Origin of the sequence: Escherichia sp. TW14182 (assembly GCF_000208525.1) — a bacterium.
Lineage (GTDB): Bacteria > Pseudomonadota > Gammaproteobacteria > Enterobacterales > Enterobacteriaceae > Escherichia > Escherichia ruysiae.
Map to the genome: position 1 here is coordinate 1 of NZ_AEJZ01000037.1, position 42,439 is coordinate 42,439.

Here is a 42,439-nt window from a genome sequence, read left to right on the forward strand (position 1 = left end):
CGGATAAGGCGTTTACGCCGCATCCGGCATCAACAACGAGCACTTTGTCAACAATCTGAAGCGGCCAGAATAGCCGCTTCTTAATTTGCCGGATGTTCCGGCACACGAAGAATTACTTCTTCTTCGCTTTCGGGTTCGGCAGGTCAGTGATGCTACCTTCGAATATTTCTGCCGCCAGACCCACAGACTCATGCAGAGTCGGGTGCGCGTGGATGGTCAGCGCGATGTCTTCCGCGTCACAACCCATTTCGATTGCCAGACCGATTTCACCCAGCAGCTCACCGCCGTTAGTACCGACAATTGCACCACCGATCACACGGTGAGATTCTTTGTCGAAAATCAGTTTGGTCATACCGTCTGCGCAGTCGGAAGCGATAGCACGACCAGAAGCAGCCCACGGGAAGGTGGCGGTTTCGTAGCTGATGCCTTTCTCTTTCGCTTCTTTCTCAGTCAGACCTACCCATGCAACTTCTGGTTCGGTATAAGCGATGGACGGGATAACTTTCGGATCGAAGTAGTGTTTCTTACCTGCGATAACTTCAGCAGCAACGTGACCTTCGTGAACACCTTTGTGTGCCAGCATCGGCTGACCGACGATATCGCCGATAGCAAAGATGTGCGGTACGTTGGTACGCAGTTGTTTATCAACGCGGATGAAGCCACGGTCGTCCACTTCCACGCCTGCTTTACCTGCGTCGAGGTTTTTACCGTTCGGCACACGACCAATCGCTACCAGCACGGCATCGTAACGCTGCGGTTCAGCCGGTGCTTTTTTGCCTTCCATCGTCACATAAATACCGTCTTCTTTCGCTTCAACGGCAGTAACTTTGGTTTCCAGCATCAGGTTGAATTTCTTGCTGATACGCTTGGTGAAGACTTTAACGATGTCTTTGTCAGCCGCAGGGATAACCTGGTCGAACATTTCAACCACGTCAATCTGTGAACCCAGCGCGTGGTATACGGTTCCCATTTCCAGACCGATGATACCACCACCCATAACCAGCAGGCGTTCTGGTACTTCTTTCAGTTCCAGCGCGTCAGTGGAGTCCCAGATACGCGGATCTTCATGCGGAATAAACGGCAGTTGGATCGGGCGAGAACCCGCTGCGATGATCGCGTTGTCGAAGTTGATCACGGTTTTACCGTTCTCACCTTCAACTTCCAGGGTGTTCGCCCCGGTGAATTTACCCAGACCGTTGACCACTTTTACTTTGCGGCCTTTCGCCATACCAGCCAGACCACCGGTCAGCTGATTGATCACTTTCTCTTTCCAGGTACGAATCTTGTCGATATCGGTTTTCGGTTCACCGAAGACGATACCGTGTTCAGCCAGAGCTTTGGCTTCTTCGATAACTTTCGCTACGTGCAGCAGTGCTTTAGAAGGGATACAGCCGACGTTCAGGCAAACACCGCCGAGGGTGTTGTAGCGTTCTACGATTACGGTTTCCAGACCTAAATCAGCGCAACGGAAGGCAGCAGAATAACCTGCGGGGCCTGCCCCAAGTACCACGACCTGAGTTTTGATTTCAGTACTCATCATGACCTCTATTTATTTATCTCCGGCGGTCATACCCGTCGTCTTTCAGGCCGCAGCGGCGTTAGCTTCACGCCCTCACCCCAGTCACTTACTTATGTAAGCTCCAGGGGATTCTGGCGCTTGCTACCTTGCTGCACCCAGAAATCCATAGGGTATGTGAAGTAATACCCTAACCACCACCGGGTCGTTCTATCCGTCGGTATTTTACAAAATTGTTAACAATTTTTAAACAACAAACGGCAACCGATTTGTCTATTCGCTAATAATCTCAATACATTCATGAGATTACCAGAAAAAAGCCGGCCGATGGGCCGGCTCTTTTATTTACATCACCAGACGGCGAATGTCAGACAGCGTGTTGTTAATGATGGTAATGAAACGGGCACCATCAGCACCGTCGATCACGCGGTGGTCGAAGGAGAGAGAGATCGGCAGCATCAGACGCGGCACGAACTCTTTACCATTCCACACCGGCTCCATCGCGGACTTGGAAACGCCGAGGATAGCCACTTCCGGCGCGTTCACAATCGGCGCGAAGTGGGTAGTACCCAGGCCGCCGATGCTGGAGATGGTGAAGCAACCGCCCTGCATTTCGCCCGCAGTCAGCTTACCGTCACGCGCTTTCTTAGAAATAGTCATCAGCTCGCGAGACAGCTCGATGATGCCTTTCTTGTTGACGTCTTTGAATACCGGAACAACCAGACCGTTCGGGGTATCCACCGCCACACCGATGTTGATGTATTTCTTCAGGGTCAGACGCTGACCGTCCTCCGACAGCGAACTGTTGAAGCGAGGCATCTGCTCAAGTGCCGCAGCAACGGCTTTCATGATGAAGACAACTGGGGTTATCTTCACATCCAGCTTACGTTTCGCTGCTTCTTCGTTCTGCTGTTTACGGAACGCTTCCAGCTCGGTGATATCGGTTTTGTCGAAGTGAGTAACATGCGGGATCATCACCCAGTTACGGCTCAGGTTAGCACCAGAGATTTTCTGGATACGGCCCAGTTCCACTTCTTCGATTTCACCAAACTTGCTGAAGTCCACCTTCGGCCACGGCAACATGCCAGGGATACCGCCGCCAGTCGCTGCCGGAGCCGCTTCTGCACGTTTGATAGCTTCTTTCACGTAAGCCTGAACGTCTTCGCGCAGGATACGACCTTTACGGCCAGTGCCCTTCACTTTCGCCAGGTTAACGCCAAACTCGCGTGCCAGACGGCGGATCAGCGGAGTCGCGTGAACGTAAGCGTCGTTTTCAGCAAATTCAGATTTACCTTCCGCTTTCGCAGCCGGTGCTGCTGCCGGTGCTTCAGCTTTTGCTGCTGGAGCCGGCGCTGCCGCTTCCTGTTTCACCGGAGCTGCCGCAGGCGCTGCGCCTTCAACTTCGAAGATCATAATCAGCGAGCCAGTTTTCACTTTATCGCCAACGTTGACTTTCAGTTCCTTCACGACGCCCGCGAACGGAGCCGGAACTTCCATAGAGGCTTTGTCGCCTTCTACGGTGATCAGTGACTGTTCAGCGGCAACTTTGTCGCCCACTTTCACCATCACTTCGGTCACTTCAACTTCGTCACCGCCGATATCCGGAACGTTAACTTCTTTCACGCCAGCCGCTGGTGCAGGTGCTGCTGCCGGAGCCGCTTCCTGTTTAGCCGCCGGAGCCGGAGCTGCCGGAGCTGCCGCACCTGCTTCACCCGCAACTTCGAAGATCATAATCAGCGAGCCGGTAGACACTTTGTCGCCAACGTTCACTTTGATCTCTTTCACGGTGCCTGCAAACGGCGCCGGAACTTCCATAGAAGCCTTGTCGCCTTCAACGGTGATCAGCGACTGTTCAGCTTCAACTTTATCGCCCACTTTCACCAGGATTTCGGTCACTTCGACTTCGTCGCTGCCGATATCCGGAACGTTAACATCTTTTGCCGCCGCTGCCGCTGGTGCTGCTGCCGGAGCGGCTTCTTTCTTCTCTTCTGCCTGAGCAGGTGCAGCGTCAGCTGCACCGTCGGCGGAATCGAAAATCATAATCAGTGCGCCGGTCTGGGTTTTGTCGCCAACAGAGACTTTGATCTCTTTAACGATACCCGCCTGCGGAGACGGAACTTCCATAGAGGCTTTGTCGCCTTCTACGGTGATCAGCGACTGTTCGGCTTCAACTTTGTCGCCCACTTTGACCAGGATCTCGGTGATTTCAACTTCATCAGCCCCGATGTCCGGTACTTTGATTTCGATAGCCATTATTCTTTTACCTCTTACGCCAGACGCGGGTTAACTTTTTCTGCATCGATGTTGAATTTGGCGATTGCGTCAGCAACCACTTTCTTATCGATTTCGCCACGTTTAGCCAGTTCGCCCAGCGCCGCAACCACTACGTAGGAAGCATCAACTTCGAAGTGGTGACGCAGGTTCTCACGGCTGTCGGAACGACCGAAGCCATCAGTACCCAGGACGCGGTAGTCGTCAGCCGGTACGTAAGTACGGACCTGCTCAGCGAACAGTTTCATATAGTCGGTAGATGCCACTGCCGGAGCGTCATTCATCACCTGAGCAATGTACGGAACGCGCGGAGTTTCCAGCGGGTGCAGCATGTTCCAGCGTTCACAATCCTGACCATCACGCGCCAGTTCGGTGAAGGAGGTCACGCTATAAACGTCAGAACCTACGCCGTAATCTTTCGCCAGGATCTCTGCCGCTTCACGGACGTGACGCAGGATAGAACCGGAGCCCAGCAGCTGAACTTTACCTTTGCTACCTTCAATGGTTTCGAGTTTGTAGATACCTTTACGGATACCTTCCTCAGCACCTTCCGGCATTGCCGGCATGTGGTAGTTTTCGTTCAGCGTAGTGATGTAGTAGTAAACGTTCTCTTGTTTTTCACCGTACATACGCTCCAGACCGTCATGCATGATGACAGCAACTTCGTAAGCGTAAGCCGGGTCGTAAGAGATACAGTTCGGGATAGTCAGCGACTGAATATGGCTGTGACCATCTTCGTGCTGCAGACCTTCACCGTTCAGGGTGGTACGACCGGAAGTACCGCCGATCAGGAAGCCACGCGCTTGCTGGTCGCCAGCCGCCCAGCACAGATCGCCGATACGCTGGAAGCCAAACATCGAGTAATAGATGTAGAACGGAATCATCGGCAGGTTGTTGGTGCTGTAAGAAGTCGCCGCTGCCAGCCAGGAACAACCTGCGCCCAGCTCGTTGATCCCTTCCTGCAGAATCTGACCTTTCTCGTCTTCTTTATAGTAAGCAACCTGCTCGCGGTCCTGCGGGGTGTACTGCTGACCGTTCGGGCTGTAAATACCAATCTGACGGAACAGACCTTCCATACCGAAAGTACGCGCTTCGTCGGCGATGATCGGCACCAGACGATCTTTGATCGACTTGTTCTTCAGCATCACGTTCAGGGCACGAACGAAAGCGATAGTGGTAGAGATCTCTTTGCTCTGCTCTTCCAGCAGCGCGCCGAAGTCTTGCAGGCTCGGCAGCTCCAGCTTCTCGGTGAAGTTCGGCTGGCGGCTTGGCAGATAACCGTGCAGTTTCTGACGCTGAGCGTGCAGATAGGTATGCTCTTCAGAACCTTCCGGGAAGGTGATGTACGGCAGTTTTTCGATATCTGCATCAGACACCGGCACATTGAAACGGTCGCGGATGTGACGCACGCCGTCCATGTTCATTTTCTTAACCTGGTGCGCGATGTTTTTACCTTCAGCCGCGTCGCCCATGCCGTAACCTTTAATGGTATGAGCAAGGATTACTGTCGCTTTGCCTTTGGTTTCCTGCGCTTTCTTAAATGCAGCGTAGATTTTCTTCGGATCGTGACCACCACGGTTCAGTGCCCAGATCTGCTCGTCAGTCCAGTCTGCAACCAGTGCTGCGGTTTCCGGATATTTACCGAAGAAGTGTTCACGAACGTACGCACCATCTTTCGATTTGAAGGTCTGGTAGTCGCCGTCAACGGTTTCGTTCATCAGCTGGATCAGTTTACCGCTGGTATCTTTACGCAGCAGTTCATCCCAACGGCTACCCCACATCACTTTGATCACGTTCCAGCCAGCACCTTCGAAGATGCCTTCCAGTTCGTTGATGATCTTGCCGTTACCAGTTACCGGGCCGTCAAGACGCTGCAGGTTACAGTTGATAACGAAGACCAGGTTATCCAGTTTTTCACGGGTAGCGATGGTAATCGCACCTTTGGATTCCGGTTCGTCCATTTCACCGTCGCCGAGGAACGCGTAAACGGTCTGTTTAGAGGTATCTTTCAGGCCACGGTGTTCCAGATATTTCAGGAATTTAGCCTGGTAAATAGCACCAATCGGACCCAGCCCCATAGATACGGTCGGGAACTGCCAGAATTCCGGCATCAGTTTCGGGTGCGGATAGGAAGAGAGGCCATTGCCGTGAACTTCCTGACGGAAGTTATCGAGCTGCTCCTGAGTCAGACGACCTTCCAGGAAAGCACGAGCGTAAACGCCCGGGGAAATGTGGCCCTGGAAGTAAACCAGGTCGCCGCCATCCTGCTCGTTGCGTGCACGGAAGAAGTGGTTAAAGCACACATCATAAATGGTTGCGGAAGACTGGAAGGATGCCATGTGGCCGCCCAGTTCCAGATCTTTTTTGGATGCACGCAGAACCGTCATGATGGCGTTCCAGCGGATAGCTGAACGAATACGGCGTTCCAGTTCCAGATTACCCGGATACTCCGGTTGTTCTTCAACGGGGATGGTGTTGATGTAGTTGCTGACGCCGGTGCCTGCGGCTACGTTGACTCCGCCTTTGCGGGCTTCAGCAAGCAGTTGGTCGATCAGATACTGAGCACGCTCAACACCTTCTTCACGGATGACCGATTCGATCGCCTGGAGCCAGTCGCGAGTTTCGATCGGATCCACGTCATTTGGGAAACGTTCTGACATGGGTTATTCCTTATCTATCTAATAACGTTTAGTTTTCTGGAACCTGTCCCATTGAACTCTCACCGGAAAGCTCAATAAGACAGGTTCTACGTTTAGTTGCCGCGCTTTTATATGCGCTTGATTTACAACATCTTCTGGCTAATTTTCACCAGAAAAATCACTAATTCTTTCGTTGCTCCAGACGGCGCAGAGAACGCTCACGGCGACTCTCTTCACGGCTTCTGTCGAGCAAAATTTCTTCGATAAAGGCCAGATGGCGATGTGATGCTTCGCGCGCTTCTTCCGGCTTACCGGCCATAATCGCTTCGAATATGCGGGTGCGGTGACTACTCACCAGCGGCAGCATCTCGCGACGCGAATAGAGCAATTCGAAGTTCTGACGGACATTCTGAGCCAACATCGGCTCCATACACCTTAGCAGATGAAGCAAAACCACATTGTGGGCCGCTTCGGTGACGGCAATCTGATACTGGAGTACGGCGTTTGATTCCGCGTCCAGATCGCCAGACTGCTGCGCCAGCTCTATGGCGTGATGGAGTTCACGGATGCGTTCCTTGTCTTCATCGGTACTACGCAGCGCGGCGTAATAAGCGGCGATACCTTCCAGGGCGTGTCGTGTTTCGAGCAAGTCATACTGTGATTCAGGATGGTCGGAGAGCAGCTCCACCAGCGGATCGCTGAAACTTTGCCAGAGGCTGCTCTGGACAAAAGTGCCGCCACCCTGGCGACGAAGCAACAAGCCCTTCGCTTCGAGACGTTGAATCGCCTCACGCAAGGAGGGACGGGAGACGTCGAACTGTTTCGCCAGTTCGCGTTCCGGTGGGAGTTTTTCGCCCGGACGAAGTGTGCCTTCGAGGATCAAAAACTCCAGTTGCTGCTCAATCACATCGGAGAGTTTTGGTTGGCGGATTTTGCTGTAGGCCATGAGTTCCTGTCTTAAGCCACTTGCCGAAGTCAATTGGTCTTACCAATTTCATGTCTGTGACGCTAAAGTAACAAAGTATTCACCTCATGTCCATACAGGTTTTGATTGAAATCATGAAACTGTGCACATTTTAACAACTTGACACATATGACGTTTCAAAGTTGTAACTATGCACAAATGTAGACTTTACGTGAGTAATGGTTTTTTTAACGTTTATTAAACTATAAAAATCCGAATTGAACCGATTCACTTACCAATTTTTCGATTTTTAATGCCATTAAAATGAATTTATATTCATTTATTGCGGTGGGGTGTTTCGGGGCTTCCCTTTACAAACGATTTCTTTTTAGGCAACTCATCTTCAACCTGGCATAAAGCGAGTGCATTCGCTGCCGCATACCATTATTCTTGAACTGACGGAAGTCCCTTTGTAACAATTCAAACGCCTTTGATGTAAACAAATTAATACAACAAACGGAATTGCAAACTTACACACGCATTACTGCGTAGATCAAAAAAACAATCACCGCACGAGGTTTCATGATGGAAGGTCAACAGCACGGCGAGCAGCTAAAGCGCGGCCTTAAAAACCGCCATATCCAGCTTATCGCGCTGGGTGGCGCGATAGGAACCGGGCTATTCCTGGGAAGCGCCTCCGTAATACAGTCCGCAGGGCCAGGGATTATCCTGGGTTACGCTATTGCCGGTTTTATCGCCTTTCTGATCATGCGTCAGTTAGGTGAAATGGTGGTCGAAGAACCGGTAGCAGGCTCCTTCAGCCACTTTGCTTATAAATACTGGGGCAGCTTTGCTGGTTTCGCCTCTGGCTGGAACTACTGGGTACTGTACGTTTTAGTTGCCATGGCAGAGCTTACTGCCGTCGGCAAATACATTCAGTTCTGGTATCCGGAAATCCCCACCTGGGCTTCGGCCGCCGTATTCTTTGTGGTGATCAACGCCATCAACCTGACCAACGTTAAAGTGTTTGGCGAGATGGAGTTCTGGTTTGCCATTATCAAAGTTATCGCGGTGGTGGCGATGATCATCTTCGGTGGCTGGCTGCTGTTTAGCGGCAACGGCGGCCCGCAGGCGAGCGTTAGCAACCTGTGGGATCAAGGTGGCTTCCTGCCGCACGGCTTCACCGGGCTGGTGATGATGATGGCGATTATCATGTTCTCGTTCGGCGGTCTGGAACTGGTGGGCATCACCGCAGCAGAAGCAGATAACCCGGAGCAAAGTATTCCCAAAGCGACTAACCAGGTTATCTACCGCATCCTGATTTTCTACATTGGTTCCTTAGCCGTTCTGCTCTCGCTGATGCCGTGGACACGCGTTACCGCCGATACCAGTCCATTTGTGCTGATCTTCCACGAGTTGGGCGATACCTTTGTGGCTAACGCCCTGAATATCGTGGTATTGACGGCGGCGCTTTCGGTTTACAACAGTTGCGTCTACTGCAACAGCCGTATGCTTTTCGGTCTGGCACAACAAGGAAACGCACCGAAAATGCTCGCTTCCGTCGATAAACGCGGCGTACCGGTAAACACCATTCTGGTCTCTGCGTTGGTTACGGCATTGTGCGTACTGATTAACTACCTTGCCCCAGAGTCCGCATTCGGACTGTTAATGGCGCTGGTGGTTTCCGCTCTGGTAATCAACTGGGCGATGATTAGCCTGGCGCATATGAAATTCCGTCGCGCCAAACAAGCACAAGGCGTGGTAACTCGCTTCCCTGCCCTACTCTATCCACTTGGTAACTGGATCTGCCTGCTGTTTATGGCGGCGGTACTGGTAATTATGCTGATGACGCCGGGAATGGCGATTTCGGTTTACCTGATCCCGGTATGGCTGCTCGTGTTAGGCATCGGTTATCTGTTTAAAGAGAAAACCGCAAAAGCCATAAAAGCGCATTAATCTCTCTACGCCCTCACCCGCGCTGGGTGAGGGCTACAATCTTTACACCAACGCTCCGTAAATCGTCAGTAGCGCAATCACCACCACAACCACGAACGAAGTTTTCTTCGCCATTGAAACCGCTGCTTTCGGCGTCTCCACCTTATCAACATGCGGTTCACGCGCCAGAGAGAACTGCGCCAGACGCGTTAACACCTGATATTGCGAAGTATGGAAATCACCCAGCGAAGCAAACCAGGCAGGTAATGCTTTCTCACCGTGACCGATCAAGGCATATACCACACCCGCAAGACGAACCGGCACCCAATCCAGCACATGAAGCACGGCATCAATGCCGGACTGTAAACGATGATGCGGCGTCTGGTAACGCGCCAGCCAGTATTGCCATGCACGCAAAAACGCATACCCCATCAGCGTAACTGGCCCCCAGGTTCCCCCTACAATCAACCAGAACAGCGGCGCCAGGTAAAAACGGAAATTGATCCACAGCAGTGCATTTTGAAGCTCACGCAAGAACTCACGTTCATCACAACCTGCAGGAACACCGTGAATCATGGTTAATTCGCCAGCCATCGTGGAACGGGCATGGTTATCGTTACGTGAAGCGGCTGTCAGATATGCATGATAATGGAGACGCACTTTACCCGCGCCAATACACAGTAAACCAAGCAACAGCCATACCAGCAGCGTCGGGACGTTGAACAATAACCCATGCAACGCGCGCAACAGCAAAAAAGTCACCCCCATCGCAATAATGGTCATACCTAACGTGCGCCCCAGCGAAAAATGTTTCACCCCCCGAAAGAACGCTTCAAGACGGTGATCAAGCTGCCAGTGCTCGCCCAACTTAAACAGGCGCTCAAAAATTAGCACCAGTAAGGTTGTAAATAGCGTCATGTTGTCTCCTTGCTAACCAGCGCACGAAACCGTGCCCAATCAAATGCAGGACCGGGATCGGTTTTCCGCTCCGGCGCAATATCGCAATGCCCCGTCATGTTTTTAGCGATATCTGGATAGCGATCAATCAGCGCCCGCGTAACCGCCGCAAGCTGTTGATACTGCGCATCGGTGTACGCCAGCGTGTCAGTACCTTCCAGCTCAATCCCAATAGAAAAATCATTACAGCGTTCGCGACCTTGATACTGAGAGACTCCCGCGTGCCAGGCGCGTTTATCGAAAGGAACATACTGGACAATTTCACCATCACGGCGAATCAAACAATGAGCGGAAACGCGCAAATGGGCGATCTCAGCAAAGAAAGGATGTGCCTGCGGATCAATAGTTCCGGTGAATAATGCGTCGATCCACGGACCGCCAAACTCGCCTGGCGGCAGGCTAATATTGTGCACCACCAGCAGGGTGGGTGTTTCGTCATCCGGGCGACAATCGTAATGTGGTGAGGGAACGCGGCGCGCGCCGACCAGCCACCCCTGTTCTAACAACATGCAGGATCTCCTTATATGTGGTGCTAATACCCGGTTCAGAGTAGCATGTTTCTACCTTATGATTCGTTAGCTATCTGGAGTTTTAACATGCCGCCTCGCCGCTATAACCCTGACACCCGACGTGACGAGCTGCTGGAACGCATTAATCTCGATATCCCCGGCGCGGTGGCTCAGGCGCTGCGGGAAGATTTAGGCGGAACAGTCGATGCCAACAATGACATTACGGCAAAACTTTTACCGGAAAATTCTCGCTCTCATGCCACGGTGATCACCCGCGAGAATGGCGTATTTTGCGGCAAACGCTGGGTTGAAGAGGTGTTTATTCAGCTGGCAGGCGACGATGTCACCATCATCTGGCATGTCGATGACGGCGATGTCATCAACGCCAATCAACCCTTGTTCGAACTTGAAGGCCCATCCCGCGTGCTGTTAACGGGCGAACGCACTGCGCTCAATTTTGTGCAAACTCTTTCAGGGGTTGCCAGTAAGGTACGCCACTATGTCGAATTACTGGAAGGCACCAACACGCAGTTGTTGGATACGCGCAAAACCTTACCCGGCCTGCGTTCAGCTCTGAAATACGCGGTACTTTGCGGCGGCGGAGCGAATCACCGTCTGGGGCTTTCTGATGCCTTCCTTATCAAAGAAAACCATATTATTGCCTCCGGCTCAGTGCGTCAGGCGGTCGAAAAAGCGTCCTGGTTGCACCCGGATGCGCCAGTAGAAGTCGAAGTAGAAAATCTGGAAGAACTTGATGAAGCCCTGAAAGCAGGTGCCGATATCATCATGCTGGATAACTTCGAAACAGAACAGATGCGCGAAGCCGTCAATCGCACCAACGGCAAGGCGCTACTGGAAGTGTCTGGCAACGTCACCGACAAAACTCTGCGCGAATTTGCCGAAACGGGCGTGGACTTTATCTCCGTCGGTGCGCTAACTAAACACGTACAGGCACTCGACCTTTCAATGCGTTTTCGCTAATTGCTGACAGATTTATCCGCTCCGTAGCGGGCGGATAATCTTCCCTTCCCCCATCTTTCTTCGTAACGCCTCGCAAATTTCTTGTCTTTCACTGCAACGTAATAAAAAACCCCGGAAGCTGCTTTCCCGTTTTGTTTTTTGCCCCTCGCCTGTGCCGATGGCGTTTGCCAAAGTAGCGCCAACGAAATCAAGGAGCAAAACAGATGGACAAGCAACGCGGTTTTACACTTATCGAACTGATGGTGGTTATTGGCATCATTGCCATTTTAAGCGCCATCGGCATTCCCGCTTATCAAAACTACCTGCGCAAAGCCGCACTCACCGACATGCTACAAACCTTTGTGCCTTACCGTACCGCCGTAGAGTTGTGCGCGCTGGAACATGGTGGAATAGATACCTGCGACGGTGGCAGTAATGGCATTCCCTCGCCTACCACCACCCGCTATGTTTCAGCCATGAGTGTGGCAAAGGGCGTGGTGTCGCTGACCGGGCAAGAAAGTCTCAATGGGCTAAGCGTCGTCATGACACCGGGTTGGAATAACGCAAACGGCGTCACCGGCTGGACGCGCAACTGCAATATTCAAAGTGACAGCGCGTTGCAGCAAGCCTGCGAAGATGTCTTCCGCTTTGATGACGCTAACTAAGGAGCGGCCATGAATATTTCACAGCTCACCGCCCTGTGTCTGCGTTATCAGGGAGTCTTGCTGGATGCCAGCGAAGAGGTGGTTCATGTGGCGGTGGTCGATGCGCCTTCGCATGAATTCCTCGACGCCTTACATTTTGCCACCACTAAACGCATTGAGATCACCTGCTGGACGCGCCAGCAGATGGAAGGTCACGCCAGTCGCGTACAACAAACGTTGCCCTTAGCCGTTCAGGAGAAGCATCAGCCCAGAGCAGAGTTGCTGACCCAAACGTTACAATCTGCGCTGGAACAACGCGCGTCTGATATTCATATCGAACCAGCAGACAATGGATACCGTATCCGCCTGCGTATCGACGGTGTACTGCATCCTTTGCCGGACATTCCGCTGGATATCGGAGTGGCATTAACCGCCAGATTAAAAGTGCTGGGAAGCCTGGATATTGCGGAACATCGCCTGCCGCAGGACGGGCAATTCACTGTCGAACTGGCAGGGAACGCCGTCTCATTTCGTATTGCGACCTTGCCATGTCGGGGCGGTGAAAAGGTGGTATTACGGTTGTTACAGCAGGTGAACCAGGCGCTGGATGTCAACACGCTGGGAATGCAGCCGTTACAACTGGCGGACTTTGCTCATGCCCTACAGCAACCACAGGGACTGGTGCTGGTAACTGGCCCTACCGGAAGCGGCAAAACGGTCACGCTTTATAGTGCCCTGCAAACGCTGAATACCGCTGACATTAATATTTGTAGCGTCGAAGATCCGGTTGAGATCCCCATCGCCGGGCTAAACCAGACGCAAATACATCCGCGTGCCGGGCTCACCTTTCAGGGCGTTTTGCGTGCGTTATTGCGCCAGGATCCTGACGTCATCATGATCGGAGAGATCCGCGATGGCGAAACGGCAGAAATCGCCATTAAAGCCGCGCAAACGGGTCATCTGGTATTGTCTACGCTACACACTAATTCCACCTGCGAAACGCTGGTGCGTTTACAGCAAATGGGGGTCGCCCGCTGGATGCTCTCGTCGGCGCTCACGCTGGTAATAGCCCAGCGTCTGGTACGCAAACTTTGCCCACATTGTCGCCGGCAGCAAGGGGAGCCTATCCATATTCCCGACAATGTATGGCTATCGCCGCTGCCCCGCTGGCAAGCACCCGGTTGTGAACATTGCTACCTCGGTTTTTATGGTCGCACGGCCTTGTTTGAAGTTTTGCCCATAACACCGATTATACGTCAGCTTATTGCCGCTAATACCGACGTTGAATCGCTGGAAACGCACGCCCGACAGGCGGGAATGCGCACGCTTTTTGAAAACGGCTGCCTGGCCGTGGAGCAAGGCTTAACCACCTTTGAAGAGTTAATCCGCGTATTGGGGATGCCGCATGGCGAGTAAGCAACTCTGGCGCTGGCATGGCATAACCGGCGACGGCAATACGCAAGATGGGATGCTATGGGCAGAGAGCCGTGCTTTGCTGCTTATGGCACTACAGCAACAGATGGTTACCCCACTAAGCCTGAAGCGAATCGCCATCAATTCTGCGCAGTGGCGAGGAGATAAAAGCGCGGAAGTCATTCATCAACTGGCGACGCTACTCAAAGCCGGGTTGACGCTTTCTGAAGGGCTGGCACTGTTGGCGGAACAGCATCCCAGTAAGCAATGGCAAGTGTTGCTCCAATCACTGGCGCACGATCTCGAGCAGGGCGTTACCTTTTCCAATGCTTTATTACCCTGGTCAGAGGTATTTCCACCACTCTACCAGGCGATGATCCGCACGGGTGAACTGACCGGTAAGCTGGATGAATGCTGTTTTGAACTGGCTCGTCAGCAAAAAGCCCAGCGACAGCTGGCCGACAAAGTGAAATCAGCATTGCGCTATCCCATCATCATTTTAGCGATGGCAATCATGGTGGTTGTGGCAATGCTGCATTTTGTTCTGCCGGAGTTTGCCGCTATCTATAAGACCTTCAACACCCCACTACCGGCACTAACGCAGGGGATCATGACGCTGGCAGACTTTAGTGGCGAATGGGGCTGGCTGCTGGTGTTGTTCGGTTTTCTGCTGGCGATAGCCAATAAGTTGCTGATGCGCCGCCCGACCTGGCTTATCGTGCGACAGAAATTGCTGTTACGCATCCCGATTATGGGTTCCCTGATGCGGGGACAAAAACTCACGCAGATTTTTACGATTCTGGCGCTGACACAAAGTGCAGGGATTACTTTTTTACAAGGGATTGAGAGCGTCAGAGAAACAATGCGCTGCCCATACTGGGCGCAACTTCTGACACAAATCCAGCACGATATCAGTAACGGTCAGCCTATCTGGCTGGCGCTAAAAAATGCCGGTGAGTTTAGCCCACTCTGTTTGCAATTAGTGAGAACAGGAGAGGCATCCGGCTCGCTGGATCTCATGTTAGATAACCTCGCTCACCATCATCGGGATAACACGCTGGCGCTGGCAGATAATCTTGCAGCCTTACTGGAACCGGCGTTGCTGGTTATTACAGGAGGAATTATCGGTACACTGGTGGTGGCAATGTATCTGCCAATTTTCCATTTAGGCGATGCGATGAGTGGGATGGGATAACGCTGGCGTGGTGATCCACGCCAGCATTGGGAGATTACAGGTTATTGAAGATGCGGTTTTCTTGTTCCTGCACACGGATAAACGTGGTGCGCTTGGTCAGCTCTTTCAGGCGTGAAGCCCCAACGTATGTACAAGCTGAACGCAGACCACCTAAAATATCACGTGCGGTATTTTCAACCGGACCACGCAGCGGCAGCTTAACGGTTTTACCTTCTGCAGCGCGATATTCCGCAACGCCGCCAACGTGGCGTTTCATCGCAGACTCGGAGCTCATGCCGTAGAACAGCATAAATTTCTCGCCGTTCTCTTCAACAATGCGACCACCGCTCTCTTCGTGGCCTGCCAGCATACCACCGAGCATCACGAAATCAGCACCGCCGCCAAAGGCTTTCGCGACATCGCCCGGTGTGGTGCAGCCACCATCGCTGACGATCATCCCGCCCAGACCGTGCGCGGCATCGGCACATTCGATTACCGCAGAAAGTTGCGGATAACCGACGCCTGTTTTGACGCGAGTTGTACAGACAGAACCTGGGCCAATACCAACTTTAACGATATCAGCACCGGAGAGGATAAGCTCCTCACACATTTCACCAGTCACTACGTTGCCAGCACAAATGGTTTTGGTCGGCCACGCTTCACGCGCTTTCGCAACGAACTGCACGAAGTGTTCGGAATAACCATTCGCCACATCAATACAAACGAAGTTTAATGCCGGGTTCAGGTCGAGAATTTGTTTGGTTTTTTCGAAATCCGCATCAGACGTGCCGGTAGAAACCATCACATGTTTCAGCACATCAGCGGAAGAATTGTTGATAAACGCTTGCCACTCTTCGACAGAATAGTGTTTATGCACAGCAGTCAGAATATCAAAAGAAGCCAGCGCAGAGGCCATGGAAAAAGTGCCTACGGTGTCCATATTCGCGGCGATAATCGGCACGCCGGACCAGCTCTGACCTGAATGTTTGAAGGTGAATTGACGTTCCAGTTCAACATCGGAACGACTTTTAAGAGTAGAACGTTTAGGACGGATGAGGACGTCTTTAAAACCTAACTTCAGATCTTCTTCAATACGCATGTGCGGATTCCTGGGGTTAATGGCTATAAGGATAAGAGCGCAACTCCAGTGACGCTATCATACGCACTAATCGATGTGGCGCAAGACTGCGAAATTGTCTTTTTTTACGCTACAATCCCATAAATTTACCTGGTAAATAATGAGCGAATGTTCCATCAATTTCGCTTTTGTACGCTCATTTTTAACATTTTGATAATCATGATGAATTCCCGGGAATATAAATTATGAGGTATATAGTTGCCTTAACGGGAGGCATTGGCAGTGGCAAGAGTACCGTTGCAAATGCGTTTGCAGACCTCGGAATTAACGTCATTGATGCCGATATTATTGCGCGTCAGGTGGTTGAACCAGGTGCACCTGCGCTACGTGCCATTGCTGAACACTTTGGCGCTGACATGATTGCTGCTGATGGGTCATTGCAGCGCAGGGTCTTGCGCGAGCGGATCTTCGCTAACCCGGAAGAGAAAAACTGGCTTAACGCCCTGCTGCATCCGCTGATTCAGCAGGAGACGCAACGTCAGATCCAGCAGGCAACTTCTCCCTATATACTGTGGGTTGTGCCATTGCTGATAGAAAATTCACTGTATAAAAAAGCGAATCGTGTGCTGGTGGTGGATGTCAGCCCAGAAACGCAACTTAAGCGCACCATGCAGCGCGATGATGTTACTCGCGAGCATGTCGAACAAATTCTTGCTGCCCAGGCAACGCGCAAAGCCCGTCTTGCCGTGGCAGATGACGTCATTGATAATAACGGCGCACCGAATGCTATTGCATCGGATGTTGCCCGCCTGCACGCACACTATTTGCAGCTTGCGTCGCAGTTTGTCTCACAGGAAAAACCGTAATGCAGACCCAGGTCCTTTTTGAACATCCACTAAATGAAAAAATGCGTACATGGCTGCGCATTGAGTTTTTAATTCAACAACTCACCGTAAATTTACCCATCGTTGACTACGCTGGCGCCCTGCATTTCTTCCGTAATGTCAGCGAATTGCTGGATGTTTTCGAGCGCGGAGAAGTGCGCACTGAGCTGTTGAAAGAGCTTGACCGCCAGCAACGTAAACTCCAGACCTGGATTGGCGTGCCAGGCGTTGATCAGAGCCGTATTGAAGCATTAATTCAGCAGTTAAAAACAGCGGGTAGCGTGTTGATTTCCGCGCCGCGTATCGGGCAATTTCTACGTGAAGACAGGCTGATTGCCTTAGTGCGTCAGCGTCTGAGCATCCCTGGCGGCTGTTGTAGCTTTGATTTGCCCACTTTGCATATCTGGCTGCATTTACCCCAGTCACAACGCGACAGCCAGGTAGAAACCTGGATTGCCAGCCTGAACCCGCTCACCCAGGCACTTACCATGGTGCTTGATTTAATTCGCCAGTCTGCCCCCTTCCGCAAACAAACCAGCCTGAATGGTTTTTATCAGGATAATGGTGACGATGCCGATTTGCTGCGCCTGAATCTGGCGCTCGATTCACAGCTTTATCCGCAAATTTCCGGTCATAAAAGCCGTTTTGCGATTCGTTTTATGCCGCTGGACAGTGAAAATGGACAAGTACCGGAACGTCTGGATTTCGAACTGGCCTGTTGCTAAGGAGTAAAAATGTCAGAAACTATTACGGTGAATTGCCCTACCTGCGGGAAAACGGTGGTTTGGGGTGAAGTCAGCCCGTTTCGGCCATTTTGTTGCAAACGTTGTCAACTGATCGACCTCGGAGAATGGGCTGCTGAAGAAAAACGAATCCCCAGCAGCGGTGATCTTTCTGAGAGTGATGACTGGAGCGAAGAGCCAAAGCAGTGACATTTTGTCTGATGCCGCACGTAGGCCTGATTAGACGCGGTCAGCGTCGCATCAGGCATCTTGCGCAAATGTCGGATGCGGCGTAAACGCCTTGTCCGACCTACAGACGCTTAAGCTTCGCAATTACCGGTTCATTGGCTGGCGGAAAATCATCGGCATTCAGACCGACCAGCGACATCCACTTACCGGGTTGCCCTTCTTTACCCCACGGCTCCCCTTCCCAGCTTTCGACCAGCCAGAACCACAGAGTTATATGCCTGTCCGGGAATTCATATTCCAGCTTTTCAAATAGATAAAAATGTTGCGGGGTAATCCCGACTTCTTCCTGAAGTTCACGCACCACCGCTCGTTCCGGTGTTTCGCCCATTTCAATTTTACCGCCTGGAAACTCCAGTTTATTCGCCATGTGCGCATCTGCGGCACGACGAGTAATAAAAATTTCATTGTTCTCGTTGCGAATAATACCCACCGCAATTTGCAGTTTTTTCATTGTCTTAAACCTATAAAAAAGGCGCAGAATCCTGCGCCTTTTATTTCAACAGTTAGCTTTTATTGCAGGCGACCATGGCACTGCTTGTATTTTTTACCAGAACCGCACGGGCAAGGATCGTTACGTCCTACTTTGCGCTCACCGGTTTGCGCCGCCAGTGCCGCTGCGGCTGCAGAGTCGTCATCCTGATGGCTAAGCTGCTGCATTTGCGCTAAACGCTCGGCTTCCATACGACGCTGTTGTTCCAGCTCCTCAACCTCTTCAGGCATACGTACCTGGACTTTGCTCAGCGTGCTGATAACTTCATATTTCAACGACTCCAGCATCGCTGCAAACATGGAGAACGATTCACGTTTGTATTCCTGCTTCGGATCTTTCTGTGCATAGCCACGCAGGTGGATACCCTGACGCAGATAGTCCATCGCTGCTAGGTGCTCTTTCCACAGGGAGTCAAGCGTTTGCAGCATGACGCCTTTCTCGAAGTGACGCATCATCTCAGCACCAACCACTTCTTCTTTACGCTGATACACTTCGATGGACTGCGCCAGAATACGCTCACGCAGCGTCTCTTCATGCAGTTCAGGCTCTTTGTCCAGCCACTCGGCAATCGGCAAATCGAGGTCGAAATCGTTTTTCAGACGTTCCTGCAGACCCGGAATATCCCACATTTCTTCCAGTGACTGTGGCGGAATGTAGGCATCGATGGTCGCTTTGAACACATCTTCACGAATGCTGTTGATGGTTTCGCTCACATCGCTAACATCCAGCAGTTCGTTACGCTGGGAGTAAATGGCGCGACGCTGGTCGTTAGCCACGTCATCATATTCCAGCAGTTGCTTACGAATATCGAAGTTACGGCTTTCAACTTTACGCTGGGCGTTGGCAATCGCTTTGGTCACCCACGGGTGCTCAATGGCTTCGCCTGGTTTCATACCCAGTTTACGCATCATGCCGGATACTCGGTCGGAAGCAAAAATACGCATCAGCGCATCTTCCATCGACAGGTAGAAACGGGAAGAACCAGCATCCCCCTGACGACCAGAACGACCGCGCAACTGATTATCGATACGACGAGATTCGTGACGTTCGGTGCCGATGATATGCAGGCCACCTGCTGCCAGTACCGCATCGTGACGTACCTGCCAGTCGGCTTTAATTTTTTCAATTTGCTCTGCGGTCGGATTTTCCAGCGCGGCAACTTCTGCCTGCCAGCTACCACCAAGCACAATGTCAGTACCACGACCCGCCATGTTGGTCGCGATGGTCACCGCTGCCGGATAACCTGCCTGAGCAACAATCGCCGCTTCGTTGGCGTGGAATTTGGCGTTGAGGACGTTGTGTTTGATACCGGCTTTGGTCAGCTCATTTGACACCAGCTCCGATTTTTCGATGGAGATAGTACCCACCAGCACCGGCTGACCTTTCGCAGTACGTTCTTTGATATCTTCAATGATCGCCTGAATTTTTTCTGCTTCGGTCATGTAGACCAGGTCTGGCAAATCTTTACGAATCATCGGACGGTTGGTCGGAACGACTACGGTATCCAGCTTGTAAATTGAGCTGAATTCGAATGCTTCGGTATCAGCAGTACCGGTCATCCCCGCCAGTTTTTCATACAGACGGAAGTAGTTCTGGAAGGTGATAGAAGCCAGCGTCTGGTTTTCGTTCTGGATCTGCACACCTTCTTTAGCTTCAACAGCCTGGTGCAGACCATCGGACCAGCGACGCCCCTGCATGGTACGACCGGTGTGTTCGTCAACGATGATAACTTCGCCATCTTTAACGATGTAATCGACGTCGCGAGTAAACAGCGCATGAGCGCGCAGCGCCGCCGTTACGTGATGCATCAGCATGATGTTGGCCGGAGAGTACAGCGACTCCCCTTCATCCATGATGCCTTCTTTCACCAGCAGTTCTTCAATCAGCACCAGACCACGTTCGGTCAGGTTCACCTGGCGAGATTTTTCATCAACAGAGAAGTGGCCTTCGCCCTGGAAGGTTTCGGAGTCTTCTTTTTCCTGACGGATCAGGTGCGGAATAATTTTGTTCACTCGCTTATACATTTCCGAGCTGTCTTCAGCCGGGCCGGAAATAATTAGCGGTGTACGCGCTTCATCGATCAGGATGGAGTCCACTTCGTCCACCAGCGCATAGTGCAGTTTACGCTGTACACGTTCTTCAGGGCTGAACGCCATGTTGTCGCGCAGGTAGTCAAAGCCGTATTCATTGTTCGTACCGTAAGTGATGTCAGCCGCGTAAGCCTCACGCTTTGCCGGCGCAGGCATTCCCGGCAGGTTGACGCCGACGGTCAGGCCGAGAAATTCAAACAGCGGACGGTTGTTTTCGGCGTCACGTTGCGCCAGGTAGTCGTTGACGGTAACAACGTGCACACCTTTACCGGTTAATGCGTTCAAGTAAGCAGGCAGCGTTGCGGTCAGAGTTTTACCTTCACCAGTACGCATTTCCGCGATGCAACGTTCATTAAGAACCATACCGCCGAGCAACTGTACATCGAAGTGACGCATACCAAAGACGCGCTTACTTGCTTCACGCACGACGGCGAAGGCTTCCGGGATCAGATTTTCCAGCACTTCGCCTTTTTCCAGGCGCGCGCGGAACTCTGCGGTTTTCCCTTTCAGTTCTTCGTCGGAGAGTTTTTCCATCTCCGGTTCCATGGCATTGATGATGTTCACCACTTTGCGCATCCGGCGCAGGGTACGATCGTTACGACTACCGAAAACTTTAGTTAATAATTTGATTAGCATAATAAAATCTCAAACGCCCCGCGTTGCGGAGTTAATAAAATGAAATAAAGGTTTATTGTTGTTAGCTGAGGCGTTGAGGGCCAGCACGGATGCCTTGCGCCAGGCTTATCCAGACGGGCGTGCTGAATGTTGCTTGTGGGGTAAAATGCGCATAATCAATGCGATAATCATTTTCAGACGGCGTGCCTTCCTGGGTCAGCAGCGCGCTGAGCGTATCCAGTAAAGCAAGATGTTGCGCCTGAAGAGGCAAAGATTCTTCGGCAACGGGCAGCGTTTGCGGTGCCATTGCGAAGGAAAGATGACGGATTACCGTGCGAATTGCGTGCTGATGCCAGTAATCAACAGAATAGTTTGAGTTCGGGCGGCGCGTGTTCGCTTCCAGCAAGGCCAACTGACCAAAGTTAACTTTGGCGGAAGGCTCGTGGTTGCGGGTTGTCGCTTTTGCGGGCGCATTTGGTTCGGCGGCGTTGCTGAGCGCAGGCAGACCTAAACTCGCCGCGACCATCCCTAACAAGAGATGCGGCCAGAAGTAGCGTTTACCAAACTGTCGCCAGCGCGTCAGTATTCCACTCACGTTATTGCCATCCCGATCGTATTCAAACGTTTTTAGCGCACAAATCTTATCATTAAAGCCTGAAGTCCACAGCAGGAATGAAGATAAGTTGTACGTAAAAGTGCTTAAGAAAACAGCGTTCGCACCGTTTCTTACGGCTCTGATAAAAGCTCAAAAAAAACGACTGGTTCACCTGGCCGGAGAGAGTGCCAGATTTGCCAGTCGAATTTTATACGACAGTATAAATGTCGTTATGCCAGTACGGCTGAAGGCGCTTTGAAGGCCAACGGCAGTTCTGCGTCGTCCTGGAAGGTCACATATTCCCAGGCTTCCTGTTTTGCCAGGACAGCCTGCAACAATTTATTATTCAGTGCATGACCGGATTTATAAGCGGTGAATGCACCAATAATGTTGTGACCACACATGAACAAGTCACCGATCGCATCGAGCATTTTGTGACGAACAAATTCGTCTTCAAAACGCAGACCGTCTTCGTTCAGTACGCGATAATCGTCAACAACGATGGCACAATCGAAACTGCCGCCCAGGCACAAACCACGAGACTGCAGGTATTCGATATCACGCATGAAACCGAACGTACGCGCACGGCTGATCTGGCGCATAAACGCATCAGCAGAGAAGTTCATCGCATAACGTTGATTGCTGGAATCGATAGCCGGATGGTTGAAATCGATGGTGAAATCCAGCGAAAAACCATTGTATGGCTTAAATTCAGCCCACTTATCGCCATCTTCGACACGAACAGTCTCTTTGATGCGAACAAATTTCTTGGCGCAGTTCAGCTCGTCGATACCCGCATCAAGCAGCAGGTAAACAAACGGAGCGGCACTACCGTCCATGATCGGGATTTCCGGTGCGTTAACTTCGATAACAATGTTATCGATGCCTAAGCCCGCGAGCGCAGCATTCAGGTGCTCAACGGTTGAAATCCGTACATCATGCTCGTTGACCAGACACGTACAGAGCATGGTATCACGCACAGATTTGGCATCGGCCGGAAAATCTACCGGTGGATTCAAGTCGGTGCGACGATAGATGACCCCGGTGTTGGCCGGCGCAGGGCGTAACGTCAGAGTGACTTTCTTGCCGGTATGTAAACCGACACCCGTCGCCTGAACGATACGTTTAAGTGTCCTTTGTTTGATCATCGTATTATCTCGCCAAATTACCTATCCAACCGAAGTGTACTATACATTCGGCAGGCCAGTTTAGCACAAAGAGCCTGGTAACCCAAATTCCAGCTTAATCTTAGTCAGCTTGCTTACGCAGGAAAGCTGGGATATCCAGATAATCCGGCTCTTTCGCAGTTTGCGGCGTATTGTCGTTCACCACTTTAGCTACCGGTTTCTGCTCTTGCGTCAGCGGTGCCATACCGTGCTGCTGGTAACGATCCATCACCGGCTGCTGAACTTGTTTATTGGTCACCAGAGTGATTTCAGGACGTTTGTCCATGCCGATACCTGTTGCAACCACGGTTACACGCAGTTCGTCGTTCATATCCGGGTCAAGAGAAGTACCGATAACCACAGTTGCGTTATCCGAAGCAAATGCACGGATGGTGTTACCTACGGTTTCGAACTCATCCAGACGCAAGTCGAAGCCCGCCGTGATGTTAACCAGCACGCCGCGCGCACCAGACAGGTCGATGTCTTCCAGCAATGGAGAAGAGATAGCCATTTCAGCCGCTTCTTCCGCACGATCTTCACCGCTCGCCACGCCAGAACCCATCATTGCGTAGCCCATTTCAGACATCACGGTACGTACGTCTGCAAAGTCCACGTTCATCAGACCCGGACGAGTAATCAGTTCGGCGATACCCTGAACTGCGCCTTTCAGCACATCGTTCGCGGCGCCAAACGCATCAAGCAGGGAGATACCGCGCCCCAGCACTTTCAGCAGTTTGTCGTTCGGGATGGTGATCAATGAGTCCACATGCTTGGACAATTCAGTGATCCCCTGCTCCGCGAAGGCCATACGCTTCTTGCCTTCAAAGTTGAAAGGCTTAGTCACGACAGCAACGGTCAGGATACCCAAATCTTTTGCCACTTCAGCAACGACCGGCGCAGCACCTGTACCAGTACCACCACCCATACCTGCTGCAATAAATACCATGTCTGCACCTTCCAGCGCCGCACGTAGTGCATCGCGATCCTCATCAGCCGCATTACGGCCAACTTCTGGATTAGCGCCAGCGCCCAGTCCTTTGGTGATACCACTACCGATCTGAATCGTCTGCCCAACCGCCGTTTTACGCAGCGCCTGTGCATCGGTATTTACCGCGAAAAATTCAACACCTTCAATGCGCTCACGCACCATGTGCTCAACAGCATTACCGCCGCCGCCGCCGACGCCGATGACTTTAATCACCGCGTCGTTGGTAAGTTCCATTGGTTCAAACATAGTTTCTCTCCGATATGTGCCTGTCGCCTGAGGCCGTAATCACCGTCGACCTCATAAAAATTAAAACTCTTTTCGCAGCCAACTATTGAGTCGCTTGATCCACGAGCCAACTGATGCTGTAACACGTTTTTCTACTTCCGCTTCACCGTTAAGATGTGACTCTTTCCCGTAGTGAAGCAATCCCACAGCCGTCGAGTAATACGGCTCCTGAGCATAATCAGTTAAACCGGTGATATTCAGCGGCGCGCCAATACGCACCTGCGTATGAAACACGCGCTGAGCGCAGGCGGCAAGTCCTTCGATCTGCGCCGCGCCACCGGTTAATACAATGCCCGCCGCCAGGTGATGTTTCACGCCTTGTTGGCGAAGCTTTTCCTGCAGCTGCAATATCTCTTCGTTGACCAGGTTGAGCAACTCGGTATACCGTGGCTCAATCACCTCCGCCAGCGTCTGACGTTGCAGACTACGCGGTGGTCGCCCACCTACGCTCGGCACTTCCACGCTCTCATCTTTACCGACGATGGAACCCAACGCGCAGCCATGGCGAACTTTAATCGCTTCGGCGTCGCTTGGCGGCGTGCCAAAGGCATAGGCAATGTCGCTGGTCACCACATTGCCAGCATAAGGAATTACCTTGGTGTGGCGCAATGCCCCACCGGTATAAACGGCGATATCCATTGTACCACCACCGATATCGACGACGCAGACTCCCAGTTCACGTTCGTCTTCCGTCAATACCGAATAACTTGATGCCAGTCCGGCAAATATCAGTTGGTCAACTTTCAGCCCACAACGTTCAACCGCTTTGACAATGTTTTTCGCCATATCGTTGTGACATGTGATCAGGTGCACTTTCGCCTGCATTCGCACGCCCGAAAGTCCTACCGGATTTTTGATCCCTTCCTGATAGTCAATGGCATACTCTTGCGGGATCACATGCAGCACACGATGTTCATCGCGCACACGCACCGATTTCGCGGTATGGACGACGTTTTCCACATCTTCTTGCGTCACTTCTTCTTCAGAAATGGGCACCATACCAATTTCATTCTGGCAGCTGATGTGCTTACCAGAAAGCGCCAGATATACCGAAGAGATCTGGCAATCTGCCATCAATTCTGCCTGGTCAATGGCGCGTTGTACGCATTTGACCACAGATTCGAGGTCGTTAACCCCGCCTTTATCCATACCACGTGACGGGCAGCTGCCCACACCAATGATATTGACCATACCGTCGGGCAGAACTTCCCCTACTAAAGCGGCAACCTTCGCGGTGCCGATCTCCAGTCCTACTACCAGTTTTCTGTCCGTCGCCTTGATCATTGTTGTTCTGCCTGTGCCTGATTTTGTTGCTGAGTAGATTCCTCCGGCGGCAAGGGCGCCCAGCCTACTGCCGCTCCAGAGTCATAACGCAAATCAACGTAGCTAATCCGTTTGCCATCGGTTTGCGCCTGCTGCTGTAAAACCGGATAAAGTTCTACAAAGCGAGCCAAACGTTTCATCGTATCGCCCCGGCCAAGGTTGAGCTTAATATCGTTATTCAGCGTCAACTGCCAGGAACGCCGCGCGGTCATTGCCGCTTCCTTCAGAGTAAATCTGTCCTTTGCCAGCATTTGCCCCATTTCGCGATAACCCTGCAACACTTCATTGGCGCTGCCTTCCGGGCCATACAACATCGGGAGCACCTGCTTGCTGGTGCGATCTGGCGGCACGCTGAAGGTGTTTCCTTCGGCGTCTACCATATGTTGATCATTCCACCGCGCAATCGGCACATATTCAACCAGATGAATCTTCAATTCATCAGGCCACTGCTTTCTGACGCTCACCTGCTTAATCCACGGCAGGCGTTGTTCAATTTGCGTCTGGATGATGTTGACATCCTGAGTCATAAAAGTACCCGGCTCACCCAATGCCAGGATCGACTGCCGGATATCGTCATTACGCGTGTAATGGCGTTCACCGGTCAACACCAGCTTTGAGAGCGGCAGGCGTTGCGCATCTTCCATCCAGCCCAACACGACCCAGCCGCTCACCAACACAGTCGTTAAAACCGTCAGCAGGAAAAGTATCCCCGCCAGACGCGTTCCATTATTGCGGTGAGAAGAAATTTCTTCTTCACTGTTTCGCGTGTTCAGAGCAGCCTGCGACATATTAGTCCGCCAGTTCCAGAATTCGTACTACCAACTGCGAGAAGCTTAAGCCTGCCTGACGTGCCGCCATCGGCACCAGACTGTGGCTGGTCATACCCGGAGAGGTATTGGCTTCCAGCAGATAAAACTGTCCATCGCTGTCCAGCATGACATCAATACGCCCCCATCCTTTGCAACCTAACGTCGTCCATGCTTTCAGCACTAATGCCTGCAAATTGGCCTCTTGTGCCGCGTCTAAACCTGCGGGGCAGAAATACTGTGTCTCATCAGAGAGATACTTCGCCTCATAATCATAGAAGGTTCCGGCGGGTTGAATACGTATTGACGGTAAAATTTCTTCACCGAGTATCGCAACAGTGAACTCCGGCCCACTTAGCCATTTTTCAATCAATACTTCTTCATCGTGCTGAAATGCCAATCTTAATGCATCTTGTAGAGCATTTTCTGCTACTACTTTTGACATTCCCACGCTGGAACCTTCGCGGCTCGGCTTAACGATTAATGGTAAACCCAGAGCAGAAATTTCGGCTAACTGCTTATCGCTAATGCCTTTTTCAAACTCTGCGCGGGTTAACGCTACCCACGGCGCTACGGGTAAACCAGCACCTTGCCACAGCAGTTTGCTGCGTAGTTTATCCATTGAAAGCGCAGATGCCATCACTCCGCTGCCGGTATAAGGCAGTCCCATCAGCTCAAGCATCCCCTGCAATGTGCCGTCTTCACCGCCGCGCCCGTGCAGAGCGATAAATACTTTCTGAAATCCCATCGATTTCAGTTGCGTCACGTCAACTTCTTTCGGGTCGACAGGATGCGCGTCGACGCCGCCTTCGCGCAGCCCGGCTAACACTGCGGTACCAGAGTTCAAAGAAACTTCCCGTTCTGCGGAAGTTCCGCCCAACAGAACCGCGATTTTATCAGTCATGTTGTTCTTCCTCCGGAGTTTGCGGCTTCAGTTTGATTTCAGCTAAAGAACGGGCAATTTTTCCGATATTACCAGCCCCCTGAACGAGAATCAGGTCGTTACCGGTTAATACCGGTGCTAGCATCTCGGCTACCTGCGCCGGGTCCGGCACCAGGATGGGGTCAATTTTCCCACGTCCACGAATCGTGCGACACAGCGAACGGCTGTCCGCTCCCGGAATTGGCGCTTCGCCAGCCGGATACACTTCCAGCATCAACAGGGTATCAACCTGCGTCAGCACATTGGCGAAATCATCATACAGGTCGCGCGTACGGGTAAAACGGTGCGGCTGAAACAGCATTACCAGGTTTTTATCCGGCCAGCCTGCACGCGCCGCCTTAATGGTGGCGTCCACTTCGGTCGGGTGGTGACCGTAGTCATCGACCAGCATTGCTGTACCACTTTTACCGTTGACCGGCTCCAGCGGGAATTCACCGAGGAAATCGAAGCGACGACCGGTTCCCTGGAAGCTCTCCAGCGCACGCAGAATAGCGTCGTCGTCAATCCCCTCTTCCGTAGCAACCGCAACCGCAGCCGCCGCGTTCAGCGCATTATGACGACCAGGCGCATTCAGGGTTACGCGCATTGGCTCTTTGTCCTGGCGTAGCAGCGTAAAGTGTCCCTGCGGACCAATCTGCTGATAATCTTCTACACGCACGTCGGCATCTTCGCTGAAGCCGTAAGTTGTGGTCTGACGCCCCACGCGCGGTAACAATTCGCGGATCACCGGATCGTCAACACACATTACCGCACGCCCATAAAACGGCAGGTTGTGCAGAAAATTAATAAAGGTCTGTTTTAAATTCTCAAAGTCGCCCTGGTAGGTATCCATATGGTCGGCTTCGATATTGGTGACAATCGCCACCATGGGTTGCAGATGCAGGAACGATGCATCGCTCTCATCCGCTTCGGCAATCAGGTAGCGGCCATGCCCCAAACGTGCATGAACGCCAGCCGCTTTTACCAGCCCACCGTTAACGAAAGTTGGATCGAGACCCGCTTCCGCATAGATGCTGGAAACCATCGCGGTGGTTGTCGTTTTGCCGTGCGTTCCGGCAATGGCGATGCCATGACGAAAACGCATTAACTCAGCCAGCATTTCCGCGCGACGGATCACCGGAATACGCGCTTCATGGGCGGCAACAATCTCAGGGTTGTCAGCAGAAATTGCACTGGAAACAACGACCACGCTGGCGTCGCGCACGTTTTCCGGGCGATGGTTGAAGTAAATCGTCGCCCCCAGATTCATTAACTGCTGCGTGACCGGATTTGGCGCTAAATCTGAACCACTGATCTGATACCCTTCATTGGCCAGAACTTCGGCAATACCGCCCATACCGGCACCACCGATGCCGACAAAGTGAATGTGCCGAACGCGACGCATTTCGGGCACGATGTAACGCAGTTTTGCCAATTGTTGTGTATTCATTCTTTACGCCATTAACTTCTCAAATTCATGCGATGCAAAAGGCATCGCCACAATTACGCCCGGGCAGCTCGGCTCACTTCATTTGCCACTCGCTCGGTGGCATCCGGGATGGATGCAGCACGGGCGCGTTCTGCCATGGTTAATAAGGTTTCTCGCGACCACCCGGCCAGGGTGTTGGCGACAGCATCCACAGTAAGCTGTGGTTGCTCGATAATTTTGGCTGCGCCCGCTTTTTCCAGCGGCAGTGCATTCCAGTATTGCTGGCGGTCTTTATGCTGAAACGGCACAAACAATGCTGGTAACCCCGCCGCAGCGATTTCACTCACCGTCAACGCACCAGAGCGGCAAACGACAACATCCGCCCACGCATACGCCGCCGCCATATCATCAATAAATTCCGTCACTTTATGCTGCGGTTGCCCTGCTTCGGCATACGCTTGTTCAACGGATTGTTGCGAACCTTTGCCGCTCTGATGCCAGATAGTGACTGAATCGCCCAGCTTTGCTGCAACCAGCGGCATTGTCTGGTTAAGAATGCGTGCGCCCTGAGAACCACCCACTACCAACACACGAACCGAACCTTCACGTCCAGCCAAACGTTGCTGCGGCAACGGCAGCGCCAGCACATCGGTACGAACAGGATTACCCACCACTTCCGCATTAGGGAAAGCGCCTGGAAACGCCTGCATCACTTTGGTCGCAATCTTCGCCAGCCATTTATTGGTTAAGCCCGCAATACCGTTTTGTTCATGAAGTACGACCGGAATGCCTAACGACCACGCTGCCAGACCACCTGGACCTGATACGTAGCCGCCCATACCGAGCACCACGTCAGGTTTATACGCTTTCATAATCGCCCGCGCCTGACGCCAGGCGTTAAAGATACGCAACGGAGCTGCGAGTAACGCTTTAATACCCTTACCGCGTAGACCAGAGATACGAATAAAGTCGATCTCGATACCGTGCTTCGGTACTAAGTCCGCTTCCATACGATCGGCAGTACCCAGCCAGCGAACTTGCCACCCCTGGGCCATTAAATGATGCGCAACCGCCAGTCCCGGGAATACATGTCCACCGGTTCCGCCTGCCATCACCATTAATCGCTTTCCTTGACCACTCATCGTGAACCTCGTACAAACGCCTGCGCTTTCTCCAGACGCGTTTCATAATCAATACGCAACAGCATCATGATGGCTGTTGACATAATCAGTAAGCTCGAACCACCGTAACTGATTAGCGGCAATGTCAAACCTTTAGTCGGTAACATCCCTGCCGCCGCGCCTACGTTAACCAGTGCCTGGAAACTAAACCAGATGCCAATTGAACAAGCGAGAAAACCGGAAAAACGATGGTCAATTTCTAACGCTTTACGACCAATCGACATCGCGCGAAAAGCGACGAAGAATACCATTAAAAGCGCCAGCACCACACCGATATACCCCAGTTCTTCGCCGATAATGGCGAAAATAAAGTCAGTGTGCGCTTCCGGCAGATACTCCAGTTTTTGTACCGAGTTACCTAAACCTTGCCCCCACAGTTCGCCGCGACCAAACGCCATCAGCGATTGCGTTAACTGATAGCCGCTGCCGAAGGGATCTTCCCACGGGTTCCAGAATGCGGTAACACGGCGGATACGGTACGGTTCAGCGAGGATCAGCAACACAACCGCTGAAATCCCCATACCGATAATGGCAATGAACTGCCACAATTTCGCCCCCGCCAGGAATAGCATTGCCAGCGTGGTCACAAACAGCACCACCACCGTACCGAGGTCTGGCTGCGCCAGCAGCAACACCGCCAGCACCAGAATCACGCCCATCGGTTTCAGGAAGCCACGCAGGTTATTACGCACTTCGTCGCCTTTGCGCACCAGATAGTTGGCGATATAGCAAAACAGCGACAGCTTGGTCAGTTCGGCTGGCTGGATACGCAACAAGCCAAGATCGATCCAACGCGATGCCCCTTTAACCGAGCTACCCACCACCAGCACGATCATCAACAGGATGATTGATCCGAGCAGCATCGTGGCACTGTAGCGTTGCCAAAACTCCATCGGCAGACGCAGCGTAATGATCGCCAGAATGAACGCCAGGATCAGATAGACGCCATCACGCTTCGCGAAGAAGAACGGATCGTTGGTTAAGCGTTGCCCTATGGGCATTGACGCCGAGGTCACCATGATAAAGCCAATCGCCGCGAGGCCGAAGGTCAGCCACAGCAAGGTGCGATCGTACATGATCAGGCTGTCGGTATCTTTTTCCCGCGAGCCCATCACCCAGCCCTTTAGCGCCGTGGAGATCCAGACCAGGATACTGAATCCCGGCAGGCGCGGCATTTTCAGGCGAGGGAGAGATAAACGCATCAACCTAACTCCTTCGCCAGACGAGCAAACTCATTGCCTCGTTGTTCAAAGTTCTTGAACTGATCAAGGCTGGCACATGCCGGGGAGAGCAGAACCATATCGCCCGGCTGAACACGCGGAGCCAGCAAGCGCATCGCCTGTTCCATCGTTTCGGTTTGTTCTGCCACTTCCGGGCGTAGCGCCGCCAACTGTGCGCCATCACGACCGAAACAATACAGACGCACGTTATCGCCATTCAGATAGCGCGCCAGTGGGCTGAAGTCTGCCGATTTACCATCGCCACCCAGCAACAAATGCAGCGTGCCGTCTACGTGCAGGCCATTCAGCGCCGCTTCGGTACTACCGACGTTGGTCGCTTTCGAATCGTTAATCCAGCGCACACCGTTATGCTCCAGCACCACTTCAAAGCGATGCGGCAGACCGGTAAAGGTGGTTAATGCTTTCAGGCTGCTGGCACGCGGTAACCCTGCGGCATCTGCCAGCGCCAGTGCTGCCAGCGCATTGGTGTAGTTATGCTGCCCGGAAAGTTTCATCTCTTTCACGTTCAACACTTTCTCGCCTTTCACCCGCAGCCAGGTTTCACCCTGCTGATGGTTCAGGTGATAGTCACCCATATTGACGCCGAAGCTGACACAACGTTCATCTGCACCGCGAATCGGCATCGTTAAGGCATCATCGGCATTAACCACGCAAACTTTTGCGTTTTCGTAAATACGCAGTTTTGCCGCACGATACTGCTGTAAACCAAATGGATAGCGATCCATATGATCTTCAGTCACGTTCAGAATGGTCGCCGCCACCGCCTGTAAGCTGGAAGTCGTTTCCAGCTGGAAGCTTGACAGTTCCAGCACGTACAGTTCGCACTCAGCATCCAGCAGCATCAAGGCTGGCAGGCCAATGTTGCCACCCACGCCAACGTTAACACCTGCTGCTTTCGCCATTTCGCCCACTAAGGTAGTAACAGTGCTTTTGCCGTTAGAACCGGTGATCGCCACAATCGGCGCTTGTGCTTCGCGGCAGAACAGCTCGATATCGCCAACAATTTCAATTCCGGCATCGGCAGCGGCGCTTAGGGACGGATGCGCCAGCGCAATGCCGGGGCTGGCGACAATCAGATCTGCCGCCATCAGCCATTCATCATTGAGACCGCCAGTATGGCGCTCCACCGCTTCGGGTAATTTATCCAGGCCAGGCGGTGTCATACGCGTATCCATTACGCGCGGCGTCACGCCGCGAGCAAGGAAAAAGTCCACGCAAGAAAGCCCGGTGAGGCCCAGGCCGATAATAACGACATTTTTACCCAGGTAATCAGCCATGATTAACGTACCTTCAGCGTTGCCAGACCAATCAGGACCAGCATCAGCGAAATAATCCAGAAACGCACAATGACGCGCGGTTCCGGCCAGCCTTTCAGTTCATAGTGGTGATGAATCGGCGCCATGCGGAAAATACGTTGCCCGCGCAGTTTAAAGGAGCCGACTTGCAAAATAACCGACAGGGTTTCGACGACAAACACGCCGCCCATAATCACCAGCAGGAATTCCTGACGCAGCAGTACGGCGATAATGCCCAACGCGCCGCCTAATGCCAACGAACCAACATCGCCCATAAAGACCTGTGCCGGATAGGTGTTAAACCACAGGAAGCCCAGCCCTGCTCCGACTATCGCGGTACAGACAATGACCAGTTCCCCTGCATGTCGCAGATACGGTATGTGTAAATAGCTGGCAAAGTTCATGTTGCCGGTCGCCCACGCCACCAGCGCAAAACCACCAGCGACAAATACGGTCGGCATAATCGCCAGGCCATCAAGACCATCGGTCAGGTTTACTGCGTTACCGGTGCCGACAATAACGAAGTAGGCCAGCAGGATGTAGAACAAACCTAACTGCGGCATCACATCCTTAAAGAACGGTACAACCAATTGCGTTGCTGGCGTGTCTTTCCCGGCAAGGTACAAAGCGAAAGCAACACCCAGCGCAATGACCGACATCCAGAAATACTTCCAGCGTGCGATCAACCCTTTGGTGTCTTTGCGCACCACTTTGCGATAGTCATCAACGAAGCCAATGATGCCGTAACCAACCAGCACCACCAGTACGCACCAGACATACGGGTTAGACGGGTAAGCCCACAGCAGTACGGAGATCACAATCGCCGTCAGGATCATAATCCCGCCCATAGTCGGCGTACCGCGCTTGCTGAAGTGCGATTCCGGGCCATCGTTACGCACCACCTGACCAAAGGAGAGTTTTTGCAGATGAGCAATCATGCGCGGCCCCATCCACAATGAGATGAACAGCGCGGTCAGCAGGCTGACGATGGCGCGAAACGTCAGATAGGAAAAGACGTTAAAGCCGGAATAATATTTGACCAAATGTTCGGCCAGCCAAACTAACATGTCCCATTCTCCTGTAAAGCGCGTACTACCTCTTCCATGGCAGCACTACGTGAACCCTTAACTAAAATCGTAATCACCTGTTGCTCTGCAATCAGTGACTTAAGACGCGTAATTAACGCGGATTTATCAGCAAAATGTTCGCCAACACCGCTGGCGGTGCTGATAGCATGGCTTTGTTTACCCACGCTTAATACACGGTCAATACCGGCAGCTTTTGCCGCTTCGCCCACCTGTACATGGCAGGCTTCGCTTTCAGCGCCCAGTTCCGCCATATCGCCGACAACCAGTACACGGTAGCCCGGCATCTCAGCCAGAACCTGAACAGCGGCGGTCATGGAACCGACGTTAGCGTTGTAGGAGTCGTCAAGCAGCAACTGGTTTTCCGCCAGTTGAATGGGGAACAAACGACCTGGAACAGCTTTCAGATTTGCCAGCCCCGCTTTGATAGCATCAAGCGTTGCGCCCACGGACATGGAGAGCGCAGCGGCTGCCAGCGCATTCGCAATATTGTGACGCCCTGGTAGCGGTAGCAGAGCATCCACGCTACCCGTTGGGGTTTGCAGGGTAAATTCCGTACCGTGCGAAGTCACATGGATATTGGTGGCGGTGAAATCGCTGTTGGCGGCATTGGGTGAGAAACGCCACACTTTGCGTGAGCCAATTACGCTCTGCCAGTTCAGCCAGTCGTTGTTGTCGGCGTTCATAATGGCGATACCGTTTTCCGGCAGGCCGCTAAAGATTTCACCTTTCGCTTTTGCCACGCCCTCCAAAGAACCGAAGCCTTCCAGATGCGCCGCCGCCAGGTTGTTGACCAGCGCCGCTTCCGGGCGAGTCAGACTCACAGTCCAGGCAATTTCGCCCTGATGGTTCGCGCCAAGTTCAATAACTGCGTAATCGTATTCCGGCGTTAAGCGCAACAGCGTCATCGGCACGCCGATGTCGTTGTTGAGATTGCCTGCCGTATAAAGCGTGTTGCCGCACTGGCTTAAAATCGCCGCCGTCATCTCTTTAACGGAGGTTTTGCCGGAGGAACCGGTCAGAGCAACCACGCGCGCCGGAACTTGCTGGCGAACCCATGCAGCCAGTTCACCAAACGCCAGACGCGTATCTTTAACGATTAACTGCGGCAGATCGATATCCAGCGGACGGCTAACCAGTAGTGCGCCCGCGCCGCCAGCTTTCGCCTGGTCAGCAAAGTCATGAGCATCGAAACGTTCGCCTTTCAGGGCAACAAACAGGCAGCCCGGCGTCAGTTTTCGCGTGTCAGTGGTTACAGCATCAAGGGTGATATCTGCACCTTGCAGTTCACCGTTGAGAATATCGGTAAGTTGGCTAAGGGTTACGCTAATCATGCAATCACCCCCAGCAGACGCGCCACCGTGACGCGATCGGAGTAGTCCAGACGCTGATTGCCAACAATCTGATAATCTTCATGGCCTTTGCCCGCGACCAGCACCACATCATTCTCTTTAGCCTGCATAACGGCGCACGTTACCGCTTCAGCGCGGCCTTCCATCACTTTGACATGTCCGGCGTCTAACATTCCCGCCAGAATATCGTTGATGATAGCGCGCGGTTCTTCGGTACGCGGGTTATCGTCCGTCACCACCGCCACGTCAGCAAATTCTTCAGCAATTGCGCCCATCAGTGGACGCTTACCTTTATCGCGATCGCCACCGCAGCCAAAGACGCACCACAGCTTGCCCGCACAGTGCAGCCGCGCCGCCTGTAAGGCTTTTTCCAGTGCATCCGGCGTATGCGCGTAATCCACCACCACCGTCGGTTTGCCTGGTGCAGTGAACACTTCCATACGTCCGCAAACCGGTTGCAGACGCGCGGCGGTTTTCAACAGTTCAGTCAATGGATAGCCAAGTGCCAGCAGTGTCGCCAGCGCCAGCAGCAAGTTACTGACGTTAAAAGCGCCCATCAGATGACTTTCAATTTCGCCATCGCCCCAACTTGAGCTAAAGCGAATCACCGCACCGCTGTCGTGATAGTTCACGTCGATCGCTTTTAACCAGCGTCCGTGACAGTTCGGATTGATATGATCTTCCATTGATACCGCAACCGCGTCCGGCAGTTTTGCCAGCCAGCGGCGGCCCACTTCATCGTCGGCGTTAATAATCGCCTGACCGCAATGATGCTCAGAATAAAGCAGCCATTTCGCGGCTTCGTAGTGTTCCATATCACCATGATAATCAAGGTGATCGCGGCTTAAGTTGGTAAAGACCGACGCCGCAAATTTCAATGCCGCCACACGGTGCTGTACCAGCCCGTGGGAGGAAACTTCCATTGCGCAAAACGTCGCGCCCTGATCCACCAGCCCCGCCAGCTCATGCTGAACGTCAACTGCCGATCCGGTTGTATTTTCCGTCGGGATGACTTTCCCCAGCAGGCCGTTACCAACGGTGCCCATTACCGCGCTGGTTTCGCCAAGCAGTTGGCTCCACTGCGCCAGAAGCTGGGTAGTCGTGGTTTTGCCGTTGGTGCCCGTTACGCCCACGAGACGTAAATTGTCAGAGGGTTCATGGTAAAAGCGGCCCGCCAGTGCAGATAAACGCTCATTGAGCTGGCTGAGATAGATGACCGGTACGCCGTGCATTTCACGGATTTCACCGTCGGTCGCCTCATCTTTCGCCTCTGCAATAATGGCAGCCACACCTTGCGCTATCGCCTGCGGGATATATCGACGCCCGTCCGCCTGATGACCTACTACAGCTACAAAGAGATCGCCCGCCGCAGCCACACGGCTGTCGAGTGTCATCTCTCGCAGTGCTCGCGAAGGTGCGTCTGGCACCCACGGAGCAAGAAGGTCGCGCAAATTACGATCTGCCACCTGTCCCCTCGCCTTGATTAATCACAAATTCATTTTTATCGCCCGTTGTCAGCGCATCCGGCTCGATGTTCATGGTACGCAATACGCCGCCCATGATGGCACCAAAGACCGGCGCGGAAACGGCGCCGCCGTAGTATTTACCCGCCTGCGGATCGTTGATAACAACAACCAGCGCGAAGCGCGGCTGACTCGCAGGCGCAACGCCTGCGGTATAAGCAATATATTTATTGATGTAGCGACCATCCGGCCCGACCTTTTTCGCAGTACCGGTTTTAATGGCGATACGATAGCCTTTAATCGCCGCCTTCACGCCACCGCCGCCCGGTAGCGCCACGCTTTCCATCATATGCACCACGGTGCGAACAATGGATTCCGGGAAGACACGTTCACCGGGAACCGGGGGGTCAACTTTAGTAATCGACAGCGGGCGATAAATGCCGTAGCTGCCGATAGTTGCGTAGACTCGCGCTAACTGTAACGGTGTTACCATTAGCCCGTAGCCGAAAGAGAAGGTGGCCCTCTCTATGTCAGACCACCGTTGTTTTTGAGGATATAAGCCACTGCGTTCTCCGACCAACCCCAAATTGGTCGCTTTTCCCAGTCCAAAACGTGAGTAAGTGTCTACTAACGCTGAGGACGGCATCGCTAACGCCAGCTTGGAAACACCGACGTTACTCGACTTCTGTAATACCCCGGTCAGGGTTAATTCGCTGTAGCGCGCCACGTCTTTGATTTCGTGGCCGTTAATTCGATAAGGAACGGTATTCAGTACCGAGTTTTCCCGCACGACGCCGCGTTGCAGCGCAGTCATCACCACCATCGGCTTGACGGTTGAACCCGGTTCAAACACGTCGGTGATGGTACGGTTACGCATCGCCTCTTTCGGCGTGCCACTCAGATTGTTTGGGTTATATGACGGGCTGTTAGCCATCGCCAGCACTTCACCGGTGTTGACATCCACCAGCACGGCACTACCGGATTCCGCCTTGTTAAAGGCCACCGCGTTGTTGAGTTCGCGATAAACCAGCGCCTGCAGGCGTTCATCAATACTCAGCGCCAGGTTGTGCGCTGCCTGGCTGTCGGTGGAAGAAATATCTTCAATTACGCGACCGTAGCGGTCTTTTCGCACAATGCGTTCGCCCGGCTGCCCGGTAAGCCATTTATCGAAACTCTTCTCGACACCCTCAATCCCCTGACTATCGACGTTGGTAAAGCCGATGAGGTGAGCGGTCACTTCGCCAGACGGATAATAACGGCGAGATTCTTCACGCAGATGAATCCCCGGTAGTTTTAGTTTCTTGATGTAGTCCGCCATGTCAGGGTTTACCTGACGCGCCAGATAAATAAAGCGTCCTTTCGGGTTGGCGTTAATGCGGGCTGAGAGCTGATCCAGCGGAATGTTAAGCGCGTTAGCCAGCGCCTTCCAGCGGTCACCGACGCTGATACCACCAGCGTCATGCACTTCTTTTGGGTCAGCCCAGATCGCTTTTACCGGCACACTTACTGCTAATGGGCGACCAGAGCGGTCAGTAATCATGCCGCGTGAGGTGGATACTTGTTGAACGCGAAGAGAGCGCATGTCGCCCTCTTTAACCAGCATATCCGGGGAGATAACCTGTAACCACGCTACGCGCCCGAGCAGAAAAGCCAGCGCCAGTAAAATACAGCCGCATAACAACGCAAAACGCCAACTGATAAAGTTGGCATGTTCTTCCTGACGTTTTGGTTTCTGCGTTTTCGCCGCTGCTTTCATGCGTCGCGTTTATCCTTATTTTTGCACTACGATATTTTCTTGTGATGGATCGACATGCTGCATTTGCAGCTTCTCCGTGGCGATCCTTTCCACCCGGCTATGGTCGCCGAGCGCATTCTCTTCAAGAATCAGGTTGCGCCATTCAATGTCTAAAGCGTCTCGCTCCAGCACCAATTGTTCGCGCTGAGCGGTCAGCAAACGGGTATGGTGTGCTGTGGTCACCACAGTCACCGCCGTCAAAATAATGCAAATGAACAGGCAGAGTGGCAGCTTCCCAAATCGCAAAAGATCGTCACCAATGACGCCAGGCAAGGCATGGCGCTCGTGACTTCCCATCGATCCTTTAACTTTGCTTAGAGCTTCTGTCACTCTGCTGATCATGCGTTCGTCCTCTCTGCAATACGCAGAACTGAACTACGGGCGCGAGGGTTCTCTGCCACCTCTTCTTCGCCCGGCATCAACTTGCCTAGTGCTCGCAACTGACGGCCACCCAGTTTTTTGAGCTGCTCTTCGGTCATCGGTAATCCTGCCGGAACCTGCGGACCACGACTGTTTTCACGCATAAAGCGTTTCACAATACGGTCTTCCAGCGAATGAAAACTGATGATCGAAAGCCGCCCACCTGGCGCCAGCACGTTGAGCGAGCTTTTTAGCGCCTGCTCTATCTCCTCCAGTTCACTGTTTACCCAGATGCGCACCGCCTGGAAGGTACGGGTCGCGGGATGTTTGAATTTGTCCTTCACCGGCGTTGCCGCCGCCACCACTTCTGCCAGTTCTTTGGTGCGTGTCATCGGCTGTTCGCGGTTACGCTCGACAATGGCGCGCGCAATACGTTTAGCGAAACGTTCTTCGCCATACGTTTTCAATACCCAGGCGATATCGGCTTCTTCGGCAGTTTGTAGCCATTCAGCAGCGGATTGACCGCGCGTCGGATCCATACGCATGTCCAGCGGGCCATCGCGCATAAAGGAAAAACCGCGTTCAGCATCATCGAGTTGTGGTGAAGAGACGCCAAGATCGAGGAGAATGCCGTCAATCTTGCCGATAAGATCACGCTCGGCGACGTATTCGCCCAGCGCGGAGAAAGGTCCATGTATGATGGAGAAGCGCGGATCATCAATAGTCTTCGCAACGGCAATAGCCTGCGGATCGCGATCGATCGCCAGCAAACGTCCCTCTTCGCCAAGCTGCGAGAGGATCAGACGTGAGTGACCACCGCGACCAAAAGTTCCATCAATGTAGATACCGTCAGGACGGATATTGAGGCCATTTACGGCTTCATCCAGCAGCACCGTAGTGTGTTTATAGTTTTCCATCATTTTATAGAGACAAGTCCTGCAGCCGCTCCGATAAGTTTTCGGTAGCCAACTGTTCTGCGTCGATATCTTCCCTGACTTGTTGATGCCAGGTTGTTTCATCCCACAGTTCAAACTTATTGAACTGTCCAACCAACATCACTTCTTTTGTCAGCCCGGCATGTTGCCGCAGTACTGGCGCGATTAACAATCGACCTGCGCCATCCATCTGACATTCGCTGGCATGACCTAACAGAAGGCGCTGCACACGGCGCTCAACCGGGTTCATGCTCGACAGACGCGATAATTTTTGCTCGATAATTTCCCATTCAGGAAGGGGGTAAAGCAGCAGACATGGGTGATGAATGTCAATGGTACACACCATTTGACCGGCAGCGTTCCCGAGCAGCTCTTCCCGATAACGGGTGGGCACCGATAAGCGCCCTTTACTGTCGAGATTGACTAACGTTGCTCCCCGGAACATGCCAGTCTTCCCCCAATTACCACTTTATCCCACAAATTCCCACTAAAAGGAGTTTACGGAGCGGAGGAAAAGCTTGTCAAGCCAGGAACATTCCTTACCGAAGCAAAAAACCCGATGTTTACGACTAATATCTGCATTGTTTAAAAATCGCCCAACGAACGAAGCAAATTAACGTTATGAATAGTTGTAAGAAAAAATCCCACTCATCATTACCGTTTTAAAAACGACTTCTTTTTCCTTAATGAAAATATAAAGTGTCAGTTTGCGACGCGAGCGGCATTTTAGGACATATCGCCCCCGGATAACAGTCCCTGTTGCGCACGCGCCATGCCTGACGTCAGCGACTTTGCGTAAAAGATTAGAAAAGTGTTTGTTTAATCGGCAATTGCCGATTTGCATGTAACAAAATAATGCAATCGCAATCCATCGTTACGACTTAATTATCATTAAGCACATCGAATGAAGTTAATTGGTGAGATATTTAGAAGGTCTTATGGATAATAGTCAGGAATAGTCTTATTTACATAAAGGATATTGATGTCCAATTACGTACTCAATGCGCCAGCCGCAATCAACCGGCGCATCATTTTTTGTTTAACGTTTAGCTACGACTGAGTACGCCGCGACGATAGAGATTTCGTTTGATGCGCGTTAAGCCTGGTTTTGGCTTACGCGGCTCGTCCAGACTCGCCAGGACAATCTCCAGCACGCGCTCAGCGACATCCCGATGACGCTGAGCCACGGCCAGCACAGGACATTGTAAGAAGTCGAGCAATTCGTTATCGCCAAAGGTGGCAATCGCCAGATCGGAAGGCAGTTTACCATCGCGACGCAACGTGACATCCATCACTCCCTGCAACAATGCAAAAGAGGTAGTGAACAGCGCCTGCGGCATCGGATGCGTTTCCAGCCATTTTTCGAATAACTGGGCAGCAGCTTCCCGCTCATAGCTATTGGCATAAAGGAAATGCACTTCGCGCGGATCATCTTTCCAGGCAGTTCGGAAACCCTGCTCACGCAGGAAGCTGACAGAAAGCTCCGGCAGCGCGCCAAGATAAAGTACTGTTTCGGCCGGAAACTTACGTAACTCTTCCGCCAACATTTCGGCATCATCCTGGTCGGCACCAACCACGCTGGTGAAATGTTCACGATCGAGGGCGCGATCCAGCGCGACAATTGGGAACGGGTCATTAGCCCAGCGTTGATAGAAAGGATGCTCTGGCGGCAGCGAAGTCGAAACAATGATGGCATCGACCTGACGCTGTAAAAGATGCTCAATACAACGCATTTCGTTGTCTGGCTGATCTTCGGAACAAGCAATGAGTAGCTGATAGCCGCGTTGACGCGCCTGGCGTTCAAGATAGTTAGCAATGCGGGTATAACTTGTGTTCTCAAGATCGGGGATAACAAGACCAATAGAACGTGTGCGTCCAGCACGAAGCCCAGCCGCCACGGCATTCGGGTGGTAATTGTGCTCACGCACCACTGCCATGACTTTCTCAACGGTTTTGTCGCTCACACGGTATTGCTTCGCTTTGCCGTTAATAACATAGCTTGCAGTGGTCCGCGACACTCCCGCCAGCCGAGCGATTTCATCCAGTTTCACAATTGCCCCTTGCGTAAAATGTAAAAACCATAACCATTGTACTGGTATGGATTAAATTCATTAACATCTAAGCGCAGAAAATTAACTGCGGCAACTGCTTTTATTCCAGGTTCCTACTAAATTCGCAAAAAAAGCCCAACGTGACTTATTGGGCTGCAAATTGCACATTGAGATCATTCTCAACGCATTATTTTATCGCCGCGCGAAAGACCGACGACGCCGGAGCGGGCAACTTCAACAATTTTCGCCACATCGCGAATCGATGCTAAAAATGCGTCGAGTTTATCGCTGGTACCTGCCAGTTGAACGGTATAAAGCGAAGGCGTGACATCAATGATTTGCCCACGAAATATTTCCGTATTGCGTTTCACTTCGTCACGTCCATAGCCGCTGGCCTGAATTTTCACCAGCATAATCTCCCGCTCAACGTGCGCGCCCTGCCCCAGCTCGCTCACGCGCAACACATCGACCAGCTTGTGTAATTGCTTTTCGATTTGCTCAAGCACTTTTTCATCGCCCACGGTCTGGATGGTCATACGCGATAATGTCGGATCGTCGGTTGGCGCAACGGTCAGGCTTTCAATGTTATAGCCACGCTGGGCAAAAAGGCCGATCACGCGGGATAACGCGCCTGATTCATTTTCGAGTAATACTGATAATATCCGGCGCATAATCAGGTTCTCTCCGTTTTGCTTAACCACATTTCATCCATTCCGCCCCCGCGAATCTGCATCGGATAAACGTGCTCACTGCCATCGACGGTGACATCAACAAATACCAGGCGATTATTTCGTACCTGTTCCAGCGCCTCGCCAAGTTTACTTTCCAGCTCATCCGGGCGCGAAATCTGGATACCAACATGACCATAGGCTTCTGCCAGGCGGACGAAATCTGGCAGAGATTGCATATAAGATTGTGAATGACGGCCGGAATAGATCATGTCCTGCCACTGTTTCACCATCCCCAGATAGCGGTTATTAAGATTCACCACCAGCACCGGAAGCTCGTATTGCAAGGCTGTAGACAGCTCCTGAATATTCATCTGAATACTGCCGTCACCAGTAACGCAGACCACAGTTTCTTCCGGCAGCGCCATTTTGACGCCCAGCGCCGCAGG

The 42,439-nt window shown here is 52.4% G+C and carries 38 protein-coding genes; 8 read left to right on the forward strand and 30 right to left on the reverse strand.

Annotation, left to right across the window (positions count from 1 at the left end):
• Window positions 1-112: 112 nt before the first annotated feature.
• The 4 genes from lpdA to pdhR all read right to left on the reverse strand — a co-directional run bounded on the left by lpdA (window position 113) and on the right by pdhR (window position 7,372).
• Window positions 113-1,537 (reverse strand): dihydrolipoyl dehydrogenase, encoded by a 1,425-nt coding sequence (gene lpdA, locus EQY_RS0103675; protein WP_000102484.1) that lies wholly within the window; start codon window positions 1,535-1,537, stop codon window positions 113-115.
• 324 nt (window positions 1,538-1,861) lie between these two features.
• Window positions 1,862-3,769, reverse strand: a complete 1,908-nt coding sequence (gene aceF / locus EQY_RS0103680; protein ID WP_000963502.1) for a pyruvate dehydrogenase complex dihydrolipoyllysine-residue acetyltransferase — start codon at window positions 3,767-3,769, stop codon at window positions 1,862-1,864.
• Between the two features lie 14 nt (window positions 3,770-3,783).
• On the reverse strand, window positions 3,784-6,447 hold the full coding sequence (gene aceE, locus EQY_RS0103685; RefSeq protein WP_000003834.1) for a pyruvate dehydrogenase (acetyl-transferring), homodimeric type: 2,664 nt from the start codon (window positions 6,445-6,447) through the stop codon (window positions 3,784-3,786).
• Between the two features lie 160 nt (window positions 6,448-6,607).
• On the reverse strand, window positions 6,608-7,372 hold the full coding sequence (pdhR, locus tag EQY_RS0103690; RefSeq protein WP_000331776.1) for a pyruvate dehydrogenase complex transcriptional repressor PdhR: 765 nt from the start codon (window positions 7,370-7,372) through the stop codon (window positions 6,608-6,610).
• A gap of 540 nt (window positions 7,373-7,912) precedes the next feature.
• Between pdhR and aroP the strand changes: the two genes are divergently transcribed.
• Window positions 7,913-9,286, forward strand: a complete 1,374-nt coding sequence (gene aroP, locus EQY_RS0103695) for an aromatic amino acid transporter AroP (RefSeq protein WP_077629639.1) — start codon at window positions 7,913-7,915, stop codon at window positions 9,284-9,286.
• Window positions 9,287-9,328: 42 nt separating this feature from the next.
• Here aroP and ampE read toward each other — a convergent pair whose 3' ends face one another.
• Both ampE and ampD read right to left on the reverse strand, forming a co-directional pair.
• Window positions 9,329-10,183 (reverse strand): beta-lactamase regulator AmpE, encoded by an 855-nt coding sequence (ampE, locus tag EQY_RS0103700; protein WP_000171976.1) that lies wholly within the window; start codon window positions 10,181-10,183, stop codon window positions 9,329-9,331.
• On the reverse strand, window positions 10,180-10,731 hold the full coding sequence (gene ampD / locus EQY_RS0103705; RefSeq protein WP_000923724.1) for a 1,6-anhydro-N-acetylmuramyl-L-alanine amidase AmpD: 552 nt from the start codon (window positions 10,729-10,731) through the stop codon (window positions 10,180-10,182). The genes ampE and ampD overlap by 4 nt, the downstream gene beginning before the upstream one ends.
• 87 nt (window positions 10,732-10,818) lie before the next feature.
• Here ampD and nadC point away from each other — a divergent pair, with 87 nt between their 5' ends.
• The 4 genes from nadC to hofC all read left to right on the forward strand — a co-directional run bounded on the left by nadC (window position 10,819) and on the right by hofC (window position 14,943).
• The gene (gene nadC, locus EQY_RS0103710; RefSeq protein ID WP_001135170.1) at window positions 10,819-11,712 is read left to right on the forward strand and encodes a carboxylating nicotinate-nucleotide diphosphorylase; all 894 of its coding nucleotides are present in this window, start codon (window positions 10,819-10,821) and stop codon (window positions 11,710-11,712) included.
• Between the two features lie 203 nt (window positions 11,713-11,915).
• Window positions 11,916-12,356: a prepilin peptidase-dependent pilin gene (ppdD, locus tag EQY_RS0103720; protein WP_000360890.1), complete on the forward strand. Its 441-nt coding sequence runs from the start codon at window positions 11,916-11,918 to the stop codon at window positions 12,354-12,356.
• 9 nt (window positions 12,357-12,365) lie between these two features.
• On the forward strand, window positions 12,366-13,751 hold the full coding sequence (gene gspE, locus EQY_RS0103725) for a type II secretion system protein GspE (protein ID WP_001027405.1): 1,386 nt from the start codon (window positions 12,366-12,368) through the stop codon (window positions 13,749-13,751).
• Entirely contained in the window at window positions 13,741-14,943 is a 1,203-nt protein-coding gene (hofC, locus tag EQY_RS0103730; protein WP_000157282.1) for a protein transport protein HofC, read from the forward strand. The genes gspE and hofC overlap by 11 nt, the downstream gene beginning before the upstream one ends.
• 34 nt (window positions 14,944-14,977) lie before the next feature.
• Here the strand turns inward: hofC and guaC are convergent, their stop codons facing one another.
• The gene (gene guaC / locus EQY_RS0103735; RefSeq protein ID WP_001217338.1) at window positions 14,978-16,021 is read right to left on the reverse strand and encodes a GMP reductase; all 1,044 of its coding nucleotides are present in this window, start codon (window positions 16,019-16,021) and stop codon (window positions 14,978-14,980) included.
• 224 nt (window positions 16,022-16,245) lie between these two features.
• On the opposite strand from guaC, the gene coaE reads away from it, so the two are divergent.
• Genes coaE through yacG form a run of 3 tightly spaced genes read left to right on the forward strand, consistent with a single transcriptional unit; the run spans window position 16,246 to window position 17,816 of the window.
• A complete protein-coding gene (gene coaE, locus EQY_RS0103740; RefSeq protein WP_001269533.1) occupies window positions 16,246-16,866 on the forward strand; it encodes a dephospho-CoA kinase in 621 nt (206 codons plus the stop codon).
• Complete coding sequence (zapD, locus tag EQY_RS0103745; RefSeq protein WP_001194742.1) at window positions 16,866-17,609, forward strand: cell division protein ZapD; 744 nt, start codon at window positions 16,866-16,868, stop codon at window positions 17,607-17,609. The genes coaE and zapD overlap by 1 nt, the downstream gene beginning before the upstream one ends.
• Before the next feature lie 9 nt (window positions 17,610-17,618).
• Window positions 17,619-17,816, forward strand: a complete 198-nt coding sequence (gene yacG, locus EQY_RS0103750) for a DNA gyrase inhibitor YacG (protein WP_000005045.1) — start codon at window positions 17,619-17,621, stop codon at window positions 17,814-17,816.
• Window positions 17,817-17,916: 100 nt separating this feature from the next.
• Here the strand turns inward: yacG and mutT are convergent, their stop codons facing one another.
• The 23 genes from mutT to EQY_RS0103870 all read right to left on the reverse strand — a co-directional run.
• Window positions 17,917-18,306 carry an 8-oxo-dGTP diphosphatase MutT gene (gene mutT / locus EQY_RS0103760; RefSeq protein WP_000736036.1) on the reverse strand — a complete coding sequence of 130 codons (390 nt, stop codon included), beginning with the start codon at window positions 18,304-18,306 and terminating at the stop codon, window positions 17,917-17,919.
• Window positions 18,307-18,365: 59 nt separating this feature from the next.
• Window positions 18,366-21,071, reverse strand: a complete 2,706-nt coding sequence (secA, locus tag EQY_RS0103765) for a preprotein translocase subunit SecA (RefSeq protein ID WP_000905801.1) — start codon at window positions 21,069-21,071, stop codon at window positions 18,366-18,368.
• Window positions 21,072-21,132: 61 nt separating this feature from the next.
• The gene (secM, locus tag EQY_RS0103770) at window positions 21,133-21,645 is read right to left on the reverse strand and encodes a secA translation cis-regulator SecM (RefSeq protein ID WP_000014323.1); all 513 of its coding nucleotides are present in this window, start codon (window positions 21,643-21,645) and stop codon (window positions 21,133-21,135) included.
• 230 nt (window positions 21,646-21,875) lie between these two features.
• A complete protein-coding gene (gene lpxC, locus EQY_RS0103775) occupies window positions 21,876-22,793 on the reverse strand; it encodes a UDP-3-O-acyl-N-acetylglucosamine deacetylase (protein WP_000595482.1) in 918 nt (305 codons plus the stop codon).
• Window positions 22,794-22,893: 100 nt separating this feature from the next.
• The gene (gene ftsZ, locus EQY_RS0103780; protein WP_000462777.1) at window positions 22,894-24,045 is read right to left on the reverse strand and encodes a cell division protein FtsZ; all 1,152 of its coding nucleotides are present in this window, start codon (window positions 24,043-24,045) and stop codon (window positions 22,894-22,896) included.
• A gap of 60 nt (window positions 24,046-24,105) precedes the next feature.
• Window positions 24,106-25,368, reverse strand: coding sequence for a cell division protein FtsA (gene ftsA / locus EQY_RS0103785; protein ID WP_000588474.1), 1,263 nt, complete (start codon window positions 25,366-25,368; stop codon window positions 24,106-24,108).
• Complete coding sequence (gene ftsQ, locus EQY_RS0103790; protein ID WP_000075731.1) at window positions 25,365-26,195, reverse strand: cell division protein FtsQ; 831 nt, start codon at window positions 26,193-26,195, stop codon at window positions 25,365-25,367. Before ftsQ ends, ftsA begins: the two co-directional genes overlap by 4 nt.
• A 1-nt stretch (window position 26,196) precedes the next feature.
• The gene (gene ddlB / locus EQY_RS0103795; protein ID WP_000130081.1) at window positions 26,197-27,117 is read right to left on the reverse strand and encodes a D-alanine--D-alanine ligase; all 921 of its coding nucleotides are present in this window, start codon (window positions 27,115-27,117) and stop codon (window positions 26,197-26,199) included.
• A complete protein-coding gene (gene murC, locus EQY_RS0103800) occupies window positions 27,110-28,585 on the reverse strand; it encodes a UDP-N-acetylmuramate--L-alanine ligase (RefSeq protein WP_001096083.1) in 1,476 nt (491 codons plus the stop codon). The genes ddlB and murC overlap by 8 nt, the downstream gene beginning before the upstream one ends.
• A 53-nt stretch (window positions 28,586-28,638) precedes the next feature.
• Entirely contained in the window at window positions 28,639-29,706 is a 1,068-nt protein-coding gene (murG, locus tag EQY_RS0103805; protein WP_000016573.1) for an undecaprenyldiphospho-muramoylpentapeptide beta-N-acetylglucosaminyltransferase, read from the reverse strand.
• The gene (gene ftsW, locus EQY_RS0103810; protein ID WP_010345404.1) at window positions 29,703-30,947 is read right to left on the reverse strand and encodes a cell division protein FtsW; all 1,245 of its coding nucleotides are present in this window, start codon (window positions 30,945-30,947) and stop codon (window positions 29,703-29,705) included. The genes murG and ftsW overlap by 4 nt, the downstream gene beginning before the upstream one ends.
• Window positions 30,947-32,263, reverse strand: a complete 1,317-nt coding sequence (murD, locus tag EQY_RS0103815; protein ID WP_000796424.1) for a UDP-N-acetylmuramoyl-L-alanine--D-glutamate ligase — start codon at window positions 32,261-32,263, stop codon at window positions 30,947-30,949. Before murD ends, ftsW begins: the two co-directional genes overlap by 1 nt.
• Window positions 32,264-32,265: 2 nt before the next feature.
• On the reverse strand, window positions 32,266-33,348 hold the full coding sequence (gene mraY, locus EQY_RS0103820) for a phospho-N-acetylmuramoyl-pentapeptide-transferase (RefSeq protein WP_000964122.1): 1,083 nt from the start codon (window positions 33,346-33,348) through the stop codon (window positions 32,266-32,268).
• On the reverse strand, window positions 33,342-34,700 hold the full coding sequence (gene murF, locus EQY_RS0103825; RefSeq protein WP_000626700.1) for a UDP-N-acetylmuramoyl-tripeptide--D-alanyl-D-alanine ligase: 1,359 nt from the start codon (window positions 34,698-34,700) through the stop codon (window positions 33,342-33,344). Before murF ends, mraY begins: the two co-directional genes overlap by 7 nt.
• Window positions 34,697-36,184: a UDP-N-acetylmuramoyl-L-alanyl-D-glutamate--2,6-diaminopimelate ligase gene (gene murE, locus EQY_RS0103830; RefSeq protein ID WP_000785114.1), complete on the reverse strand. Its 1,488-nt coding sequence runs from the start codon at window positions 36,182-36,184 to the stop codon at window positions 34,697-34,699. Before murE ends, murF begins: the two co-directional genes overlap by 4 nt.
• Window positions 36,171-37,937 carry a peptidoglycan glycosyltransferase FtsI gene (gene ftsI / locus EQY_RS0103835; RefSeq protein ID WP_000642204.1) on the reverse strand — a complete coding sequence of 589 codons (1,767 nt, stop codon included), beginning with the start codon at window positions 37,935-37,937 and terminating at the stop codon, window positions 36,171-36,173. The genes murE and ftsI overlap by 14 nt, the downstream gene beginning before the upstream one ends.
• A 15-nt stretch (window positions 37,938-37,952) precedes the next feature.
• A complete protein-coding gene (ftsL, locus tag EQY_RS0103840; protein WP_000625658.1) occupies window positions 37,953-38,318 on the reverse strand; it encodes a cell division protein FtsL in 366 nt (121 codons plus the stop codon).
• On the reverse strand, window positions 38,315-39,256 hold the full coding sequence (rsmH, locus tag EQY_RS0103845) for a 16S rRNA (cytosine(1402)-N(4))-methyltransferase RsmH (protein ID WP_000970479.1): 942 nt from the start codon (window positions 39,254-39,256) through the stop codon (window positions 38,315-38,317). Before rsmH ends, ftsL begins: the two co-directional genes overlap by 4 nt.
• A gap of 1 nt (window position 39,257) precedes the next feature.
• Window positions 39,258-39,716 carry a division/cell wall cluster transcriptional repressor MraZ gene (gene mraZ, locus EQY_RS0103850; protein ID WP_000488288.1) on the reverse strand — a complete coding sequence of 153 codons (459 nt, stop codon included), beginning with the start codon at window positions 39,714-39,716 and terminating at the stop codon, window positions 39,258-39,260.
• Window positions 39,717-40,317: 601 nt separating this feature from the next.
• Window positions 40,318-41,322 (reverse strand): catabolite repressor/activator, encoded by a 1,005-nt coding sequence (gene cra / locus EQY_RS0103855; protein WP_000762401.1) that lies wholly within the window; start codon window positions 41,320-41,322, stop codon window positions 40,318-40,320.
• Between the two features lie 81 nt (window positions 41,323-41,403).
• Window positions 41,404-41,490 (reverse strand): hypothetical protein, encoded by an 87-nt coding sequence (locus EQY_RS26050; RefSeq protein WP_032224418.1) that lies wholly within the window; start codon window positions 41,488-41,490, stop codon window positions 41,404-41,406.
• Window positions 41,491-41,501: 11 nt separating this feature from the next.
• On the reverse strand, window positions 41,502-41,993 hold the full coding sequence (gene ilvN / locus EQY_RS0103865; protein WP_010355142.1) for an acetolactate synthase small subunit: 492 nt from the start codon (window positions 41,991-41,993) through the stop codon (window positions 41,502-41,504).
• A gap of 2 nt (window positions 41,994-41,995) precedes the next feature.
• Window positions 41,996-42,439: thiamine pyrophosphate-dependent enzyme (locus tag EQY_RS0103870; protein WP_000295787.1), on the reverse strand; the 444-nt coding region annotated here is incomplete at its 5' end.

Coding starts and splice junctions, on each gene's coding strand:
- ftsZ (WP_000462777.1), bottom strand. CDS start 24,045: ATGTTTGAACCAATGGAACTTACCAACGACGCGGTGATTAAAGTCATC.
- murF (WP_000626700.1), bottom strand. CDS start 34,700: ATGATTAGCGTAACCCTTAGCCAACTTACCGATATTCTCAACGGTGAA.
- secA (WP_000905801.1), bottom strand. CDS start 21,071: ATGCTAATCAAATTATTAACTAAAGTTTTCGGTAGTCGTAACGATCGT.
- hofC (WP_000157282.1), top strand. CDS start 13,741: ATGGCGAGTAAGCAACTCTGGCGCTGGCATGGCATAACCGGCGACGGC.
- ftsI (WP_000642204.1), bottom strand. CDS start 37,937: ATGAAAGCAGCGGCGAAAACGCAGAAACCAAAACGTCAGGAAGAACAT.
- aceF (WP_000963502.1), bottom strand. CDS start 3,769: ATGGCTATCGAAATCAAAGTACCGGACATCGGGGCTGATGAAGTTGAA.
- pdhR (WP_000331776.1), bottom strand. CDS start 7,372: ATGGCCTACAGCAAAATCCGCCAACCAAAACTCTCCGATGTGATTGAG.
- mutT (WP_000736036.1), bottom strand. CDS start 18,306: ATGAAAAAACTGCAAATTGCGGTGGGTATTATTCGCAACGAGAACAAT.
- EQY_RS26050 (WP_032224418.1), bottom strand. CDS start 41,490: ATGTGCAATTTGCAGCCCAATAAGTCACGTTGGGCTTTTTTTGCGAAT.
- coaE (WP_001269533.1), top strand. CDS start 16,246: ATGAGGTATATAGTTGCCTTAACGGGAGGCATTGGCAGTGGCAAGAGT.
- yacG (WP_000005045.1), top strand. CDS start 17,619: ATGTCAGAAACTATTACGGTGAATTGCCCTACCTGCGGGAAAACGGTG.
- lpdA (WP_000102484.1), bottom strand. CDS start 1,537: ATGAGTACTGAAATCAAAACTCAGGTCGTGGTACTTGGGGCAGGCCCC.
- lpxC (WP_000595482.1), bottom strand. CDS start 22,793: ATGATCAAACAAAGGACACTTAAACGTATCGTTCAGGCGACGGGTGTC.
- mraZ (WP_000488288.1), bottom strand. CDS start 39,716: ATGTTCCGGGGAGCAACGTTAGTCAATCTCGACAGTAAAGGGCGCTTA.
- ppdD (WP_000360890.1), top strand. CDS start 11,916: ATGGACAAGCAACGCGGTTTTACACTTATCGAACTGATGGTGGTTATT.
- gspE (WP_001027405.1), top strand. CDS start 12,366: ATGAATATTTCACAGCTCACCGCCCTGTGTCTGCGTTATCAGGGAGTC.
- murC (WP_001096083.1), bottom strand. CDS start 28,585: ATGAATACACAACAATTGGCAAAACTGCGTTACATCGTGCCCGAAATG.
- ftsA (WP_000588474.1), bottom strand. CDS start 25,368: ATGATCAAGGCGACGGACAGAAAACTGGTAGTAGGACTGGAGATCGGC.
- aceE (WP_000003834.1), bottom strand. CDS start 6,447: ATGTCAGAACGTTTCCCAAATGACGTGGATCCGATCGAAACTCGCGAC.
- rsmH (WP_000970479.1), bottom strand. CDS start 39,256: ATGATGGAAAACTATAAACACACTACGGTGCTGCTGGATGAAGCCGTA.
- ftsW (WP_010345404.1), bottom strand. CDS start 30,947: ATGCGTTTATCTCTCCCTCGCCTGAAAATGCCGCGCCTGCCGGGATTC.
- ampE (WP_000171976.1), bottom strand. CDS start 10,183: ATGACGCTATTTACAACCTTACTGGTGCTAATTTTTGAGCGCCTGTTT.
- ftsQ (WP_000075731.1), bottom strand. CDS start 26,195: ATGTCGCAGGCTGCTCTGAACACGCGAAACAGTGAAGAAGAAATTTCT.
- nadC (WP_001135170.1), top strand. CDS start 10,819: ATGCCGCCTCGCCGCTATAACCCTGACACCCGACGTGACGAGCTGCTG.
- murD (WP_000796424.1), bottom strand. CDS start 32,263: ATGGCTGATTACCTGGGTAAAAATGTCGTTATTATCGGCCTGGGCCTC.
- ddlB (WP_000130081.1), bottom strand. CDS start 27,117: ATGACTGATAAAATCGCGGTTCTGTTGGGCGGAACTTCCGCAGAACGG.
- aroP (WP_077629639.1), top strand. CDS start 7,913: ATGATGGAAGGTCAACAGCACGGCGAGCAGCTAAAGCGCGGCCTTAAA.
- zapD (WP_001194742.1), top strand. CDS start 16,866: ATGCAGACCCAGGTCCTTTTTGAACATCCACTAAATGAAAAAATGCGT.
- guaC (WP_001217338.1), bottom strand. CDS start 16,021: ATGCGTATTGAAGAAGATCTGAAGTTAGGTTTTAAAGACGTCCTCATC.
- ampD (WP_000923724.1), bottom strand. CDS start 10,731: ATGTTGTTAGAACAGGGGTGGCTGGTCGGCGCGCGCCGCGTTCCCTCA.
- murG (WP_000016573.1), bottom strand. CDS start 29,706: ATGAGTGGTCAAGGAAAGCGATTAATGGTGATGGCAGGCGGAACCGGT.
- ilvN (WP_010355142.1), bottom strand. CDS start 41,993: ATGCGCCGGATATTATCAGTATTACTCGAAAATGAATCAGGCGCGTTA.
- mraY (WP_000964122.1), bottom strand. CDS start 33,348: ATGTTAGTTTGGCTGGCCGAACATTTGGTCAAATATTATTCCGGCTTT.
- ftsL (WP_000625658.1), bottom strand. CDS start 38,318: ATGATCAGCAGAGTGACAGAAGCTCTAAGCAAAGTTAAAGGATCGATG.